This is a genomic window from Curtobacterium sp. MCJR17_020 (genome assembly GCF_003234365.2).
GTDB lineage: Bacteria > Actinomycetota > Actinomycetes > Actinomycetales > Microbacteriaceae > Curtobacterium.
Genome location: NZ_CP126260.1, coordinates 3747146 through 3803135, shown reverse-complemented (window position 1 = coordinate 3803135; position 55990 = coordinate 3747146). Strand labels below are relative to the sequence as shown.

At 71.7% G+C, this 55990-nt stretch carries 58 protein-coding genes and 1 pseudogene (2 of these 59 cut by a window edge); 37 read left to right on the top strand and 22 right to left on the bottom strand.

The annotated features are described in order from the left end of the window. The 3 genes from DEJ14_RS18215 to DEJ14_RS18205 form a co-directional block, all read right to left on the bottom strand. Window positions 1-1267, bottom strand: partial view of an FAD-binding oxidoreductase gene (locus tag DEJ14_RS18215; protein WP_146249652.1) — the 5' portion only. Its footprint begins 272 nt before the window's first position; only the first 1267 of its 1539 coding nucleotides appear in the window; the start codon lies at window positions 1265-1267; its stop codon lies beyond the left edge, outside the window. Continuing rightward, window positions 1264-1500, bottom strand: coding sequence for a hypothetical protein (locus DEJ14_RS18210; RefSeq protein WP_146249651.1), 237 nt, complete (start codon window positions 1498-1500; stop codon window positions 1264-1266). The genes DEJ14_RS18215 and DEJ14_RS18210 overlap by 4 nt, the downstream gene beginning before the upstream one ends. A gap of 104 nt (window positions 1501-1604) precedes the next feature. Then, the gene (locus DEJ14_RS18205) at window positions 1605-2144 is read right to left on the bottom strand and encodes an acyl-CoA thioesterase (protein WP_111083600.1); all 540 of its coding nucleotides are present in this window, start codon (window positions 2142-2144) and stop codon (window positions 1605-1607) included. 129 nt (window positions 2145-2273) lie between these two features. Between DEJ14_RS18205 and DEJ14_RS18200 the strand changes: the two genes are divergently transcribed. Next, on the top strand, window positions 2274-3260 hold the full coding sequence (locus DEJ14_RS18200) for an aldo/keto reductase (protein WP_111083599.1): 987 nt from the start codon (window positions 2274-2276) through the stop codon (window positions 3258-3260). A gap of 178 nt (window positions 3261-3438) precedes the next feature. Further along, the gene (locus DEJ14_RS18195; RefSeq protein WP_258373136.1) at window positions 3439-4845 is read left to right on the top strand and encodes a nucleobase:cation symporter-2 family protein; all 1407 of its coding nucleotides are present in this window, start codon (window positions 3439-3441) and stop codon (window positions 4843-4845) included. Between the two features lie 55 nt (window positions 4846-4900). Here the strand turns inward: DEJ14_RS18195 and uraH are convergent, their stop codons facing one another. The 7 genes and pseudogenes from uraH to DEJ14_RS18160 form a co-directional block, all read right to left on the bottom strand. Continuing rightward, window positions 4901-5221 (bottom strand): hydroxyisourate hydrolase, encoded by a 321-nt coding sequence (uraH, locus tag DEJ14_RS18190; RefSeq protein WP_181437383.1) that lies wholly within the window; start codon window positions 5219-5221, stop codon window positions 4901-4903. 18 nt (window positions 5222-5239) lie between these two features. Next, window positions 5240-5698: pseudogene (gene uraD / locus DEJ14_RS18185) on the bottom strand (2-oxo-4-hydroxy-4-carboxy-5-ureidoimidazoline decarboxylase); the annotation flags it as partial. Between the two features lie 185 nt (window positions 5699-5883). After that, window positions 5884-6366: an FBP domain-containing protein gene (locus DEJ14_RS18180; RefSeq protein ID WP_111083597.1), complete on the bottom strand. Its 483-nt coding sequence runs from the start codon at window positions 6364-6366 to the stop codon at window positions 5884-5886. 182 nt (window positions 6367-6548) lie between these two features. Continuing rightward, a complete protein-coding gene (locus DEJ14_RS18175) occupies window positions 6549-7331 on the bottom strand; it encodes a class I SAM-dependent methyltransferase (RefSeq protein ID WP_111083596.1) in 783 nt (260 codons plus the stop codon). Window positions 7332-7371: 40 nt separating this feature from the next. Next, complete coding sequence (locus DEJ14_RS18170) at window positions 7372-8283, bottom strand: helix-turn-helix transcriptional regulator (RefSeq protein WP_111083595.1); 912 nt, start codon at window positions 8281-8283, stop codon at window positions 7372-7374. A 114-nt stretch (window positions 8284-8397) separates the two neighbouring features. Next, entirely contained in the window at window positions 8398-9657 is a 1260-nt protein-coding gene (locus DEJ14_RS18165) for a hemolysin family protein (RefSeq protein WP_111083594.1), read from the bottom strand. 154 nt (window positions 9658-9811) lie between these two features. Then, a complete protein-coding gene (locus DEJ14_RS18160; protein ID WP_111083593.1) occupies window positions 9812-10819 on the bottom strand; it encodes a M23 family metallopeptidase in 1008 nt (335 codons plus the stop codon). A 161-nt stretch (window positions 10820-10980) separates the two neighbouring features. On the opposite strand from DEJ14_RS18160, the gene DEJ14_RS18155 reads away from it, so the two are divergent. Further along, on the top strand, window positions 10981-11475 hold the full coding sequence (locus DEJ14_RS18155) for a hypothetical protein (protein WP_111083592.1): 495 nt from the start codon (window positions 10981-10983) through the stop codon (window positions 11473-11475). A gap of 15 nt (window positions 11476-11490) precedes the next feature. Here the strand turns inward: DEJ14_RS18155 and DEJ14_RS18150 are convergent, their stop codons facing one another. Both DEJ14_RS18150 and DEJ14_RS18145 read right to left on the bottom strand, forming a co-directional pair. Next, on the bottom strand, window positions 11491-13182 hold the full coding sequence (locus DEJ14_RS18150; protein WP_111083591.1) for a cation:proton antiporter: 1692 nt from the start codon (window positions 13180-13182) through the stop codon (window positions 11491-11493). Window positions 13183-13209: 27 nt separating this feature from the next. Continuing rightward, a complete protein-coding gene (locus DEJ14_RS18145) occupies window positions 13210-13575 on the bottom strand; it encodes a hypothetical protein (RefSeq protein WP_111083590.1) in 366 nt (121 codons plus the stop codon). A gap of 193 nt (window positions 13576-13768) precedes the next feature. On the opposite strand from DEJ14_RS18145, the gene DEJ14_RS18140 reads away from it, so the two are divergent. Further along, window positions 13769-15979, top strand: a complete 2211-nt coding sequence (locus DEJ14_RS18140; RefSeq protein ID WP_111083589.1) for an NADP-dependent isocitrate dehydrogenase — start codon at window positions 13769-13771, stop codon at window positions 15977-15979. A gap of 247 nt (window positions 15980-16226) precedes the next feature. Here DEJ14_RS18140 and DEJ14_RS18135 read toward each other — a convergent pair whose 3' ends face one another. Beyond that, window positions 16227-16679 carry a DUF3817 domain-containing protein gene (locus tag DEJ14_RS18135; protein ID WP_111083588.1) on the bottom strand — a complete coding sequence of 151 codons (453 nt, stop codon included), beginning with the start codon at window positions 16677-16679 and terminating at the stop codon, window positions 16227-16229. An 89-nt stretch (window positions 16680-16768) separates the two neighbouring features. Here DEJ14_RS18135 and DEJ14_RS18130 point away from each other — a divergent pair, with 89 nt between their 5' ends. Continuing rightward, complete coding sequence (locus tag DEJ14_RS18130; RefSeq protein WP_258373135.1) at window positions 16769-17524, top strand: ThuA domain-containing protein; 756 nt, start codon at window positions 16769-16771, stop codon at window positions 17522-17524. 17 nt (window positions 17525-17541) lie between these two features. Continuing rightward, the gene (locus tag DEJ14_RS18125; RefSeq protein ID WP_111083587.1) at window positions 17542-18699 is read left to right on the top strand and encodes a PP2C family protein-serine/threonine phosphatase; all 1158 of its coding nucleotides are present in this window, start codon (window positions 17542-17544) and stop codon (window positions 18697-18699) included. A gap of 48 nt (window positions 18700-18747) precedes the next feature. On the opposite strand, the gene DEJ14_RS18120 is transcribed toward DEJ14_RS18125, so the two are convergent. Beyond that, on the bottom strand, window positions 18748-19191 hold the full coding sequence (locus DEJ14_RS18120; RefSeq protein WP_166673222.1) for a hypothetical protein: 444 nt from the start codon (window positions 19189-19191) through the stop codon (window positions 18748-18750). Window positions 19192-19264: 73 nt separating this feature from the next. Between DEJ14_RS18120 and DEJ14_RS18115 the strand changes: the two genes are divergently transcribed. The 8 genes from DEJ14_RS18115 (at window position 19265) to DEJ14_RS18080 (ending at window position 26166) form a co-directional block, all read left to right on the top strand. Next, window positions 19265-19915 (top strand): ScbR family autoregulator-binding transcription factor, encoded by a 651-nt coding sequence (locus DEJ14_RS18115; protein ID WP_165932299.1) that lies wholly within the window; start codon window positions 19265-19267, stop codon window positions 19913-19915. A 116-nt stretch (window positions 19916-20031) separates the two neighbouring features. Continuing rightward, a complete protein-coding gene (locus DEJ14_RS18110; protein WP_111083584.1) occupies window positions 20032-20910 on the top strand; it encodes an aminoglycoside phosphotransferase family protein in 879 nt (292 codons plus the stop codon). Window positions 20911-20968: 58 nt separating this feature from the next. Beyond that, window positions 20969-21580: a DUF6197 family protein gene (locus DEJ14_RS18105; protein ID WP_111083583.1), complete on the top strand. Its 612-nt coding sequence runs from the start codon at window positions 20969-20971 to the stop codon at window positions 21578-21580. Next, window positions 21577-22281, top strand: a complete 705-nt coding sequence (locus DEJ14_RS18100) for a DinB family protein (RefSeq protein ID WP_111083582.1) — start codon at window positions 21577-21579, stop codon at window positions 22279-22281. Before DEJ14_RS18105 ends, DEJ14_RS18100 begins: the two co-directional genes overlap by 4 nt. Before the next feature lie 208 nt (window positions 22282-22489). After that, window positions 22490-23137, top strand: coding sequence for an ABC transporter permease (locus tag DEJ14_RS18095; protein ID WP_111083581.1), 648 nt, complete (start codon window positions 22490-22492; stop codon window positions 23135-23137). Then, complete coding sequence (locus tag DEJ14_RS18090; protein WP_111083580.1) at window positions 23124-24401, top strand: ABC transporter ATP-binding protein; 1278 nt, start codon at window positions 23124-23126, stop codon at window positions 24399-24401. Before DEJ14_RS18095 ends, DEJ14_RS18090 begins: the two co-directional genes overlap by 14 nt. Beyond that, window positions 24398-25159, top strand: coding sequence for an ABC transporter permease (locus DEJ14_RS18085; RefSeq protein ID WP_111083579.1), 762 nt, complete (start codon window positions 24398-24400; stop codon window positions 25157-25159). The genes DEJ14_RS18090 and DEJ14_RS18085 overlap by 4 nt, the downstream gene beginning before the upstream one ends. Beyond that, a complete protein-coding gene (locus DEJ14_RS18080; protein WP_111083578.1) occupies window positions 25156-26166 on the top strand; it encodes a glycine betaine ABC transporter substrate-binding protein in 1011 nt (336 codons plus the stop codon). Before DEJ14_RS18085 ends, DEJ14_RS18080 begins: the two co-directional genes overlap by 4 nt. On the opposite strand, the gene DEJ14_RS18075 is transcribed toward DEJ14_RS18080, so the two are convergent. Next, a complete protein-coding gene (locus DEJ14_RS18075) occupies window positions 26153-26782 on the bottom strand; it encodes a TetR/AcrR family transcriptional regulator (protein ID WP_111083577.1) in 630 nt (209 codons plus the stop codon). The genes DEJ14_RS18080 and DEJ14_RS18075 overlap by 14 nt on opposite strands. Before the next feature lie 80 nt (window positions 26783-26862). Here DEJ14_RS18075 and DEJ14_RS18070 point away from each other — a divergent pair, with 80 nt between their 5' ends. From DEJ14_RS18070 to DEJ14_RS18060, 3 genes are read left to right on the top strand one after another with little or no spacing between them, the layout of a single operon-like run. Continuing rightward, window positions 26863-27609 (top strand): ABC transporter ATP-binding protein, encoded by a 747-nt coding sequence (locus DEJ14_RS18070; RefSeq protein ID WP_111083576.1) that lies wholly within the window; start codon window positions 26863-26865, stop codon window positions 27607-27609. After that, window positions 27606-28883 carry an ABC transporter permease gene (locus DEJ14_RS18065; protein WP_111083575.1) on the top strand — a complete coding sequence of 426 codons (1278 nt, stop codon included), beginning with the start codon at window positions 27606-27608 and terminating at the stop codon, window positions 28881-28883. Before DEJ14_RS18070 ends, DEJ14_RS18065 begins: the two co-directional genes overlap by 4 nt. A gap of 26 nt (window positions 28884-28909) precedes the next feature. Beyond that, entirely contained in the window at window positions 28910-29437 is a 528-nt protein-coding gene (locus DEJ14_RS18060) for a GNAT family N-acetyltransferase (RefSeq protein ID WP_111083574.1), read from the top strand. 44 nt (window positions 29438-29481) lie between these two features. On the opposite strand, the gene DEJ14_RS18055 is transcribed toward DEJ14_RS18060, so the two are convergent. Then, on the bottom strand, window positions 29482-29757 hold the full coding sequence (locus DEJ14_RS18055) for a hypothetical protein (RefSeq protein ID WP_111083573.1): 276 nt from the start codon (window positions 29755-29757) through the stop codon (window positions 29482-29484). A 102-nt stretch (window positions 29758-29859) separates the two neighbouring features. On the opposite strand from DEJ14_RS18055, the gene DEJ14_RS18050 reads away from it, so the two are divergent. From DEJ14_RS18050 to DEJ14_RS18035, 4 genes are all read left to right on the top strand, one after another. After that, on the top strand, window positions 29860-30528 hold the full coding sequence (locus tag DEJ14_RS18050; protein ID WP_111083572.1) for a hypothetical protein: 669 nt from the start codon (window positions 29860-29862) through the stop codon (window positions 30526-30528). Window positions 30529-30649: 121 nt separating this feature from the next. Next, window positions 30650-31342, top strand: a complete 693-nt coding sequence (locus tag DEJ14_RS18045; protein WP_111083571.1) for a hypothetical protein — start codon at window positions 30650-30652, stop codon at window positions 31340-31342. Between the two features lie 39 nt (window positions 31343-31381). After that, the gene (locus tag DEJ14_RS18040; RefSeq protein ID WP_111083570.1) at window positions 31382-32827 is read left to right on the top strand and encodes a phytoene desaturase family protein; all 1446 of its coding nucleotides are present in this window, start codon (window positions 31382-31384) and stop codon (window positions 32825-32827) included. A gap of 5 nt (window positions 32828-32832) precedes the next feature. Then, a complete protein-coding gene (locus DEJ14_RS18035) occupies window positions 32833-33276 on the top strand; it encodes an SRPBCC family protein (protein WP_111083569.1) in 444 nt (147 codons plus the stop codon). A gap of 135 nt (window positions 33277-33411) precedes the next feature. On the opposite strand, the gene DEJ14_RS18030 is transcribed toward DEJ14_RS18035, so the two are convergent. Next, entirely contained in the window at window positions 33412-34230 is an 819-nt protein-coding gene (locus DEJ14_RS18030) for a shikimate 5-dehydrogenase (RefSeq protein WP_111083568.1), read from the bottom strand. Between the two features lie 78 nt (window positions 34231-34308). Between DEJ14_RS18030 and DEJ14_RS18025 the strand changes: the two genes are divergently transcribed. The 3 genes from DEJ14_RS18025 (at window position 34309) to DEJ14_RS18015 (ending at window position 37122) form a co-directional block, all read left to right on the top strand. Continuing rightward, the gene (locus tag DEJ14_RS18025; protein ID WP_258373133.1) at window positions 34309-35247 is read left to right on the top strand and encodes an NADP-dependent oxidoreductase; all 939 of its coding nucleotides are present in this window, start codon (window positions 34309-34311) and stop codon (window positions 35245-35247) included. A gap of 143 nt (window positions 35248-35390) precedes the next feature. After that, complete coding sequence (locus DEJ14_RS18020; protein WP_111083567.1) at window positions 35391-35585, top strand: PspC domain-containing protein; 195 nt, start codon at window positions 35391-35393, stop codon at window positions 35583-35585. 148 nt (window positions 35586-35733) lie between these two features. Next, window positions 35734-37122: an L-serine ammonia-lyase gene (locus DEJ14_RS18015; RefSeq protein ID WP_111083566.1), complete on the top strand. Its 1389-nt coding sequence runs from the start codon at window positions 35734-35736 to the stop codon at window positions 37120-37122. 28 nt (window positions 37123-37150) lie between these two features. Here DEJ14_RS18015 and DEJ14_RS18010 read toward each other — a convergent pair whose 3' ends face one another. From DEJ14_RS18010 to DEJ14_RS17990, 5 genes are read right to left on the bottom strand one after another with little or no spacing between them, the layout of a single operon-like run. Beyond that, the gene (locus DEJ14_RS18010; RefSeq protein ID WP_111083565.1) at window positions 37151-37987 is read right to left on the bottom strand and encodes a class II fructose-bisphosphate aldolase; all 837 of its coding nucleotides are present in this window, start codon (window positions 37985-37987) and stop codon (window positions 37151-37153) included. Then, window positions 37984-38931, bottom strand: a complete 948-nt coding sequence (locus DEJ14_RS18005) for a 1-phosphofructokinase family hexose kinase (protein WP_111083829.1) — start codon at window positions 38929-38931, stop codon at window positions 37984-37986. Before DEJ14_RS18005 ends, DEJ14_RS18010 begins: the two co-directional genes overlap by 4 nt. Beyond that, entirely contained in the window at window positions 38928-40046 is a 1119-nt protein-coding gene (nagA, locus tag DEJ14_RS18000; RefSeq protein ID WP_181437364.1) for an N-acetylglucosamine-6-phosphate deacetylase, read from the bottom strand. Before nagA ends, DEJ14_RS18005 begins: the two co-directional genes overlap by 4 nt. Beyond that, window positions 40043-40948 (bottom strand): ROK family protein, encoded by a 906-nt coding sequence (locus DEJ14_RS17995; protein WP_181437363.1) that lies wholly within the window; start codon window positions 40946-40948, stop codon window positions 40043-40045. Before DEJ14_RS17995 ends, nagA begins: the two co-directional genes overlap by 4 nt. Continuing rightward, the gene (locus DEJ14_RS17990) at window positions 40948-41826 is read right to left on the bottom strand and encodes an SIS domain-containing protein (RefSeq protein ID WP_111083563.1); all 879 of its coding nucleotides are present in this window, start codon (window positions 41824-41826) and stop codon (window positions 40948-40950) included. The genes DEJ14_RS17995 and DEJ14_RS17990 overlap by 1 nt, the downstream gene beginning before the upstream one ends. A 132-nt stretch (window positions 41827-41958) precedes the next feature. Here DEJ14_RS17990 and DEJ14_RS17985 point away from each other — a divergent pair, with 132 nt between their 5' ends. The 13 genes from DEJ14_RS17985 to DEJ14_RS17925 form a co-directional block, all read left to right on the top strand. After that, complete coding sequence (locus DEJ14_RS17985; protein ID WP_165901013.1) at window positions 41959-42747, top strand: DeoR/GlpR family DNA-binding transcription regulator; 789 nt, start codon at window positions 41959-41961, stop codon at window positions 42745-42747. Between the two features lie 148 nt (window positions 42748-42895). Continuing rightward, on the top strand, window positions 42896-44146 hold the full coding sequence (locus DEJ14_RS17980) for a Gfo/Idh/MocA family protein (protein WP_111083561.1): 1251 nt from the start codon (window positions 42896-42898) through the stop codon (window positions 44144-44146). A 23-nt stretch (window positions 44147-44169) separates the two neighbouring features. Further along, entirely contained in the window at window positions 44170-45495 is a 1326-nt protein-coding gene (locus DEJ14_RS17975; protein ID WP_111083560.1) for an ABC transporter substrate-binding protein, read from the top strand. 11 nt (window positions 45496-45506) lie between these two features. Further along, entirely contained in the window at window positions 45507-46484 is a 978-nt protein-coding gene (locus DEJ14_RS17970) for a carbohydrate ABC transporter permease (protein ID WP_111083559.1), read from the top strand. Next, window positions 46481-47341, top strand: a complete 861-nt coding sequence (locus DEJ14_RS17965; protein ID WP_181437362.1) for a carbohydrate ABC transporter permease — start codon at window positions 46481-46483, stop codon at window positions 47339-47341. Before DEJ14_RS17970 ends, DEJ14_RS17965 begins: the two co-directional genes overlap by 4 nt. After that, entirely contained in the window at window positions 47338-48111 is a 774-nt protein-coding gene (locus DEJ14_RS17960; protein WP_111083558.1) for a hypothetical protein, read from the top strand. The genes DEJ14_RS17965 and DEJ14_RS17960 overlap by 4 nt, the downstream gene beginning before the upstream one ends. A gap of 34 nt (window positions 48112-48145) precedes the next feature. Beyond that, entirely contained in the window at window positions 48146-48352 is a 207-nt protein-coding gene (locus DEJ14_RS17955) for a hypothetical protein (protein ID WP_111083557.1), read from the top strand. A gap of 47 nt (window positions 48353-48399) precedes the next feature. Then, entirely contained in the window at window positions 48400-50085 is a 1686-nt protein-coding gene (locus DEJ14_RS17950; RefSeq protein ID WP_111083556.1) for a bifunctional 3'-5' exonuclease/DNA polymerase, read from the top strand. An 86-nt stretch (window positions 50086-50171) separates the two neighbouring features. Beyond that, a complete protein-coding gene (locus tag DEJ14_RS17945) occupies window positions 50172-50360 on the top strand; it encodes a hypothetical protein (protein WP_146249650.1) in 189 nt (62 codons plus the stop codon). Window positions 50361-50404: 44 nt separating this feature from the next. After that, entirely contained in the window at window positions 50405-51226 is an 822-nt protein-coding gene (locus DEJ14_RS17940; protein ID WP_111083554.1) for a phosphatase PAP2 family protein, read from the top strand. A gap of 85 nt (window positions 51227-51311) precedes the next feature. After that, window positions 51312-52508 (top strand): Fic family protein, encoded by a 1197-nt coding sequence (locus DEJ14_RS17935; RefSeq protein WP_111083553.1) that lies wholly within the window; start codon window positions 51312-51314, stop codon window positions 52506-52508. A gap of 107 nt (window positions 52509-52615) precedes the next feature. Next, on the top strand, window positions 52616-54265 hold the full coding sequence (locus tag DEJ14_RS17930; RefSeq protein WP_111083552.1) for a serine/threonine-protein kinase: 1650 nt from the start codon (window positions 52616-52618) through the stop codon (window positions 54263-54265). A 47-nt stretch (window positions 54266-54312) separates the two neighbouring features. Further along, window positions 54313-55990: the 5' portion of a GH92 family glycosyl hydrolase gene (locus tag DEJ14_RS17925; protein WP_258373131.1), read on the top strand. It continues 1493 nt past the right edge of the window; the window shows 1678 of its 3171 coding nt (coding positions 1-1678); it begins with the start codon at window positions 54313-54315; the stop codon falls past the right edge of the window.

The following is a 55990-nucleotide window of genomic DNA, read 5'->3' as shown; positions in this document are numbered from 1 at the left end:
TCCGGCCGACGTCCGCCACGACCCCGCCGAGGGCATCGAGCGCGACCCCGCCCTCCAGGTTGCCGTCGACGTCGCCCGCCGCGGCCGCCTGGGCGACGAGCACGTCGATCTGCGCGTCGGTGAGCTTCGCCGATCCGATCGACGAGGTCGCTGCCTCGGACACCCGCTGCGGCTTCCCCGCCAGCGCGGACATCGCGGCGCCGTAGGTGAGCACCTGCCCGGTGTGGGCGAGGGGCTTCGCACCGGTGGCGGCGATGAAACCGTCGACGGAGGTGTCGGCACCGGTCTTCGATCCGGTCCACACGCCGGTCACGGTGACCGTCGGGGCGGTGTGCCGGCTGCCGTTCAGCAGCTTGAGCGTGGACCACAGCTTCGGGTCGGCGGTGGGCGCCCAGTCCTGCCAGGCGCGCACCACGGCAGCGGCGGCCGACCACGCGAACGTGATGGTGAAGAGCAGGACGGGAGGCGCGGCCTGCGTCCGGTACGTCAGTGCGGTCACGACGCCGACGGTTCCACCGCCCCCACCGCGGCAGGCCCAGAACAGGTCCGGTTCGCTGGACGTCGAGACCTCGTGCACTGTGCCGTCCGGGGTGACGAGCGTGACGCCGGTGAGCTGGTCGCAGGTCAGCCCGAACGAGCGGACGAGCACGCCGACCCCACCGCCGAGGGTGAGCCCACCGATGCCGACGGTCGGACAGGAGCCGGCGCCGATTGCCCGTCCGGCCTTCGCGAGCGCGGCGTAGACGTCCCCGAGTTGCGCACCCGGGCCGATCGTGACGGTGTCGTCGTCGTGCAGTTCGATGTCGTCGAGGTCCTGCGTGCTGATCACGAGCGACCGCGGGACGTCGGTCCCGGGGGCGCCGCCGGCCGACCAGCCCGTGTACGAGTGCCCACCCGCGCGCAGTGCGACGGGGGTGCGGGTGTTCCGCGCGAAGGCGAGCCCGGCCTGCACGTCCGGAGCTCCGGCGGCGCGCAGGATGCCCTGCGGGTCGGCGTCGTCGTACCGCGGGTTCTCGAGCACGCGGGCGCCGTCCCACCCGTTCGACCCGGACCGGAGAACCGTGCCGGAGACCGCGGCGACGAGGGCGTCCCACGAGTCGGGGCCGCCGGGCGTGGGCGTGCTCGTCGGCTCGGGCGAGCTGCTGGCGGTCGGGCGCGGCGAGCCCGACGGCGCGGGGCTCGGCCGGGTGCACGCTGCCAGCACCCCGGCGAGTCCGAGTCCGACGCCCCCGGCGAGCAGGATCCGCCTGGTCGGGCGGTGCGTCACGACCCGGCGAGCCCGCCGGAGACGCCGGTGGTGCCGGGGTGGGCGGCCGTCGCCAGTCCCTGGGTCATCGCTCGTTGACCCTCGGCGTCGGCGAAGGTGCGGGCGCCGAGGGTCGGGTCGACGGGTTCGAGGTGGGCGAGGCGCTTCGCACGACGGCGGTTCTGCACCTCGAGCACGGTGAGCAGCGCGGCGATGGCCACGACCACTCCGATGACGATCCACACGACGACCATGACGTTCCCCTTCCGTCCCGGGGCGTCCACCCCGTGCTCGCAGCGTAGCGCCGGCGGTGCGACGCCATCCAGCGGAGCCGGGATCTGTCGCCGTTCCGTGACCGTCAGGCGGTGCTGCTGATCCGGACGGCGCCCGCCCACCCGTGCACCCAATCGGGCAGTTCGCGGTCAGCTGGTGCGCCGCCCACGGCGTCGAGCAGGTCCGTCATCGGGACGGTCCCGCCGGAGCGTCGCAGGAACCGCGCCTGCACGACGGCACGGGCGACGACGGCTCCGCGACGGACGAAGGTCTGCTCCAGGTACACGGCCCGGTCGTCGACGCCGAGCACTCGCGTCACGAGCTCGAACCGCTGCCCGAGCGTCAAGGACCGCTTGTACGTGATGGTCTGCGCCGACACGACCGGGTACCACCCGCGCTCCGCGATCGCGCCCCAGAACCCCGACCGCATCATGAGGTCGAGCCGCCCGAGGTCGAGCATCGACAGGTACTTCCCGTTGTTGACGTGCCGCAGCGGATCGAGGTCGGTCAGGGTCACGCGGAACGGTGTGCGTGCCTCGTCCCACAGCGACGGCCGCCGTCCACTGATCGTCGGGCGGAGCCGGACACGCAGGCGCAACAGGAACAGCCGGAAGTACAGGTTCACGCCCCGATCACACCAGGGCCGAGGGACTCCTGCGGAAGACCTTGGAGGATCCGCACCAAACCGGGCCCGAGTCTGACCGGCACGGTCAGTGCCTCCCTCCAACCGGCGGGGCCGGAGTAGACCTGCAGCATGCAGACACGCAAGCTCGCAGACCTCGAGGTCGGACCGATCGGCCTCGGCACCATGGGCATGAGCGCCTTCTACACGGGCGCCGGCACCGACGACGCGGAGTCCATCCGCACGATCCACCGCGCGATCGACCTCGGCGTCACCCTGTTCGACACGGCCGAGGCGTACGGCCCCTACACGAACGAGGACCTGCTCCGCCGGGCCCTCGCCGACCGCCGCGACGACGTCGTGATCGCGACGAAGTTCGGCCTCATCACCCACACCGCCGGTGAGGAGACGCCCGCCACCGGCCGCGGCATCAGCTCCGCACCCGAGTCCGTGCGCGAGGCCCTCGAGGGGTCCCTGCGGCGCCTCGGCACGGACCACATCGACCTGTACTACCAGCACCGCGTCGACCCGGCCGTCCCGATCGAGGACGTCGTCGGACAGCTCGCCGGTTTCGTGCAGGAGGGCAAGATCCGGCACATCGGCCTGTCCGAGGCCGGTCCGGAGACCATCCGGAAGGCCCACGCCGTGCACCCGATCACGGCCCTGCAGAGCGAGTACTCGCTGTGGACGCGCGACCCCGAGGGTGCGGTGCTCGACACCCTTCGCGAGCTCGGCATCGGTCTGGTGCCGTACTCGCCGCTCGGCCGCGGGTTCCTGACCGGTGCGATCACGAAGCCGTCCGACCTGGACTCCGACGACTTCCGCCTGGCGAACCCCCGGTTCCAGGAGGAGGCGTTCGCGCAGAACATGCGCATCGTCGACGCCGTCAAGGAGATCGCCGCCGAGGCCGACGCGACCCCGGCACAGGTCTCCCTCGCCTGGCTGCTCGCCCAGGGCGACGACATCGTGCCGATCCCGGGCACGAAGCGCGTGTCGCGCCTCGAGGAGAACGTCGGTGCCGCCGACCTGACCCTCACCGCGGACCAGGTCACGCGCCTGTCGGCGCTCCCGGTCCCGACCGGCGACCGCTACCCCGACATGTCGACCATCGGTCGCTGACGCAACCGGATGACGGCCGGGAGGCCCGTGGCGGATCCGCCACGGGCCTCCCGTCTCGTCTCGGCGTGCGTTTCGGGCCGGAGCCCGGTGACCGACGCGACCCACGCCCGTCATCCCGGGGAAACACGGGCTGCATAGCGTCCGGAGCACAGGGAGACCACCGCTCGAAGGGGACGCCATGACGACCACGAAGACACCGCGCGCGACACCGACCGAGGACGGCGTCGACTCCGTCCCACCGCTCGCGAGGCTCCTGCCGCTCGGACTGCAGCACGTGCTCGCGATGTACGCGGGTGCGATCGCCGTCCCGCTCATCGTCGGCGGTGCGCTCGGCTTCGACAGCGCCGACCTGGCGTTCCTCATCAGCGCCGACCTGTTCGTCGCGGGCCTCGCCACGATCGTGCAGTCCGTCGGCTTCTGGCGGTTCGGGGTCCGGCTGCCGCTCGTGCAGGGCGTCACGTTCGCCGCGGTCGGCCCGATGATCGCGATCGGCACCGAGCACGGCATCTCCGCCGTCTACGGGGCGACGATCGCCTGCGGCGTCTTCATGGTGGTCGTCGCACCGTGGTTCGCGCAGCTCGTCCGCTTGTTCCCACCGATCGTCACCGGCACGGTCATCCTCATCATCGGTCTGTCGCTCATGAGCGTCGCTGCCGGCTGGGTCACCGACGGCGGGAAGGACGGTGCTGCGGACCCGCTCGACGTCGCGTTCGCCGCCGGGGTGCTGCTCGCGATCGTCCTGGTCGAACGGTTCGCGCCGCGCGGCCTCGCCCGGGTGTCGGTGCTGTTCGGGCTGCTGCTCGGCACCGTCGTGGCGCTGTTCGTCCCCGGCATGGTCGACGGCTCGGGCATCGGCGACGCGGGCTGGTTCGCCTTCGTCACGCCGTTCCACTTCGGGCTGCCGACGTTCGACCTCGCCTCGATCGTGTCGATGCTCGTCGTCGGGCTCGTGATCATGACCGAGACGACCGGCGACGTGATCGCGGTCGGCGAGGTCACCGGGCGTCCCGTGTCGAAGCGCACGCTCGCCGACGGTCTCCGCGCGGACGGACTCGGCACCGTCCTCGGCGGGGTGTTCAACACGTTCCCGTACACGGCGTTCGCGCAGAACGTCGGGCTCGTCGCGCTGACCGGGGTGCGCTCCCGGTACGTGGCGACGGCGGCCGGCGGCATCCTCGTGGTGCTCGGCCTGGTACCGAAGGTGGCCGCGGTGGTCGAGGCGATCCCGCACGCGGTGCTCGGCGGTGCCGGTGTCGCGCTGTTCGGCATGGTGGCGGCTTCGGGCATCAGGACGCTGTCGAAGGTGCGGTTCGACAACCGGAACGTGCTCGTCGTGGCGCTGCCGCTCGGCATCGCGCTGCTGCCGACCGTCGCCCCGGAGATCTACGGGCAGTTCCCGACCTGGTTCACCCTGGTGTTCGACTCGGGGATCTCGGCCGGCGCCGTCGCGGCGATCCTGCTCAACCTGCTGCTCGGCTCGCGCTCCGTGGCCGAGCGGTACGGCGAGGACCCGGCGGTCGGTTCGTACGACGGGGTGCGGTCGACGGCGCCGATCGCACTGCCGCACGAGGAGCCCTCGGCCTAGGCGACGGTAGGCCGGTTGCCCCGCCGTACTCGTGCGCTCCAGGGGGGCGGTGCGGTCAACTCCCTCGGTAGGTGCTGTAGGCGAAGGGGCTCAGCAGCAGCGGGACGTGCAGGTGCTCGGTGCCCGTGACGCGGAACGCCACGGTCACGAACGGGTGGAAGGTCGGGGTCCCGGCGGCGGCGAAGTACGCCCCGGTCTCGAAGCGCAGCACGTGGTCGGTGCGCGCGAGCACGTCCGGGCCGAGTGCCGCGCGGCCGTCGGCATCGGTCGAGCCGGTCGCGACGACGTCACCGTCGACGGTGCTGAGGGTCAGGCCGACGCCGACCGCCGGGGTGCCGGTGGTGGCGTCGAGCACGTGCGTGGTCAGGTGCGGCACGGCGAAGGTCGCCCGGATGCGGTGCAGGGCGATGTCGGCCAGGGCAGCGGCGGCCTCACGCGTCTCGACCGCCGGGTCGCCCGCGAGGCGCCGGTCGAGCTCGGCCAGCAGCTCCTCGGGGGTCCGACCGGCGGCCCGCACCAGGAACACCCGCCCGAACCGCTGCTCGTACGCGGCGTTGCCGTCGGCGATCCGGCCGGCCACCTCGTCGCCGGCGGTGCGCATCGACGACTGTTCGCGGGCCGACGAGGCATCGGTCGTCCGTTCACCGATCCGCGGGTGCTGCGCGAGGGCGTGGTCGAGTTCCGGCGCACCCCACGACGCCGACTCGGCACGCGCCCGGTCGAGCAGCGCCGGCACCGTGCCGAACGGGCGCGCGGCCACCAGGGCGTCGACCCATGCGGGCACGTCCGCCCAGCTCCGGATCACCGCGGCAGCGTCGGGGGCGGTCGCATCGTCGAGGTCGCCGAGGTCCATGTGCCGAGGCTACGGAACGACCGTTTCACCCGCGTTACCGGGCGGTTTCCCCCGCAACGCGACCTGCGGCCCTGAAACGGTCGCGTCTGCCGGACGGGAGGCCCGTGGCGGCCCCGCCCCGCGCCTCCCGTCCGCCGTCCGTCGCGTCGCGGACGCGGGACGCCGGCGGCTCAGACCTCGGCGGCTCAGACCTCCGTGGCGAAGGACGCGGCCCGCAGCTGCAGGTCCTCGATGCGCCGCAGGCGCGCGGCCTCGACGTCGTGTCCCTCGTAGGCGGGCGGCGGCAGCTTCCGGACGTTCCGCGAGCACTGGAAGTCCTGGCAGACGAGCGTGCCGACGGTGTCGCCGTTCCGCCCCGCCTTGCCGGACCGCTTCGCGCTGTAGAACACGACGTCGTTCGGCAGCTTGACGTCCTGGCACCACGAGCACTGGGCGCGCGAGCGCGATGAGGCCTCGGCCTGCCGGAACACGATGCCGACGAGCGTTCCCTCGAGCGTCGGCACGACGGCGTACGCACGCCGACCGATCTTCGGGTCGCGCCAGCCCAGGAAGTCGAGCGCGTCCCAGTCGATCGTCTCGAAGTCGGCGGGCAGCGTGATGTCGGTCGTCTCCTTGCGGGAGGCGTTGACGAAGGACGTGCGGAGGGTCTTCTCCGTGATGGGGAGCATGGTGCATCGCTTTCGAGCGGGCCCGGGGCGTGCGGACGCACACCGCACCGGGCGGAAGGAGGTCAGGGTTCGACGAGGGCGGCCGTGCCTGCGGGCACGACCGGGGGCCTCACGCCCTGATGCCGGCGCTACGGGCGCCGACCACCTCCTGGAAGCTCACGCGCCCAGCCTACGTCGACGTGTCAAGCGGTGGGGACGGCCGTCACCAGGACGAGGGCGCCCTCGTAGGTCGGCCGGATCCGCAGCGCCCCGTGCCGCCGGTCCCACTCGCCGGAGTCGAGCGCGGTACGGAGGGCGGCCACCGATCGCCGTGCGGTGAGCTCGTCGACGAAGCTCCACGCCGAGTTCGCCTTCCGGGCGCCGGGGTCGAGCAGGCGCTCCGGCCGGGCGTAGTACGCCTCGGAGAAGCCGTCGACGCACGTGAACGGGATCGGCAGCGGGGTGTTCGTGACGGTGTCGTCGCCCAGTGCGGCGGCGATGCGGTCGAGCGCGGGGTAGCGCCGGGCCTCGGTCGCCATCACCTCTGGTGCGTACTCGGCGAGCCAGAAGTCCTCGACGCGGGCCGGGTCGCACGTCAGGATCACGATCGGACCCCGGGTCACCCGGCGCATCTCGGCCAGCCCACGCTCGAGGTCGCCCCACTGGTGCACCGAGAACGTCGTCATCGCGGCGTCGAACGTGTCGTCGTCGAAGGGCAGGTCCTCGGCGGTGGCGTCGATCGCCGTCGACAGGGTGTCCGGTCGTTGGGCGCGCATCGACGCCGAGGGTTCGACGGCCGTGACGTCGCGATCGGTCGGCTCGTAGGACCCGGCACCGGCACCCACGTTGAGGACCGTGCGGGCGTCGCCGAGGGCCTTCGTGATCGCCCGGGCGAACGTCGGTTCGGGGCGCCGGTACTGCCGGTAGTCCTGGCCGATGCGGGCGTAGTCGGCGTCCCCCGCTGATCCGTCCGTCGTCCTCGTCACGTCCCTAGCCTACGAACCGTGTACCGGCCCGACCAGCGGTTCAGTCGACCGACTCGGACTCGGACTCCGCCGCGCGCAGGGCCGCGTACTGCTCGGCCCGTTCCGTCGCGGCCCAGGTGCCGAGCAGGGCCAGTGACCGCTCGGACTCGCTGCCCGGCTCGGCCGAGTACGTGAACAGGGTCAGGCCGGGGTCGGCGACCAGGTCGAGCGCCTCGTACGCCAGGCGCAGCTCGCCGACGATCGGGTGGTCGATGCGCTTCCCGCCGGCGCGCTGCAGCCGGACGTCGTGCGCGGCCCACCAGCCGCGGAACTCCTCGCTGCGCGTGGAGAGCTCCCCGACCAGGGTGATGAGTCCGGGCTCGCACGGGTTCGACACCGCGGCTGCCCGGAGCACGGCGACGGCGTCCTTCGCGGTCTGCGCCCAGTCCGGGAAGAAGTCACGGGCAGCGGGGTCGAGGAACGTGAAGCGCGCGGTGTTCACGGGGCGCCCCGGGCCGGCGAACATCGGCGAGTACAGCGCGCGACCGAGCTCGTTCGTCGCGACGACGTCACCGCGTTCGTTCCGCACCCAGGCAGGCGCGCCGGTGATGGCGTCGAGCAGGCGCTGGACGCCGGGGCGGACCCGCGTGGGGACGGTCCGGTGCATCGTCTTGACGCCGGAGTTCGCCAGTCGGGTGAGGTCCCACAGGTGGACGCGCTCGTCCTCGTCGAGCTGCAGGGCGCTCGCGAGGCCCTCGAGCACACTGTCCGAGACCCCCTTGAGCGATCCGCGCTCGAGCCGTGTGTAGTAGTCGACGCTCACGCCGGCGAGCATCGCGACCTCGTGCCGCCGCAGCCCGGGGACGCGTCGGACCCCGCCGCCGAACGACGGCATGCCGACCTGCTCGGGGGTGAGCCGCGCTCGCCGGGAGGACAGGAAGTCGCGGATCTCGTTGCGCACGTCGATACCCATGGGGAGAGCGTACGTGGCGGCGCTGTCCGTCCGGCAGGCACTGGCGGTACCCGCCGGGCGGACGGGAGGCCCGTGGCGGTGCCGCCACGGGCCTCCAGGTCAGCTGCGCGGAGTTCAGAGCGTGACGTCGGCCGTGATCCGGACGCGCGCCACGCGGTGACCGTCCATGGCGGTCACCTCGAGGCGGTGTCCGCCGGCGGCGACGACGTCGCCGACCTCCGGCACGCGGTCCAGGTGGACCTGGACGAGGCCGCCGACGGTCTCGTAGTCGCCATCGGGCAGCGCCGGACCGCCGTCGGCGACGAGGTCCTCGAGCACCGTGGACCCGTCCACACCGTCGTGCTCGGCCGTGGGTTCGTCGTACTCGTCGCGGATACGGCCGACGAGGTCCTCGAGCAGCGCCTCGAGCGTGACCATGCCCGCGCTGCCGCCGTACTCGTCCACCACCAGGGCGATCTGGTGCCCGTCGGTCCGCATGTCCGCGATCGCGCTCGACAGCGACTTCGTCTCCGGCAGTGCGAGCACCGGGCGCACCAGGGTCGACACCGGTGCGGACGGGTCGCTCGGCCGGAGCAGGTCGCGGAGGTGCACGAAGCCGTCGACCTCGTCGCGTCCGCCGGAGGTCACGAGGTACCGGGTGTGCCCGACCTCGATCGCGTGGTCGGTGGCCTCGGCGATGGTCAGTGCGGCGTCGATCGTGGACACGTCGTACCAGGGGCGCATCGACTCGCGCAGGATCCGGTCACCGGCGTCCAGCGCACTCCGGGCGATCCGGCGGCCCTGCTCGTCGACGCCGGTGTGCTCGTCGACGAGGCCGCGGAGCTCCTCGGTGCTCATCGACTCGCTGCGGGCGTTCGGGTCGCCACCGAGTGCGCGGACGACCAGGTTCGTCGAGGCCGACAGCACCCAGATCACCGGGCGCATCAGGGTCGCGAAGCGGTCGAGGGTCGGCGCGACGAGCATCGAGAAGCCCTCGGCCCGCTGCAGGGCGAGTCGCTTCGGCACGAGTTCACCGAACACGAGCGACAGGTAGGCGATGACGAGGGTCATCAGCACGAGGGCGACCGTCTCGGCGGCTCCCTGGCCGAGTCCGAGCCCGGTGAACAGGGGTGCGACGTCGGGCGCGATCGACGAGGCGCCGTACGCGGCGGAGAAGAACCCGGCGACGGTCACACCGATCTGCACGGCGGCGAGGAACCGGTTCGGGTCACGCCCGAGTTCGGCGACCCGCAAGCCACGGGAACCCCGGCGTTCGAGCTGCTGCAGCTGCGACTCACGGAGCGAGACGAGTGCGATCTCGGCGGCGGCGAAGACCCCGCCGACGAGTACGAAGAGGATGACGAGCCCGAAGGCGATCCAGGTGTCGGCGCCCATCAGCGGGCAGCTTCCTCGGATCGACGACGGGCGGGCGGTCTGTGGTGATCGTCCATGCCTGTGAGTCTGCACAGGGCAGCTGGGACGTCACCCCACCAGCGCTCGATGTCTGCTGAGCGTCCGGGGTGCGTGCGGAGTGGGTGGTGTCGGGGGGCTACGTCGTGAGCGAGCGGCCGATGCGGGCTTCGAGCCACGCCTCGGGGTCGATCGGGGTCACGCCGTCCATCAGGACCTCGAGGTGCAGGTGCGCACCGGTCGAGACGCCGGAGGACCCCACGAGCCCGATGAACTCGCCGGCCTCGACCTGGTCGCCGACCTTGAGCGGCGACGACCCCGGGATCATGTGCCCGTAGAGCGTCGACACCTGGCGGCCGTCGATCTCGTGGTCGATGATCACGGCGTTGCCGTACGAGAAGTACGTGCCCGAGATCCGGACGGTTCCCGCGGCGACGGCACCGATGGCCGTGCCCATGCCGGGCGTGAAGTCGAGGCCCTGGTGCAGCGAGGAGCACGCGCCGCACGGTGCCGAGCGGTAGCCGAAGCCCGAGCTCATCTGCACCGGCCCGGGGAACGGGGAGCGGACCGCGCCGCCGTACGAGACGGCTTCGCCTGCGATGCCACTCGTGTCGGCCGTGCCGCCGGTGGTGACGATCCGGCGCGTCGTGCCGCCGCCGACGGTGAACCCGTCGCGGTCGAGCCCGGTCGCGGTGACCGCTTGGGTGACCGCGTAGTCCTGGGTGCGCACGATCGGCGCGATGGTCGAGGTCGCCATCGAGGTGCCGGCGCTGGCGTGGGCGGGCATCGCCGAGGCGGCGAACATCGCGATCGCTGCAGCCGCGCTGGTCAGGGTGATCCGTCCGGCACGACCGGACCGGGAGGCCCGTGGGGCCTTCGCGACGCTCGTCACGGTGGCAGCGGGGCGGCGGACCACGCGCGTGATGCGGGAGTCGACGTGCTCGGTCGTCGCGCGGGCTGCGGTGGCGCGGCGGCCGACGGGCTTCGCGACCTTGGCCGGCTTCGCGACCTCCACTGCCTTGGCGGGCTTCTCCGCTCGGCGCTGGGGCTTCCGGGCTGCGGCGCGCTCGGCCTCGAGGGCAGCGCGACGGGACAGGTGCACCACCGGGGTCTCCGGGTGCTGGTCGAGTTCGGGTGCAGTCGTCATGGCCGCCCACCATTCTGCACGACTCTGTCGCTTTGTACAGGCCCCACCGTGATCTTTTCGTTACCGCAGGGCTGGGAGGCACCTGATCACCGCGGGCCCCGACGTCCCCCGACCGTCAGACATCAGTACCGTCGTGGGAAAGCGACGGAAGGACCCGCACCATGGCCCGATCGCCGCGAGAGCGGCCCGCGCAGGTCGACCTCGGCACCGCCGACGTCGTGCTCGCCGGTACCCAGGAACTCCTACCCGTGCTCCGCGCCGCCGCGGTGCGCGCGGGTATCGACGCCGCCCGCATGCGGGTCATCGGGGTCGACGACCTGCCGGACCCGGAGGAGACCTGGGATGCCGAACTCGCGGTCATCGCGATCCGGCGCCCCGGTGACGACCCCGCGTTCCACCGTGCGCAGGCGGCCGCTGAGCTCATCGATCCGCTGCTCGTGCCGCACGCGGTCCGGATCGTGGTGACGGTCTCGGGACTGACACGACTCGCGCCCAAGGTCGAGCGCACCCTGACGTCCGAGGTGCTCCACCAGATCGATGCCGCATCCGCGCCGTCGGGGTTCGAGCGGCCGTTCCGCAGCATGCGCATGCGGCTCGGGCTCGCAGCACTCCGGGCCGCCGGCGTCCGGGTGTTCCGCGTGTCGATCGGCACCTGACCGGCGGGACTGCCGTCAGCGGGCAGGTGCCCCACGGAGCTCGAGGGCGATCTGTTCGGCGTCGAGGTTCTGCAGCATCGACTCGAGTACCTCGGCGTCGAAGGAACCGTCGTCGCGGGCGTCGAGGATCGCCGCACGCTGCGCCTCGAGCACCGCGAGTCGTCGGGCCTTCTCGCGTCCCATCCACGCCCGGAGCTCGGCCGGGTCCGCTGCTTCGAGTTCTTCGCGTGCTCGAGGGCCGGCCTCGCGGGTCCCGGGGACGTCCTCGGCCGCCGTCCGCATGAGCTCGAGCAGCCGCTTGCGCTCCTCGGTGTCCCGCGCCGACGTGTCGGGTGCGGGGGCGGCGATCCGTCGGAGCAGCGGGCCGATCGTGCCGCCCTGGACCACGAGCGACAACAGGGCCACCGCGAACGCGATGAACACCAGGAGCGATCGCTGCGGCGTCCCCTCGGGCAGGGTCTGCGCAGCGGCGACCGTCACCGCCCCGCGCATGCCGGCCCAGACCACGGCGGTGCCCTCGCGCCAGCCCAGCGGTGCCTTCGTGTAGTACGCGATGTCCGCCAGGGTGCGGCGGACGCGTGTCGTGAACCGGTCGAGTTCCCGCTCCGAGGGCGCTCGGTTGCCCGGCCGGTGCTCGCGGATCACGTCGCTCATCGCGTCGCGGTCGCCGGCGTGCATCTCGGCGAAGCGTTCTTGCATCCGCTCGCCGCGCTTGGCCGCCGCCGACAGCGCGAACAGCAGCGGGACGACGTACGCCGCACGGACCAGCACGGTGAGCACGAGGGCCCCGACGGCGATGAGCAGCGCCGGACCGATGCCCGCGTGCTCCCGCTGCACGTCGCCGAGGATCTTCGCGAGTTCGAGCCCCATCGTCAGGAACACCGCGCCCTCGAGCACCAGCTCGATGGTCTGCCAGTTCTGCGCGTCCGACAGTCGGTGCCCCGGCGGGAGCTTGCGCGGCCCGACGATCCCGGTGAACAGCCCCGCGACGACCGCGGCCACGAGCCCGGACCCGCCGAAGTGCTCGGTCGGCAGGGCAGCGACGAACGGCACCGCGAAGGACAGTGCCGTGTTCACCGCGGCGTTCGGCACCCGGGCGCGGACGAACACGTTCAACCAGCCGACGAACCAGCCGATGACCACGGCGATGGCGACGGCCTTGGCGAAGTCGCCGAGCGCACCCCAGAACGAGAACGAGGCGCCCGCGGTGAAGATGGCCGTGCGCAGGAGCACCAGCGCGGTGGCGTCGTTGAGCAGCGATTCGCCGTCGAGGATCGAGATCGCCCGGCGCGACACCGAGGTCTGCTTGACGATCGAGGTGGCGACGGCGTCGGTGGGACTGACGATCGCACCGAGGGCGATCCCCCACCAGAACCCGAGGTCCGGCACCACCCAGGCGAAGAACAGGCCGAGCACCAGGCTCGACGCGATGACGAGCAGCACCGACAGGCCGCTGATGGCGCCGAACTCGCGCCGGAAGTTCATCGACGGCATCGACACCGCCGACGAGTACAACAGCGGCGGCAGCACCCCGGCGAGGATCCACTCCGGCTCGATCTTCGCGTGCGGGATGAACGGCAGCAGGCTCGCGATGATCCCGACGACGACGAGCACCAACGGTGCCGCGACCCCGATGCGGGGCCCGAGCACGGCGGCACCGGCGATGGCGATCAGGGCGATGACGCCCACGACGAGGAGTTCGGTCACCGGTCCAGCGTGGCACCGTCCGCGCGATCAGGTCCCGTCGGGCTCACCGCTGTGGAGAACACCCGCCTGGACCGAGGGGTGTGGAGGGGCGGTGTGGGCGACGACCGCGACGCTGCCGACGGCGAGCACGAGCGCCAGCGCCCCGGCGCTCACCGCTGTGCCGATGCGGCGGAGTCGGGAGCGTCCACCGCGGTCGCGTGGGGCGAACCGTGCCAGTCCGCGGCGCGGTTCCGGCCCGACGAGCCACGGACCGGATCCGTCCACGTCGTACGAGAACGGCCCGGAGCCGTCCGGGGCGTACCGGTACGGGCCGCTGCCGTCCGAGGCGTAGGCCGAGCGGAGGTCCTCCGCGGTCCACCCGAAGTCCTCCGGTGTCGCACGTGTCGTCGCCATGATCGCCCTCCTGCGGCTCTGGAACTGCGGAAGACCAGTCCACCGAGCATTCCTATGAGTCGACAGTGCGCCTCCAGGACGTCTGCCGAGTACCTGCCGGACGCAGGCCGGACCATGTATCTTGATGTCGAGACATCCCGCACCACGAGTAGCGTGGACGTACCGACGGTCGAACAAGGGAGTACCCGCCAGCATGGCCAAGATCATCTACACCCTCACGGACGAGGCACCGTTCCTCGCCACCCACTCCTTCCTCCCGGTCATCCAGGCCTTCGCCGGCACCGCTGGTGTCGACGTCGAGACCCGCGACATCTCGCTCGCCGGCCGGATCATCGCCCAGTTCCCGGAGCGGCTCACCGACGAGCAGCGCGTGGACGACGCCCTGGCCGAGCTCGGCGAGCTCGCGAAGACCCCCGAGGCGAACATCATCAAGCTGCCGAACATCTCGGCGTCGATCCCGCAGCTCAAGGTCGCGATCAAGGAACTGCAGTCGCAGGGCTACGACCTCCCCGACTACCCGGACGAGCCCACGACGGACGAGCAGCGCGACGCCCGTGCCCGCTACGGCCGCGTCCAGGGCAGCGCCGTCAACCCCGTGCTGCGCGAGGGCAACTCCGACCGCCGCGCTCCCCTGTCCGTCAAGAACTACGCCCGGAAGCACCCGCACCGCATGGGTGCGTGGAGCAGCGACTCGAAGACGAACGTTGTCACGATGGGCGTCGACGACTTCCGCTCGAACGAGAAGTCCTGGATCGCCCCCGCCGACGACGTCCTGACGATCACGTTCGTCGCCGAGGGCGGCGAGACCCAGGTCCTCAAGCAGTCGATCCCCGTCGTGCAGGGCGAGGTCGTCGACGGCACCGTGCTGCACGTCGCAGCGCTCGAGGCCTTCCTGCAGGACCAGATCCAGCGCGCCGCGGCCGAGGACATCCTGTTCTCCGTGCACCTCAAGGCGACGATGATGAAGGTCTCCGACCCGATCATCTTCGGCCACGTCATCAAGGCGTTCTTCCCGACGGTGTTCGAGCGGTTCGGCGCCGACCTGGCCACCGCCGGGCTCACCCCGAACGACGGTCTCGGCTCGATCCTCGCGGGGCTCGACGCCCTGCCGAACGGCGCGGAGATCAAGCAGGCCTTCACCGACGGCATCGCCGCGGGCCCCGAGCTCGCGATGGTCGACTCGGACAAGGGCATCACGAACCTGCACGTCCCGAGCGACGTCATCGTGGACGCCTCGATGCCCGCGATGATCCGCACCTCCGGCCACATGTGGGGCCCGGACGGCGACGAGCACGACACCCTCGCCGTGATCCCGGACTCGAGCTACGCCGGCATCTACCAGACCGTGATCGACGACTGCCGCGTCAACGGTGCCTTCGACCCGGCGACGATGGGCTCCGTGCCCAACGTCGGGCTCATGGCGCTGAAGGCCGAGGAGTACGGCTCGCACGACAAGACCTTCGAGGTCCCCGGTGCGGGCGTCGTCCGCGTGACGAACGCCGCCGGCGACGTCGTCATCGAGCACGACGTCGAGCCCGGTGACATCTGGCGCGCCTGCCAGACCAAGGACGTCGCCATCCGCGACTGGGTCAAGCTCGCCGTCACCCGCGCCCGCGCCTCGGAGACCCCGGCCGTGTTCTGGCTCGACGAGACCCGCGCGCACGACGCGAACCTGATCGGTCTGGTCCGCCAGTACCTGGGCGAGCTCGACACCGAGGGCCTGCAGATCGAGATCCTCTCGCCCGAGGACGCCATGCGCTTCTCGCTCGAGCGCATCCGCCGCGGCGAGGACACCATCTCCGTCACGGGCAACGTCCTGCGCGACTACCTGACCGACCTGTTCCCGATCATGGAGCTCGGCACCTCGGCGAAGATGCTCTCCGTCGTCCCGCTGCTCGGTGGCGGTGGCCTGTTCGAGACCGGTGCCGGCGGCTCCGCGCCGAAGCACGTCCAGCAGCTCGTGCAGCAGAACTACCTGCGCTGGGACAGCCTCGGCGAGTTCCTGGCCCTGGCGGTCAGCCTCGAGCACCTCGCCGGTGTGACGGGCAACGAGCGGGCGAAGATCCTCGGTGAGACGCTCGACCGTGCCACCGGGACCTTCCTCGAGCAGGACAAGTCCCCGGGCCGCAAGCTCGGCTCGATCGACAACCGCGGCAGCCACTTCTACCTCGCCAAGTACTGGGCGGAAGAGCTCGCGGCGCAGACGACGGACACCGAGCTCGCCGCGTCGTTCGCCGAGATCGCGGGGAAGCTCGACGCGCAGGAGCAGCAGATCGTCGACGAGCTGAACGGTGTGCAGGGCCACCCGGCCGACATCGGCGGCTACTACCGCCCGGACGACGCCAAGACGAGCGCGGTCATGCGCCCGTCCGCCACGTTGAACGCGACGCTCGCCGCGCTCTAGACGCGCGCGCCTGACGGACGGGAGGCCCGGTGCCAGCTGGTACCGGGCCTCCCGTCCGTCGTCCGCGTGCGTGCGCCTGCCCGCTCCGCCCAGTCCCCGCCCTGTCGCGTCCCGTGAGGTTCCGAAATCTCGGCATCTCGCGCCGCGATCGGGCCGTCTCCGGAACCTCGGCGAACCTGAGCGGCATGTCGTGGAACCTCGCGACGGCACGACCGCGCGGCGTCCCACGCCAGAGCCAGAACGAGACTCAGGAGCGCGGGACGGGCGGGCCCGCCGCCAGCAGCACCACGAAGACCAGGGCGACCGCCACGACCCCGATGACGACCGCGACCGCGGGGCGACGCACCACGAAGAACAGCAGACGGTCCCAGAAACCCGAGCGCGCGTCGGGTGAGCGGCGCCACGGGCCCTCGAGCATGCCGCGTCGGGCGACCGCGACCTCGAACGTCACCGTGGCGTACGGCACGACGGCACTCGCCCAACCGAGCACGAGTGCCCCGGGGGTCCAGCGCTGGTTGACCGCGACGACGGTCGTCACGACGAGGTAGGCCAGGAACACGAAGCCGTGCACCCCGCCGCCGATCCGGACGCCCCAGTCGCCGGCGTCCAGGCCGTACTTGAGCACCATCCCGGCGATGAGCATGGTCCAGGTCACGAGTTCGGCGACCGCGGCGGCACGGAACAGGGAGCGGGGAGTCATGTCCACATCGTCGCGGACGCGTCCCGGGAAACCCCCGACACTCCGCTGGTCGTATCGATTCGACGCCCGGGGAGGCTAGCGTTGGAGCCATGTCAGTGCCGACCGAGAACCGTCCCCTGAACATCGTCGTCTGGAACGAGAACGTGCACGAGACCCGCGGTGACGCGACGGTCATCGGGCACTACCCCGACGGCATGCACACCGTGATCGCGGCATCGCTCCGCGAGCACCACCCCGACGCCACCGTGAGCACCGCCACGCTGCAGGAGCCCGACCACGGCATCACCGCCGAGCGCCTGGCCGCGACCGACGTCCTGTTCTGGTGGGGGCACGCCGCCCACGACGAGGTCAGCGACGCCGTGGTCGACCTGGTCGTCGACGCGGTGCACGCCGGCATGGGCTTGGTGGTGCTGCACTCCGGGCACTACTCGAAGCCGTTCAAGCGCCTGATGGGCACCACCTGCTCGCTGAAGTGGCGCAACGACGGTGAGCGCGAGCTCGTCTGGACGGTCGCCCCCGAGCACCCGATCGCCGCCGGGGTCCCGCACCCGATCGTGATCGAGCGCCAGGAGATGTACGGCGAGTACTTCGACATCCCGCGCCCCGACGAAGAGGTGTTCCTGTCGACCTTCGCCGGCGGCGAGGTCTTCCGGTCCGGGGTCGCCTACCGTCGCGGTCTGGGGAAGGTCTTCTACTTCTCCCCCGGCGACCAGGAGTACCCCGTCTACCACCACCCGGACATCCAGCGGGTGCTGTCGAACGCGGCGTCGTGGGCGGCCCCGGTGTCCGAGCGGCGCACGCTCAGCGCCGACCCCCACCCGCGGGACTGGTTCCTGACGGACTGAGCGGGTAGACAGGGCGTGTGACCAACCATCTCGACGGTGCGGACCGACGCACCGCGGTGATCGAGGCGCTCGAGGTCTTGGGGGCAGGCCCCGAGGAGCGTTTCGACCGCATCACCCGCATGACCCACGAGGCGTTCGGCGTGCCGCTGACCTTCCTCAACCTCGTCCACAGTGACGTCGTCACGTCGCAGTCGACGTTCGGCTGGCACCAGGGCTCGAGCGTGCCCGCGAGCGAGCAGTTCTGCGCGACGACGGTGCTCAGTCCGGAGCCGATGGTGATCCCCGACACCTCGCTCGACGCCCGGTTCGCGCACACCGCGGCGGTGGTGGAGCACGGGATCCGCTTCTACGCGGGGGCGCCACTGACGATGCAGGACGGCACCAGGGTCGGCACGCTCTGCATCATGGACGCGACCCCGCGCGAGCTGTCGGTCGAGGACCTCGAGCTGCTGCGTGACCTCGCCCGCTGGGCCGAACGGGAGCTCGGGCACGCGATCGACCGCAGTCGGGTCAACCGTGTGCTCGAGGGCCTGGTGTCCGAACCGGTCGACGTCCCCGGGTACGACCTGGACACCCTCGCGATCCGGCGTGAGCCGGGCGGCGGGGACGTCGCCGACTGGCGGCTCGCCAACGACGGTGTGCTGCACGTCACCGTGGGCGGCGTGTCGGCAGCGGGACGAGCGTCGGGTCTCCTCGCCTCGGCAGTGCGCGGTGCCGTGGTGGCACGCACCGAGACCGCCATGCAGGACGCGATCGGCGGCCTGGAGGCCCAGATCACCGTCGACCTGTCCGCTGCGGACGCCGTCGGCTCGCTCTTCCACCTGCGGCTCGACCCGACGTCGGGGCACGTCGACTTCGGGGACGCCGGGCACGGCCTCGCGGTGCTCGTCCGCGCCGACGGCACCAGCCGGGCGCTGCACTCGCTCGACCTGCCGCTCGGCCTGCAGCCGGAGTCCGTGCCGCGGTCCCCCGCGACGCTGGACCTGGCGGCGGGCGACCGGCTGGTGCTGTGCACCGAGGGCGTCCTGGCGCTCGAGGGCATCCGGCACCTTGACGACCTGGCCGACCTGGTGCGGTCCGAGCCGACCGGTACCGCGGCGGTCGAGCGTATCCGCGCGCTCGTGCCGGCGGACAGCCGCCGGGACGTCACCGTCGTGCTGCTGCGCCGCCGCTGAACGACGTGCCGCTGCGCCGCCGCTGAACGACGCGCCGCTGCGCCGCGGTCAGGAGCGGAAGCGGTCCTGCCGTGAGCGGGGTGCACCGGTGAGCGCGACGACCAGCAACGTGGCCAGCAGTCCGAAGCCCGCGAGCTCGATGCCGAGGCCGGCGAGCTGCCAGTAGGCACTGCCGACCACCTGCGGTTGCGTGATCGACTCGGGCCACCACGCGTCGATCAGCGGGAACGAGCTGGGGAACGGGTCGAGGCCGAACACCACGAGCCCGCCGAGCAGCAGCACGACACCGAGCAGCGCCATCGCACCGCGGGAGCGCCCGAGCATGTGCACGATGAGCGCGGCTGCCATCCCGGCGAGGCCGACGACGGCGATGAGGAACGCGAGCACGACGATGGTCTGCGGCGCGAGGGCCACCCAGTCCAGCACCGCGATCGGCAGCAGCAGCCACCGACCGGTCCGCGCCCACCGCGCGGGGTTCCGCCATCCGTCCATGGCGGCCAACCGTAGGGCACCCGCCCGGACGCGGGCCGTGCGCAGCCTCGGAGCGGACTACGATCGGCAGGTGATGGCCCAGGACGGACGCACCCGGCAGCAGCGGGCGCTCGAGACCCGCGCGGCGATCATCGGGGCCGCGGCCGCCGAGTTCGACGAGCGCGGGTACCTCGGCGCGTCGATGGACGGGGTCGCGGAACGGATCGGCCTGACCAAGGGCGCGCTGTACTTCCACTTCGCGTCGAAGGCCGACCTCGCCGGTGCCGTGATCGCGCAGCAGCACGAGGTCTCGCGGCGCTACGGCGAAGCCGCGGTCGCCCGGAGCCGGACGCCGCTCGAAGCACTCATGTGGATGTCGCAGGGACTGGCGACCCAGATGGTCACCGAGGTCGTCGTGAGCGCCGGCATCCGTCTGTCGACCGAGGTCGCGACGCACGACGTCCCCCGTCAGGACCCGTACACCGACTGGATGGCGCTCATCGCACAGACCGTGCGCCAGGCGATCGACGCCGGCGAGGTCGACCCGCGGTGGGACCCGGAGCTCGTCGGACGCGTCGTCATCCCCGCGTACACGGGCGTGCAGACGGTGTCGGACGTGCTCGCCGACCGCACCGACCTGTACGAACGCCTGCGGGAGCTCTGGACGGTGCTGCTCGCCGCGCTCGTCACCGAACGCCTCCGGCCAGAGGTCCCGCGACTCGTCGCCATCATCGCGCCGGAATGACGCGGGTCCCCCCAGGGAAACACCCACGTCACCGCTCCACGAGGATACCCAGCGGTCGGTTCCCGCACCCGCCCCCGTTCGCGGGCATGTGTCCACCGGCCCACTAGCCTGAGCCGGTGCCCACACCACCGGCAGAGGTCGACGTCGACGTCCCGCTCGTCCGGGCCCTGCTGCGAGACCAGCACCCCGACCTGGCGGACCTGCCGCTCGTGGTCGTCGCGAACGGCTGGGACAACGTCATCGTGCGGCTCGGCGACGAGTACGCCGTGCGCTTGCCGCGTCGGGAGCTCGCGGCACGCCTGGTCGAGCACGAGCAGCGGTGGCTTCCGGAGATCGCCGCCCGCGTCGCACCGGTGGTCCCGGTGCCGGCTCCGGTGCGCGTGGGCCGTCCGGCGCTCGGGTACCCCTGGTCGTGGAGCGTCGTCCCGTGGCTCCCGGGAGCACCCGTCGGTGAACGTGCTGCCGGCGTCCAGGCCGCCGAGGCCCTCGCGGAGTTCGTGCGACTGCTGCACGTGCCGGCTCCGGCGGATGCTCCGGCGAACCCGTTCCGTGCGGTGCCGCTGGCGATGCGCAGCGACGCCGTCCTGACGCGACTCGCCACGCAGGACGTGCCCCGGGCCGTGGAGCTGGCAGCGGTCTGGCGGACCGCGGCGGCGTTGCCGACGCACACCGGGCCTCCCGTCTGGGTGCACGGCGACCTGCACCCGTTCAACCTGCTCGTGGACCGCACGCCGGACGGCGACGAACGCCTGTCGGCGGTCGTCGACTTCGGCGACGTGACCTCGGGGGACCCCGCCGTCGACCTCGCCACCGCCTGGCTGACGCTCGATCGGGAGGCCCGCCACGCGTTCCGGACGCTGGTCGCCGCTCCGGACGTCACCTGGGGACGCGCGCGCGGGTGGGCGATCGCGCTCGCCTCGGCGCTCGCGACGTCCGACGAACGCGCCTTCCGGAGCGTCGCGCGGCGCAGCATCGACGCGGTGCTGGACGGCTGAGACCCCGCGGGGCTATCGTGACCGCACCATCCGTGCACAGCCGATCGGAGGGGCCCTCATGACCCTCGAGTTCCGCGTCCAGCACGACGTCGCCACCGACGCCTCTCCCGCCCCCACCCGATCCGAGCGAACCGGCCTCCGCGGGTTCCTCGACCGCCTCGCCGAGCGCCGCGCCGCCGCACGCGTCCGACGGGTCGAAGCCCGGCTGCAGGAACTCGGCGAGCTCGAGCACCTGCTGTCCGACGCGCGTGGCGTCGTCGAACGCGGCTGGATCCAGCACGCCTGGTTCGCGTACCTCGACGAGCACGGCCGGGTGCGGAAGGCCACGAGTGCCGCCGCGATGGACGTGCAGGGGCGGCCCCTCGTCGCCGCCTGCCTGGTCGGCGCGGTCGTCTCGGCCGCCGGCGGGCCGCACGCCGTGCACTCACCGCGGGTCCAGCACTCACTCGACCTGGTCTGGCACGCGCTCGCCGTGGACGAAGGTGCGCCGGTGCTCTGGTGTCCGGCACCCGACGTCCGGATGGGCCGCGTACGTGACCTGACGAGCTGGAACGACGCCCCCGCGCGCACCTCAGCCGAGGTGGCCGGACTGCTGCTCACCGCGGAGCGTGTGGCCGTGCAGGAATCGGCACGCCTGCAGGACGTCGTGGTGGCACGATCGAGGGCATGAGCAGCACCGACGCCGTCCCCGAGGTCCACCCCGCGACGACCACCGGTCTCGCGTCCAGCGGGAACTCGGTCCTTTCGGACGAGGGCGCGTCGTCGGACACCGATCCCCTGGCCTCGGCCGCTGCGGTGAAGCGGACGCTGCACCGGTACCTGCAGAAGCACCGCGCCGCGCTGCTCGGCAAGCTCGACGGCCTGGCCGAACGGCAGGCCCGCTGGCCGGTGACCCCGACCGGTACGAACGTGCTCGGGCTGGTGAAGCACGTCGCCGGTGTGCAGGCCGGGTACTTCGGCGAGGTCTTCGGTCGGCCGCTGCCCGACGCGCCCGCCTGGCTCGAGTCGGAGGACGGCGAGGACATGTACGCGACGCTCGACGAGACCCTGGACGACGTCGTGGCCTTCCACCACCGCAGTGCTGCGCACGCCGACGCGACCATCGAAGCGCTCGACCTCGACGCCCGCGGCACCGTCCCCTGGTGGCCGGAGGAGCACCGCGAGGTCACACTCCACCGCATCCTGGTGCACATGGCGTACGAGACGGCCCGGCACGCGGGGCACGCCGACATCGTCCGCGAGATGCTCGACGGACTGGCGGGCGACGGGGACGGCAACCTGGCCGACAAGAGCCCCGAAGCGTGGGTCCTCTGGCGCGAGCAGCTCGTCGACATCGCCGAGCGGTCCGGCCTGCGGGGCCTGGCCACGTAGCCGATGGCCCCTCACGATCGTTACCGTTCTCTCAGGCTCGACGCTCGAACTGCCCGTTGATCAGGGGTTCTCATCCGGTCATCTGCACAGGAATCGGTCGTCTCCGCTGCGCTTCGTCGTGCGACCGGTCCGTGCCCTGCGTAGCTTTGGCGCAGCTTGTGCCCCGACCCGTGGGCAGTTCGGCCGACCGGAAGGGGAGCGCCCACCCGTGTTCCAGTACGTCGTGGAGCGATGGAGCCAGATCTGGTTCTCGTCGTGGCAGCACTTCTCACTGGTGGTCCAGTGCACGGTGCTCGCCACGGTCATCGCCGTGGTGCTCGCCACACTCGTCTACCGCAGTCCCCGCCTGACCTCCGTCGCGAACGGGGTGTCCGCCATCGGCCTCACCCTGCCGTCCTTCGCGGTCATCGGCCTGCTCATCGTCCCGCTCGGCTTCGGTGTCCTGCCGTCGGTGGTCACCGTCGTCTTCTTCGCCGCGCTCCCCATCCTGCGCAACGCGGTCGTCGGCCTCGCCGAGATCCCGCCGAGCGTGGTCGAGTCCGCGCGCGGCATCGGCATGAGCCGGTTCCGGACCCTCGTGCAGGTCGAACTGCCGATGGCCTGGCCGATCATCCTGAGCGGCGTCCGCGTGTCCGCCCAGATGGTGATGGGCATCGCGGCCATCGCCGCGTACGCGCTCGGCCCCGGGCTCGGCGGCTTCATCTTCTCCGGACTCTCGCGCCTCGGCGGCGCGAACGCCCTGTACTCCGTGGTCGTCGGGGTGGTCGGCGTCGTCCTGCTCGCCCTCGTCCTCGACCTGCTCCTCCTCGGCCTCGGCCGCCTGACCATCTCGAGAGGTATCCGTGTCCAGCACTGACTCCGCCACCACCACCGCGCCCGACGGGGACGTCACCGGCCGCAGCATCCTGCTCGACGAGGTCACCAAGCGGTACCCCGGGCAGTCGAAGCCCGCCGTCGACGGCATCACCCTCGAGATCCCGGCCGGCAAGATCGTCATGCTCGTCGGCCCGTCCGGCTGCGGCAAGACGACGACCCTCAAGATGATCAACCGCCTGATCGAGCCCACCGAGGGCCGCATCGTCGTCGGTGACGACGACGTGACCGGCATCGACGCCGACGAGCTCCGCCGCCGGATGGGCTACGTGATCCAGGCCGGCGGGCTCTTCCCGCACATGACCGTCGCGGCGAACATCGCGATCGTGCCGAAGATGCTCGGCTGGTCGAAGGAGAAGATCGCGGCGCGCGTCGACGAGCTGCTCGACCTCGTCTCGCTCGATCCCGACACCTACCGCGACCGCTACCCCCGCGAACTCTCCGGCGGCCAGCAGCAGCGCGTCGGCGTCGCCCGGGCGCTCGCGGCGGACCCTCCCGTCCTGCTGATGGACGAGCCGTTCGGTGCGGTCGACCCGATCACCCGGCAGCGTCTGCAGGACGAGCTCCTGCGCATCCAGGAAGAGCTGCACAAGACGATCGTCATCGTCAGCCACGACTTCGACGAGGCCGTGAAGCTCGGCGACTGGATCGTCATCTTCACCGAGGGCGCCCACATCGTGCAGTACGACACCCCGGAGCGGATCCTGGCGGAGCCGGCGAACGAGTTCGTCGAGAACTTCATCGGCTCGGGCGCCGGGTTGAAGCAGCTCACCCTGAACCGCGTCCGCGACGTCGAGGTCGTCTCCGCGGTGACCTGCTCCCCCGGCGAAGAGGCGAAGGCCGTCCTGCAGCGCATGCAGGAGGCAGGAGGCCACGGGCACGCCGTCGTGGTCGACCGTCGGCAGCGGCCGATCGGCTGGCCGTCGCGCCGGCAGCTCGAGCGTCTCGACCGGATCCCGGACGGCGTCGACCCGGAGCTGCCCATCGTGGGCGAGGCCTCGACGCTCAACGACGCGCTCGACACCATGCTCGTCTCGAGCGCCGGGGCCGCACTGGTCACCGGTCGGGGCGAGGCGTTCCGCGGTGTCATCACGGTCGAGGTCGTCATGGAGGCCATCACCCGGTCGCGTGCGGCAGCGGCCGACGACCGCGCGTACACGCCGGTCGGCACGAACACCAACCAGATCGAGACGCTGCCGTCCTCGCCGGCCGCGCCCGTGATCGCGCCCTCCGGGGAAGACCTGTGAGTGCTGTCGCCGCCGGGCCCGCCACCGGCGCCAGCACGTCCTGGAAGGGCTTGCTGTTCCAGCCGATCGCGATCCTCGTCGTGCTCGCCGGGTTCGCGATCTGGCTCGCCACGGCGGACCTGACCCCGACCGAGCGCACGACGCTCAACCCGTCGGACATCCTGGCGCTCACCGGCCAGCACCTGGTGCTCACGCTGCAGTCGACGGTGCTGGTGCTCGTGATCGGCATCCCGCTCGGCATCGTGCTCACGCGCGGACCGCTGCGTCGGGCGAGCCCGTACGTGCTCGCCGTCGCGAACTTCGGGCAGGCGGCCCCCGCTGTCGGCCTGATCGTGCTGCTCGCCGCGTGGCTCGGCCTGAACAGCTGGTCCGCCGTGGTCGCGCTCGTGCTCTACGCGATCCTGCCGGTCCTCCGGAACACCATGATCGGCGTGCAGAGCGTCGACTCGCGGCTCGTCGAGGCCGGCCGTGGCATGGGCATGAGCGCGTTCAGCGTGCTGATGCGCGTCGAGCTGCCCCTCGCGGTGCCGGTCATGCTGTCCGGCATCCGGACGGCGCTCGTGCTGCTCGTCGGCACCGCGAGCCTGGCAACCTTCGTCGGCGCTGGTGGCCTCGGGCTCCTCATCACGACCGGCGTGACGCTCTTCCTGCCGAAGGTGCTCGTCGCCGGGGCGCTCCTCGTGGCGCTCCTCGCCCTCTCCATCGACTGGCTCGGCCGCGTGGTCGAGACCGTCGCACGTCCGAAGGGACTCCGATGAACCGCCGTACCCGCCGCCTCCGCCGCGGGGCCGCCGTCGCGCTCGCCGGCACCACCGCGCTCGTCCTGGCCGGCTGCGGCCTGCAGCCCGCGACGTCCTTCGTCCCCGAGGCCGGTCCCGGCACCATCGAGCGCATCGACGACCTGCCGGACGGCGCCCACATCACCGTGACGTCGAAGAACTTCACCGAGCAGCTCGTGCTCGGCAAGATCGCCGTGCTCGCCGCGAAGGCCGCCGGGTTCGACGTCACCGACGAGACCAACGTGCCGGGCAGCGTCGCCGTCCGCGAGTTGATGACCTCGCACGGTGCCGACTTCACGTACGAGTACACCGGCACCGCCTGGCTGACCTTCATGGGCCACGCCGAGGGGATCCCGGACAAGACCGAGCAGTGGGAAGCGGTCAAGAAGGAGGACGCCGGCAACGGGCTCACGTGGCTGAACCCGGCGCCGATGAACAACACCTACGCGTTCGCGGTCCGGGACGAGGCGGTCAAGGAGCTCGACGACGTCAAGACCCTGTCCGACATCGCGAAGCTCCCCGTCGACGAGCGCACCTTCTGCGTGGAGTCGGAGTTCAACTCGCGTGCCGACGGGTTCAAGCCGATGCTCGAGAAGTACGGGTTGGAGCTCGGCGGTTCGGGGGAGAACGGGATCCCCAGTGACAACGTCAGCATCCTCGACACCGGCACGGTCTACACGGCCACCGACCGGGGCAAGTGCAACTTCGGCGAGGTCTTCACCACCGACGGCCGCATCAAGTCGCTCGGCCTGACCGTGCTCGAGGACGACAAGGGCTTCTTCCCGGCGTACAACGTCGCGCCGGTGCTCGACTCGGCCACGCTCAAGGAGTACCCGCAGCTGGCGGACGTCTACGACCAGATCTCGCCGAAGCTCACCGACGCGGTACTGCAGGAACTGAACCGTCAGGTCGACGTCGAGGGACGTGAGCCGGCCGACGTCGCCTTCGACTGGATGGTGAAGGAGGGCTTCATCACGAAGCCGTGACCCGCGCAGCCGTGTCGCGGATCGACGCGACGACGCGGGCGCGGACCTCTTCCGGATCGGAACCCTCGTGCCGCGCCGAACTCCGCAGGCCGGTCATGCACATGCCGAGCAGCATCTCGGCCGCCTGCGGGGTCGCGGCGTCCGGCCCCCAGGCCGGGTCGCGCTCGAGAATCGTGCGCACCGCACCCGTCATCGCCTCGGCCACGGTCGTCATCCGGCTGACCTGGCGGCGCATGAGTTGCGGGAAGCGCACGATGACCTCCTTCCGGGCAAGCCGCTCGTGCTCGTCGCCGAACGACGAGCCGAACACCAGGAACGCCAGGTCGACCACGGCCTGCGCAGCCGGCTCCCCCGCGACGGTCTCGAGGTGCGCCGCCAGGGTCTCGGCGTCCAGGTCGAGCTCGGTGTGCCCGAGGACCGCGTCCTCCTTGCTCTCGAAGTAGTTGAAGAACGTGCGGGGCGACACCTCGGCGCGTGCGGCGATCTGTTCGATCGTGGTGTGGTCGATGTCCTGCTCGAGCGCGAGGGACCGAGCCGCCTCCGCGATGCGGTGGCGTGTCTCGAGGCGCTTGCGGTCGCGCAGACCCATCTCGGTGGCGGGCGCGGTGTCGGGCATGGCCCGACTGTAACCGGAACGTCACATGATCTACAGCAAACGCAAACTTGCAGTCGTGCAGCGGACACTACGGTGGGGCCATGACCACTCCCGTGCTCGAGGCCCGTGACCTCGCCAGGACCTACGGCCGAGGCCCGACGCGGTTCGACGCGCTCAAGGGGGTGTCACTCCAGGTGCACCAGGGCGAGAGCCTGGCGATCGTCGGCAAGTCCGGTTCGGGCAAGTCGACGCTCATGCACCTGCTCGCACTGCTCGACAAGCCGTCGACCGGGCAGGTCCTGCTCGACGGCACCGATGCGGCGACCCTCGGCGCGCGACAGGTGAACCGCACGCGCAACAGCACCTTCGGGTTCGTGTTCCAGCAGTTCTTCCTGACCCCCAAGACCTCGGTCCTCGACAACGTCGTGCTGCCGCTCAAGATCGCGGGCGTCTCCGGAGCCGAACGGAAGCGCCGCGGCATGGCGGCGCTCGACTCCCTCGGTCTGGCCGACAAGGCGAAGAACGACGCCAACGACCTGTCCGGCGGGCAGAAGCAGCGCGTGGTCATCGCACGCGCGCTGGTCGGCGAGCCGAGCGTCATCTTCGCCGACGAGCCGACCGGCAACCTCGACACGAACACCGGGCAGGTGGTCGAGGACATGCTCTTCGGCCTGCAGCGCGAACGCGGGATCACGCTCGTCGTGGTCACGCACGACGAAGAACTCGCCGCCCGCTGCGACCGCAGCGTCAACGTCCGCGACGGACTCATCGTCGGTGGATCGGACGGCACGCCCACCGCCGGTGCCGCCGTCGACCAGCAGGCCACGCACGGAAGGCACTCCGCATGAACTTCCTCGACCTGCTCCGCACCGCGGTCTCGAACACCTTCCGGTCGAAGCTGCGCACGACCCTGACCGTCATCGCGATCTTCATCGGCGCCTTCACGATCACGCTGACCTCGGCGATCGGCACGGGAGTCAGCAACTACATCGACACCCAGGTCTCGTCGATCGGCGACACCGGTTCCCTGACCATCACGAAGGCCGTCGACACCGCGTCGACCGACAGCGGGCCGGCGGAGTACGACCCCGACGAGTCCGGCCAGAGCGTGGACCGCGGCCCCGCGTCGTTCTCGTACCTGTCGCAGTCCGACGTCGACGACATCCGCGCGATCGACGGCATCAAGAGCATCCGTCCCGCGGTCGCGCTCGCTCCGAAGTACGCCGAGCACGATGACGACGGCAAGTACGTCGTCTCGCTGACCGCCAACGCCGGCGAACTCGACGCCGACCTGGCGAGCGGGAAGCAGCTCGACGACGACACCGATGCGAACCAGGTGATCCTGCCGACGAACTACCTGGAGAACCTCGGACTCGGCAGCGCGAAGGCCGCCGTCGGCAAGGAACTCACCTTCGCGGTGGACGACTACCAGGGCAAGGAGCACACCCTCACCGCGACGGTGGTCGGTGTGCAGAACGAGTCGCTGTTCGGCGGCGGTGCCGGGGCGAACGCCGCGCTCACCGACGCGATGCAGGCCGCGCAGGAGATCGGCAAGCCGGACTCGATCGCGACCTCGTACGCCAGCGCCACCGCGACGCTCGACTCCGGGGCCTCCGCGACCACGGTCAAGAAGGCGCTGTCGGACGACGGGTTCCTCGGGCAGACCATCCAGGACCAGCTCGGACAGTTCCAGACCGTCATCAGCGGCATCGTCGGGGTCCTGAACGCCTTCGCCGTCATCGCCCTGGTGGCAGCGGGCTTCGGCATCATCAACACGCTCCTGATGAGCGTGCAGGAGCGCACCCGCGAGATCGGCCTGATGAAGGCGATGGGCATGGGCGGCGGAAAGGTCTACACGCTGTTCTCGCTCGAGGCGGTCTTCATCGGGTTCCTCGGCAGCGCCATCGGAGCCGGTGTCGCGATCCTGCTCGGCACCGGCATCTCGAACGTGCTCGCCGGCACGGTGCTCAAGGACCTGCCGGGCCTGCAGATCATGCAGTTCGCACCGAGTTCGGTGGCGACGATCATCCTCGTCGTGATGTTCATCGCGTTCCTCGCCGGCACCCTCCCCGCACGCCGCGCCGCGCGGCAGAACCCGATCGAGGCGCTCCGGTACGAGTAGCGCCCGGCGTGCATAGTCTCTGACGGGTGGCGGCATTCGGGCGGGACCTCGGCGACGGGTACACGCTGACGCTGCGCGACCTGACGACGGTCGACCCGGTCCTGGAACTCGTGCGCGCGAACCTGGACCGGCTGCGTGCGGCCGAACCGTGGGCGTGGGATCCGCAGGACCGCGAGACCATCGGACTGCACACCGAACGGCTGCTCGGCCAGTTCGCGATGGACCGCGCGCTCCCCTGCGTCATCCGTTCCGACGACCGCATCGTCGGGGTGGCGTCGCTGACCTTCGACCCGTACCTGGGCCAGGCGTCACTCGGCTACTGGGTGGACGCCGGACACGAGGGCCGCGGTGTCGCGGGGCGGGCCGCCGGGGTCCTGGTCGAGGTCGCGCGGGCACGCGGCACCGCACGGCTCGAGATCCGGACCGGCGTCGACAACGTCCGCAGCCGCGCGCTGGCCGAACGGCTCGGGTTCGCCCATGAGGGGACCCTGCGGGGCGCGCTGCCGCTCGGGCCCGTCCGCGCCGACGTCGCCGTCTACGGCCTGCTGCTCTAGGCGCGTCTCCCCCGCCGACGTCTGCGCGCGTCAGGAGCTTTGCGTCAGGAGCTGTGCGTCGCGCCCTGCCAGACCGCGAACACACCGCCGACGACCGCCAGCACGAGCAGCAGGATCCAGACGGCGAGCGCGATGAGGTTCAGGAAGACTCCCCAGCCCGCGCGACCACGGGCGAGCGGTTCGCGGCTGCGCGACGCGACGCCCAGGCACAGCCCGACGATCGGCGCGACGAACGTCCAACCGGCGAGCAGCGAGCAGATCCCGAGGACGAGACTCGCGGTGCCGAGACCGGTGCGGGGGGACTCCGTGTACGTGACCATGCACCCGACGCTACGGAACCGCTCGGGGCGTGTCGTCCCTCCAGGGCGTGATCCGGGTCCACCTGCCGACGGATGGTCACCGGACGCCGGTATCGTCGGAGCATGGCCCTGTTCGGACGACGCAACCACGACGTGCGCGATCGACCCATCAGCCAGGTCGAACTGAAGCGGGCCGTCGACGAGGGGTTCCTCATCGCGAAGGCCGCGGTCACGATCGCGGTCGGCAACCGGATCATCACCAATGCGCTGCGCGACCAGGGGTACTTCGACCACGCGCTGATCGCCGAGGCCGCGCGCGAGGAGCTCCACCGCATGGCCGAGGAGCAGCGGGGCGACGCCGCGCGCATGCGGGAGATCCGGTCGACGTCGAGCAAGTCGAAGGGCCGCTCACGGCACCAGCACGACTACCGCCGGGGTGACGACCTCAAGCTGCGCACGCGTGAGGCGACGTACGAGCAACTCGCGACGATGCTCGACAAGCGCCGTGACGACCAGCACTTCGTCGACGGCATCGTGCTCGCCGCCCGTGCCCGGGCCTGGGACGACATCGGCACCACGGTGGTCGGGCGCCTCGGCTGGGCGCAGCGTCCAGCCGACGACTACGAGATCGGCCGCGACGACCGCCTGCAGCAGATGCTCGACGAGGACTTCGCGACGTTGCTGGCCGAGCACCCCGTGGGCTCGACCCCGGTCGACGCCGACGAGCCGGACGACGCCGACGGCGACGAGGACGGCTCCGACCCGGCAGACCCCGACGTCGCCCGCCCCTGAGCCGGTACTTGAGATATCACCCGAGCGTCGCTAGGCTGATCGGGTAACGCCCCAGGACCATTCGGCACCGCCGGACTCCTGGGGCGATTGCTGTTCCAGAGGGCAGTTCGGGGGGAGCGCGATGATCGATCCAGCGACGTTGCCGGAGTTGCCGCGTCTGCTCAGCGCGCCGCGGTTCGACCGGTACGCGGCTCGGTACGGCGGCCGCGCTGACCTCGGATCTCGGCTGTACGCCTGGAACTGCGAGATCGCGGCTGCGTTCTGGGGGCCGGTCGGGTGCCTCGAAGTGTTCGTCCGGAACGCGATCCACGACCAACTCCGACGATCCCGCCGGGACGACTGGTGGAACGACCCAACGGTGCGGCTCCTGGATCGAGAGCGTCGGGCGGTGACCGATGCCACCCGGACACTCGTCCGCCGCGGCGTGAGCGACCCCGAGCCGGATCAGATCGTCGCGGCCACGAGCTTCGGGTTCTGGGTGGGGCTCACGGACGCTGGGGTCCCGCGAGATCCGTTGTGGAGCTACGAGACGACGCTGTGGCAACCCCGGCTCGTGCACGCCTTCCCCCGGCTGGGGCAGGTGCGCCGAAAGCAACTGCATCGTCGCCTCGATGACGTCCGCCGGTTCCGCAACCGTCTCGCGCACCACGAGCCCGTCCACGCGGCTCCACTCGAACGGATCCGCGATGACATCGTCGCGATCGCGGGGTACGTCGACCACGATGCTGCGGCCTTCATCGCCGGAGCACAACGGATCGACACCGTCGTTGCCCGGAAGCAGATCGCTGTCTCCTCCGGAGCCTCGGTCATCTGACCGGGACCACGCGCAGACACGAGTCCCTAGGCTCGGACCATGGTTGATGCGGTGGTCGTCGGTGCCGGTCCGAACGGACTCGCGGCGGCGGTGACGCTCGCCCGTGCGGGCCTGTCCGTCGAGGTGGTCGAACGGAACGACACGATCGGCGGTGGTGCCCGCACAGCCGAGCTCACCCTGCCGGGGTTCCTGCACGACGTCTGCTCGGCCGTGCACCCGATGGCCCTGCAGTCCGAGTTCTTCCGGCTGTTCCGGATGGAGGAGCGCATCGAGCTCCGTCTGCCCGAGGTGCAGTACGGGCACCCGCTCGACGGGGGTCGCGCGGGCATCGCGTACCAGGACCTCGAGCGGACAGCCGCCGAGCTGGGCGTGGACGGCCCGGCCTTCCGGAACCTGATGGGCCCGCTCGCCCGCGCGGCCGACCAGGTCGCTGACTTCGCCACCGACGCCCTCCTGCACGTGCCGCGCCACCCGCTCACGGTGCTGCGGTTCGGCCTGCGCGCACTCGAGCAGGGCAGCAGCGCCTGGAACGCCCGCTTCCGCCAGGACGCCGCCCCGGCGATGGTGTCCGGCGTCGCCGCGCACTCCATCCAGCACATGCCCTCGCTGTCGACGGCCGCCGCGGCGCTGTCGCTCGGCGCCTACGCGCACGCCCGCGGCTGGCCCGTGCCGATCGGCGGCAGCCAGGCGATCGTGGACGCGCTCGCCGACGACCTCGTCGCGCACGGCGGACGGATCGTCACCGGGCACGAGGTCCGGTCGCTCGGCGACCTCACCCCGGCGAAGGCGGTGCTCTTCGACACGAGTGTCCCCGGCATGCTGCGGATCGCCGGCTCGCAGATCCCCACGCCGAAGCGCGGTGCGCTCCGCCGGTTCCGGTTCGGCAACGCGGCCGCGAAGGTCGACTTCGCGCTGTCCGACCCGGTGCCGTGGACGAACGAGGCGCTGCGCCGGTCCGGCACGGTGCACATCGGCGGGACACGAGCCGAGATCGCGGCGGCGGAGGGCTCGGTCGCGCGCGGCCAGCACGCCGAACAGCCGTACGTGCTCGGCTCCGAGCCGACCGTCGTCGACCCGACCCGTGCGCCGCGGGGCAAGCACGTCTTCTGGGCCTACGCGCACGTACCGGCGGGGTCCGACGTCGACCAGACCGAGGCGATCACGCGCCAGGTCGAACGGTTCGCGCCGGGGTTCCGTGACACGATCCTGCACACGTCGAGTCGGACGGCCGCACACATGTCGGACCACAACCCGAACTACGTCGGCGGCGACATCGCCGCCGGTGCCGCGAGCTTCTGGCAGCTCGTGAAGCGCCCGGTGCTGTCCAGCGACCCGTGGCGGATGGGCGGCGGCATGTACCTGTGCTCCGAGTCGTCCGCGCCCGGCCCCGGCGTGCACGGCATGGCTGGTTGGCGTGCCGCGAAGAGCGCACTCCGGCACACCTTCGGGCTGCCCGACGACGTCGACCTCACCCCGGAAGGCTGATCACCATGGCGAAGAACGTCCGCATCCTGCACTGTGCTCCCGAGGACGTCTTCGACGTGCTCGGCGACGGCTGGCTCTACACGACCTGGGTGGTCGGCGCCTCACGGATGCGCGCGCAGGAGCCCGGTTGGCCGCAGGTCGGCACGCACCTGCACCACTCGTTCGGTGCCTGGCCGCTCGTCATCGACGACGTCACGACCTCGTTGGTGTGGGACCCGCCGCACCGCATGGTGATCCAGCCGAAGGGGTGGCCGATCGGTGAGGCCCGCGTGGAGCTGACCGTGGAGCCGCACCGCAAGGGCTGCAAGGTGACGATCGTCGAGAACGCGGTCGCCGGTCCGGGCGCCTGGGTCCCCGACTTCCTCATGCAGCCGCTCATCTGGGTCCGCAACCACGAGACGCTGCGCCGACTCGGGTGGGTGGCCGTCGGGCGCGCGGCGAACGCCTGAGACGTTCCACGAGACGAACGGGAGGCACGGTGCCAGCTGGCACCGTGCCTCCCGTCATGGCCGTCGTGCCGCTGGCGCGTCACGCCGGAACCGGCGTGTGGGGCCCACCTCCCGTCCGCCCTGTGGGGGCGTCGACTACTCGGCGCGCGAGAACTCGCTGGCGCGCGCCACCTGGTCGTCGGTCAGGGCGACGCCCGTGTAGCGCTCGAACTGGCGTGCTGCCTGCAGCGCGATGACCTCGGCTCCGGTGATGACGTGCTTGCCGGCCTGGCGGCCGGCGCGGACCAGCGGGGTCTCCGACGGGAACGCGACCACGTCGAAGACCGTGTGGGCCGCCTCGATCCGGTCCTGGGCAAAGGCGAGCGCGTCCTGCTGGTCGCCGCGCATGCCGAGGGGCGTGACGTTGACGACCAGGTCGGACTCCCCAGCCTCGCGCTCCTCGGCGACCCACTCGTAGCCGTACTGCGACGCGAGCGCCGGGCCGGTCTGCTCGTTGCGAGCGACGACCGTCAGGCGGTCGAAGCCGGCGCCGCGGAACGCCGCGGTCACGGCCTTCGCCATGCCGCCGGAGCCGCGGAGCAGCACCCGGGACGCGCTGTCGACGTCGTGTGAGGCGAGCAGGGCGGCGATCGCCTCGTAGTCGGTGTTCGACGCGGTGAGCACGCCGTCGTCGTTCACGACCGTGTTCACCGACTGGATGGCGGCGGCGGACTCCTCGACGTGGTCGACGAGCGGGATGATCGCCTCCTTGAAGGGCATCGACACCGAGCAGCCGCGGATGCCGAGCGCGCGGATGCCGGCCACGGCGCCGGGCAGGTCGGTCGTGGTGAACGCCTTGTACAGGAAGTTGAGCCCGAGCTCGTCGTACAGGAAGTTGTGGAAACGGGTGCCGATGTTGCTCGGCCGGGCCGCGAGCGACATGCAGACCTGCATGTCCTTGTTGAGGATGGGCATGGAGCCAGTCTCCCACCGTCGTGCCGATGGAGCGGTCCACGCGGACCGTTCGTCATGCTCGGGGTACCGTCGGACGCGATGACTGAGATCCCGGAGACCATGCGCGCTGTCCGCTTCGACGAGTGGGGTGACCGCTCCGTGCTGCACGTCGCCGAGGTCCCCGTCCCCGAGGCCACCGCCGGTCGGGTGCTCGTGCGCGTCCGCGCCGCCGGCATCAACCCGGGCGAGTCGGCGATCCGCCAGGGGCTGTTCGACGGCGGGTCCTCAGACGCGCTGCCGTCCGGTCAGGGCACCGACTTCGCCGGCATCGTCGTGGCCGTCGGCGAGGGCGTCGACGGCGTCGACGAGGGCGAAGAGGTCCTCGGGTGGTCGTGGGACCGCGCGAGCCAGGCCGAGTACGTGTCGGTGCCGGCCGAACAGGTCGTGCAGAAGCCCCGGCTGCTCGACTGGACCGTCGCCGGCGGGCTCGACATCGTCGCCACGACCGCTGCCGCAGCCGTCCGTGCCGTCGACCCCCGACCCGGCGAGACCGTCGTCGTGTCCGGTGCCGCAGGTGGTGTCGGCGGGTTCGTCACGCAGCTGCTGACGAACGAGGGCATCGACGTGATCGCGATCGCGTCCGAGGCGAACCACGAGTGGCTCCGGTCGAAGCGTGCACGGCCCGTCGCGTACGGCGAGGGCCTGCAGGAGCGGATCACCGAGCTCGCCACCAACGGCATCGACGCCGTCATCGACACGTACGGTCCGGAGTACGTGCACCTCGGGATCGCCCTGGGCGTGCCGGTCGACCGCATCGAGACGATCATCGCCTTCGAGGCTGCCGCCGAGGTCGGTGCGAAGGCCTCCGGCAGCGCGGACACGGCCGACCCGGAGATCCTCGGCGCCCTGGCGATGCAGGTGGCGAACGGCGAGGTCGAGGTGCCGATCGCCGCGACCTACCCGCTCGACCGGGTTCAGGACGCCTACGAGCAGCTGGAGCAGCGGCACACCCGCGGGAAGATCGTGCTCATCCCCTGACGGGCGTCGGGCATCAGGCGTCGGGGGCCCGGCGTCGGGGGTCGTTCAGGGGTCGTTCGGGGGTCGTCCGGGGGTTGTCCCCACCGTGATCCGGGGTACTGCCCGGATGCCCTCGCTCGTCGCCGGTGCGTAGCGTCGTCCCCATGAGCACACTCTCCCGTCCCCGCAACGGCCGCATCCTCGCCGGTGTCTGCGCCGGCCTCGCCGATCGCTTCGGCCTGTCCCGCACCCTCGTCCGGATCGGCTGGGTGATCCTGAGCCTGTTCCCCGGGCCGCTGTGGATCGCCTACGTCGTCCTGTGGTTCGTGGTGCCGGCAGAGGGCAACACCCGGCGCTGATCCTGGAGGCCGAGTTCCGCGGTGAGCGACAGTTCTCGCGCTCGTGAGCCCGTGATCTGTCGCTCAGCCCGAGACTCGGCGCGGCCAGCCCGAGACTCGGCGCGGCCAGCTCGAGACCCGGTCCGTCCGGACGGGTTAGTGTGGCGGCGTGCCGGTCTCCGTCTTCGATCTGTTCAGCGTGGGTGTCGGTCCCTCGAGCTCGCACACCGTCGGGCCGATGCGGGCCGGCGCCGAGTTCGCGTCCCTGGTCGCCGGGCTGCCCGTCGCCTCCGTCGCCGTCGACCTGTACGGCTCACTGGCGTCGACCGGGCAGGGCCACGGCACCCTCGGTGCCGTGGTCGCCGGCCTGATGGGGTCCCACCCCGAGACCGTCGACCCGGACGCGATGACCGGGGCGCTCGACGCCCTCGAACGCGACGGCCTGCTCCGGCTCGACGGTGGGGCGACCGTGTCGTTCCGGATCGCCGACATCGTGCTGCACCCCCTCACGATGCTGCCCCGGCACCCGAACGCCATGCGGCTGCGAGCCCGTGACGGAGCCGGTGCCGACCTGGCTGACGAGACGTACTACTCGATCGGTGGCGGCTTCATCGCGCGCGACGGCGACGGCGAGGACGACGGTGCCGTGGTCGCGGGTGCGGCGATCCCGGTCGACGACCGCGTGCCGTACCCGTTCTCGAGCGGCGCCGAGCTGCTGGCCGCCTGCGCTGCCTCCGGGCTGCCGATCAGCGGAGTGGCGCTCGCCAACGAGTCGGTCACCCGGACCGACGCCGACGTCCGCACCGGGCTGCTCGACATCCACGCCGTCATGGACTCGTGCGTCGAACGCTCCGTCCGCCGTGACGGATGCCTGCCCGGCGGACTTGACGTCCGGCGTCGCGCAGCCACGTGGCACGAGCAGCTCACCCGCGAGGACCCCGACCACGACCCGCTGTTCGCCATGGAGTGGGTGAACCTCGTCGCCATGGCGGTGAACGAGGAGAACGCCACCGGCGGCCGGGTCGTCACCGCACCCACCAACGGCGCCGCCGGCATCATCCCCGCGGTGCTGTACTACGCGCTCACCTACGTCCCCGCGATCACCGCTGCCGACCGGGACGACGCCGTCGTGCGGTTCCTGCTCACCGCCGGTGCCGTCGGGTCGATCTACAAGGAGCGCGCATCGATCTCCGGTGCCGAGGTCGGTTGCCAGGGCGAGGTCGGCTCGGCCGCGTCGATGGCGGCCGCCGGACTCGCCGAGGTCCTCGGGGGCACCCCGGAACAGGTCGAGAACGCCGCGGAGATCGCGATGGAGCACAACCTCGGGCTCACCTGCGACCCGATCGGTGGCCTGGTGCAGATCCCGTGCATCGAGCGGAACGCGATCGCCGCGAACAAGGCGATCAACGCCGCACGGATGGCCCTCCGTGGCGACGGCGTGCACCACGTGTCGCTCGACCAGGTCGTCGAGACGATGCGGCAGACCGGGGCGGACATGTCGACGAAGTACAAGGAGACCGCCATGGGCGGGCTCGCGGTGAACGTCCCGCTCTGCTGAGCACGGCGGCTGCCCGGGCCGCCACCGCTCAGCCGTGCAGGAGCGTGAGCAGTCGTGCGGTCTCGGTGGAGATCGCCTCGCGCCCCGCCGACACGTACTTCCGTGGGTCGACCAGGTCGGGCCGCTCGTCGAGCACGGTGCGCAGGGCACGGGTGAACAGGCCGTTCAGGTGGGTCGAGATGTTGATCTTCGTCATGCCGGCCTGCACCGCGCCGCGCAGTTCGTCGTCGGACAGCCCCGACGAACCGTGCAGGACCAGCGGGACCGGCACAGCGTCACGCAGACGTTCCACCAGGTCGCGGTCGACCGAGGCTTCGCGGGTCTGCATCGCGTGCGAGGTCCCGACGGCGACGGCCAGGGCGTCCACCCCGGTGTCGGCCACGAACGCGGCGGCGTCGGTGGGGTCGGTGCGGACACCCGGAGCGTGCACGCCGTCCTTGCCGCCCACCTCGCCGAGTTCGGCCTCGATGGCGACGCCGGCGGCGTGACACCGGACCGCGAGGTCACGGGTGGCAGTGACGTTCGCCGTGAAGTCCAGGTGCGAGCCGTCGTACATGACGGAGTCCACGCCCAGGTCGATGCCGGCGGCGACGAGGTCCGGGTCCTCGATGTGGTCGAGGTGGACCAGGACGTCGACGTCGGCGGCCCGGGCGATCGCCTGGGTCGCGGTCGTGATCGGTGCGAGACCGCCGTGGTACCGGACGCAGTTCTCGCTGATCTGCAGGATGACGGGCAGTCCGGCCCGCTCGGCCCCGGTGACGATGGCCTCGGCGTGCTCGAGCAGGACGACGTTGAACGCGCCGACGCCGCGGTGTGCCGTGCGGGCGGTGTCGAGCAGGCCCGTCAGGGCGAGGTCGGTGATCATGCTGGGGTCCTCGTTCGGTCGGGGTGGGTCAGGAAGCGGTGGACGTCGGCGGGGTCGACCTCGCCCGCCACCGGGCGCAGGACGGCTGCGGCCCCGTGGGCGGCGGCGGACCGGAGCGCCCGGAGCAGGGTGTCGTCGGCGAACGGGGCACCGGTCCCCGCGTCGACCAGGGCACCGACCAGACCGGCGGTCGCTGCGTCGCCCGCCCCGGTGGGGTTGCCCGAGACGCCGGGCACCGCTGGGACCTCGAGCACGTGGTCCGCGGTGTGGGCGGCGATGCCGTGCGCTCCGCGGGAGACCACGACGACGCCGGCGCCGCGTTCCAGCAACCGGAGGGCGGCGGTGCGTTCGTCCGCGGCGCCGGTGGCCTCGAGCAGTTCCTCGCGGTTGGGCTTGCAGACGGTGGCACCCGCGCCCGCCGCCGCCAGCAGTGCGGCACCGGAGCAGTCCACGACGCTCAGGACGCCGTGCTCACGGGCCGTGGCGACCCAGCTCGCGACGACGTCGGGTGCGGCACCGCCGGGCAGCGAACCGGACACCACGAGAGCGGTGGCGTCGGCGCGGCCGAGCAGTCCGTCGACCGCTGCGGCGACGGCGTCCCACTCGGTGCTGGTGAGCACCGGGCCGGGCTCACCGAGCATCGTCGGGTGGGCGACGTCGTCGACCACGGTGACGGTCGTGCGGGTCGTGCCGGACACCACGACGTCGGTGTGGCCGAGGCCGAGGTCGTCGAGCGCGTCCGAGATCCAGCGGCCGGGCGTCTCCCCGAGGGGCAGGACGGCGTGCGTCGCGACACCGGTCGCCGCCAGGACCCGACCGACGTTCAGGCCCTTGCCACCCGGGTGCCGTGCGACGTCGAGGACCCGCTGGGTCTCGCCGATGCGCTGTTCGGCGACCCGGTACGTGACGTCGACGGCCGGATTCGGGGTGACGACGACGATCACGAGACCACCGCCGTCGGCAGGAGGCACCGCACCGCACCGGTGTCGGGGTCGAGGACGAGGAGGTCGGCGGGCGCGCCGACCGTGAGCGGCGCCGGCCGACCGAGCAGCCGAGCCGCACGCGTGGTGGAGGCGGCGACGACCTCGGGCACCGCGACCCCGCTCGTCAGCAGCCCACGGACGGCGTCGGCGACGGTGATCGTGCTGCCCGCCAACGACGACCCGTCGGCGAGCACGGCGACCCCGCCGCGGACCGAGACCGCGGACCCGGCGATGGTGTGGTCACCGTCGGGGCAGCCCGTCGCCGACATCGCGTCGGACACGAGCACCAGGCGGCCCGGTGCACTCCGCTGGACGAGCCCGATCGTGGTCGGGTCGAGGTGGTGTCCGTCGACGATGCACTCGAGCAGGACGCGGTCGTCGGTCAGGGCGACCCCGACCGGCCCCGGCGTGCGGTGGTGCAGCGGTGGCATGCCGTTGAACAGGTGCGTGACGAGCGTGGCGCCGGCGTCGATCGCGCGGCGGGTCTGCTCGGCGGTGGCGTCGGTGTGCCCGATCGCCACGACGACCCCGGCGGCGACGAACCGCGCCACGGTGTCGAGGGCGCCGGGGAGCTCGGGGGCGAGTGTCACGACCCGCAGCGCGCCGTCGGCGGCCGCCAGGTACGCGTCGACCTCGAGCGGGTCCGGGGCGTGGAGCAGGTCCACCCGGTGGGCTCCGCGGCGGGCCGGGGACAACCACGGCCCTTCGAGGTGCAGGCCCGCCAGCGTGCCGTCCGAGGTGAGCGGTCGAAGGCGCGTGAGGGCTGCGACGGTGTCGTCGTGACGCCCGGTCGCGATCGAGGCGACGAGGGTCGTGGTCCCCCGTGACCGGTGGTGCGCGGCCGCCGCTCGGGCGTCCGCTGCGGAACACGTGGCGAAGTCGTGGCCGAGTGCGCCGTGGGCGTGCAGGTCGACGAGGCCCGGCACGACGGTGCCGTCGACGGTGACCGCGGAGTCCGCGCGCGGCGGTGTGCCGGCACCGACCGCGAGCACGGTGTCGTCGTCGAGCACGATCCACCCGTCGTGCAGGTCGTGGGCGGCGGTCACGATGCGTGGCGCGCGGACGAGCGTGGTCACAGCAGGACCCCGGTCTCGAGCACCCGCCGTGCGAGCAGACCCGCGCCGATGGCTCCGGCGGCGTCGCCGTGGGCGGCCGGCAGGATCTCCGGTGCGCGGACCCCGACGAGCCGCTCGGCCACCGCCGTGCGGAGCGGCCCGAACAGCAGCGGGCCGGACTCGGCGAGTCCCCCGCCGACGATGACGGTGTGGCAGCCGGCGACCGCGGTCGTCCAGGCGAGGGCGTCCGCGAGCACGGCGACGCAGTCGTCCCAGACGGCGGTCGCCACGGGGTCGCCGTCACGCACCCGGAGCATGGCCGCGTGCGCCGATGCCGACCCGGAGCGGCGTGCGACTCCCCCGGCCGATGCGATCTCCTCGACCCGGAGCCCCGCGTGCGGTCCGGACGGGATCAGCACCTGGCCGATCTCCCCCGCCCATCCGCCCCCGGACACGACCTGGCCGTCGACGACCAGCGCGCTGGCCAGGCCGGTACCGACGGGCACGAACGCGACCGATCCGCGCGACAGTGCCGTGTCACCGGCGTGGGTCTCGGCGAGGGCGCCGGCGCGGACGTCGTGGCCGAAGGCGATCGGGACGTCGACACCGCGTCGGACGAGCTCGGCCCGCACGAGGTCGCGGACCGGCACGTCCCGCCACCCGAGGTTCACCGCGAGGACGACGGTGCCGGCGGCTTCGTCGACGACACCCGGCGTGACGAGCCCGACGGCGTCGAGCCGACCGTGGTCGAGTGCCCGCACTGCCAGGTCGGCGACGGCCACGGCCAGTCGGAGCCCCGACGGATCGTCGCGGGGCGTCGGGACCCGGGTCTCGTCCAGGACGAGTCCGTCGGCGTCGGTCAGCCGGGCCTTGGTGCCCGTGCCGCCGACGTCGACCCCGAGCACCGCGCCTGCGCCCGCCATCAGGTGAGGATGACCGACCGCGTCAGCGAACGGGGGTTGTCCGGGTCCAGCCCACGGCCCTCGGCCAGGGCGACGGCGAACCGGTGCACGACGACGAGGCCGGCGATCGGGTCGAGGTCGTGCTGCACGAAGCGCGCACCGGTGGCGGCGACCTCGTCGGCCAGCCCCTGTGGTGCGGCACCGAGCGACCAGACGAGCCGGCCGGGCTGCGCGATGGCGATCGGCCCGTGCCGGTAGTCCATCGCCGGGTAGGACTCGGCCCAGAACTGCGCGGCCTCCCGCGTCTTCAGTGCGGCCTCGAACGTCAGGCCGACGGCGGCACCGCGGCCCACGAAGGAGACCTGTTCGGCGTCGAGCAGGTCGTCGATCGGCAGGGTCAGCGCGATCTCGGCCTGGGCGGCGAGGGCCTCGACGTCGTCGCCGATCGACGCGCGCAGCAGGGCGAGCGCCGTGGTGGCGAACCGCGTCTGCACGACGGAGCGCTCGTCGGCGAAGGGCAGTGCGACCACGTCGTCGGCGACGGCCGCGGCGGGACTGTCCGCGACGGCCGTGATCAGGACGGTGCGCTGCGACGGCAGGGCCTGCAGCAGGTCGACGATCTCGGTCGTGGTGCCCGAGCGGCTGATGGTGAGCACGCGGTCGTACTCGCGCGATGCGGGGTACTCGGAGCCGGCGAAGGCGTCCGTGACCCCGAGGCCGGCCTGCTCACGGGCGACGGCGTAGCTCATCGCGATGAACCAGCTCGTGCCGCAGCCGATGACGGCGACGCGTTCACCGGGCTGGGGGAGCGCGTCCGAGAGGGTCGGCAGGAGTGCTGCGGCAGCGCGCCAGGTCTCCGGCTGGGAGGCCAGTTCGGCGCTCACGAAGGTGTCGGTCATGGGAGCCTTCCGGTCCGGTTCGATCCGGGTGATCGATGATCAGGAAGCGTAGCGAGCGATCGTGCGCGATGGAAGACCAAAGCGTCAATTCCGATCACCGAGCAGTCGCGATGGCACCGTAGGATGGCCGTCATGACCCCCCAACAGCGGCTGAACGCCCTGCTCGAACTGGTGAGCGAACGCGGCAACGTGTCGATCGCCGAGATCGGCGAGCTGCTGGGGATCTCGGCCGCCACGGCCCGACGCGACCTCACGACGCTCGCTGATCAACGGCTCGTCACGCGCACGCACGGGGGAGCCGCGGCACTGGGAGCCGGCTACGAGCTGCCCCTGCAGTACAAGATCGCGCGCCAGGCCGAGGCGAAGACCGCCATCGCCCGCGCCGCCGCGCGACTGGTGCAGCCGGGCGAGACCGTCGGGCTGAACGGTGGGACCACCACGACCGAGGTCGCGCGGGAACTCGGCAAGAGCGAGCGGTTCATCCGTGCCGACGGCGAGTTCGGGATCACCATCGTGACGAACGCGCTCAACGTCGGGTACGAGCTGTCCGTCCGCGCCAACGTCAAGATCGTGGTCACGGGCGGTGTGGCGCGGCGGCAGTCGTACGAGCTCGTCGGCCCGCTCGTCCGCGACACCCTCGACGAGTTCGCACTCGACCTCGTGGTCCTCGGGGTGGACGGGCTCACCGGGCAGTACGGCGCCACGACCATGCACGAGGGCGAGGCCGAGGTCAGCCGGCACTTCGCCTCGGTCGGCCGACGGGTCATCGTGGTCGCCGACTCGACCAAGATCGAGCGGTCGACGTTCGCCAGGATCTGTCCGCTGGACCGCATCGACGTCCTGGTCACCGACCAGCCCGTCCCGCCGGCCTTCGCAGCCGACCTCGCCAGCGCCGGCGTGGAGCTCGTCGTCGCCGACTGAGCCGACGGACGAGCGCCCGGATCCCGGGCGCGACGTTTCGATCGTGTAAAACCCTCCCGCCGTGGACCCATGAGCGATCCGTGAGCGCCTATTGTGCATTCATGATCGATTCGGCATCATGGGCGTCACAATCACGCAAGGGAGCGAGATGAGCATGGGCGTTGACAACGGGATCCTCCGCGTCGCGGTGATCGGGATGGGCCAGCGGTCCGCCATCGCACGGCACGTCGCCGAGGCGGTCGCCGCGGACCCGGCACTGCGGGCGCAGGTCGTCGCCGTGGCGGACGTCACCGCAGCGGGCCGCGAGCGCGGGCGGGCCGAGTACCCCGATGCGCTGGTGGTCGAGCACCACCGGGACCTCACGGGCCAGGTCGACGCCGCGATCGTGACCACCCCGGACCGGACGCACGCCGAGATCGCGATCGACCTGCTCCGCGCGGGCATCGCCGTCTACCTCGAGAAGCCCCTCGCCATCACGGTCGAGGACGCCGACGCGGTCCTCAACACCGCGGCCGAGACGGGCACCCCGCTCTACGTCGGCCACAACTTCCGCCACGCGGCCGTCGTCCGCCTGATGCGCGAGATCGTCGACCGCGGCGAGATCGGCGAGGTCAAGGCCGTCTGGTGCCGCCACTTCGTCGGCAACGGCGGGGACTACTACTTCAAGGACTGGCACGCCGACCGTGCGAACGTCAACTCCCTGCTCCTGCAGAAGGCCAGCCACGACCTGGACGTCATCCACGCGCTCGGCGGCGGGGACACCAGCCGCGTCGTCGGCATGGGGTCGCTGTCGGTCTACGGCGACGTCACCGACCGACGGGACCGCAGCGGCGAGCTGATGGGGGACTGGTTCTCCCACGACAACTGGCCGCCGCTCGCCCAGACCGGGCTGAACCCCGTCGTCGACGTCGAGGACGTCTCGATGGTGATGATGACGCTCGACAACGGCGTGCAGGCCAGCTACGAGCAGTGCCACTTCACCCCGGACTACTGGCGGAACTACACGGTCATCGGCACCGAGGGCCGCCTCGAGAACATCGGCGACACCGGCGGTGGCGTCGTGAAGGTCTGGACGCACCGTCGTGGCTGGGACACCGCGGGGGACCGCGAGTACCCGATCGACGGCGTCGAGGACGGCCACGCCGACGCCGACCTGATCACCATGACCGAGTTCCTGCGGTCCGTCGCCCTCGGCGAACCGACGGAGCTGTCCCCGATCGCGGCGCGCGCCGCGGTCGCCGCCGGTGCCCTGGCGACCCGTTCGCTGCGCACCGGTTCCGTCCCCATCGACGTCCCGCCGCTGCCGGCCGGGACGATCGCGCACTTCAGCCGGCCCGCCACACCCTCCACACGACCCGCTCCGCACCCCACCCACCCCGCCCAGACCGTCGGTTCCTGACGGCCGTGCGAAAGGACCTCCCGATGACCGCACACATCCCCGCCCGAGGAACCGGCGTCCGCCGGATCCTCGTCGGCGCCGTCGCCGCCCTCGGCGCGGCCGCACTCCTCGCCGGGTGCTCCACGTCCTCCGGGGCGTCGAGCTCCGGCGGCGACTACACCGCCGCCGCGAAGGACACCAAGGCGAACCTGACGTACGCCGTCTGGGACGAGAACCAGGTCAAGGCGATCAAGGCCAACCTCAAGGGCTTCAACGAGGAGTACCCGGACATCAAGGTCAGCGTCGACGTCACGCCGTTCGCCAACTACTGGACGAAGCTGCAGACCCAGGGCTCGAGCAACACGCTTCCCGACCTGTTCTGGATGAACGGCCCCAACTTCCAGCTGTACGCGGCCAACGGCAAGCTCGCGCCGATCACCGGCGAGGTCAAGTCCGGCGACATCGACCCCGCGAAGTACTCGAGCGCGCTGAACGACCTGTACACGTACGACGACACCCAGTACGGCGTGCCGAAGGACTTCGACACCATCGGCGTCTGGGTCAACAAGGCCCTGTTCGAGAAGGCCGGCATGGACCTGCCGTCGAAGGACTGGACCTGGGACGACTTCCAGAAGACCGGCGCCGAGCTCAGCGAGAAGCTCAAGGCCGACGGCGCGTACGGCGCGGCCGGCGGGATGGACGGCCAGACGACCTACTACGACACGATCTTCCAGGCCGGGGGATCGGTCGTGAACGCGGACGGCACGAAGTCCGAGTACGCCTCGAAGGCCTCGGAAGCGGGCCTGCAGTTCTGGACGGACCTGATCGACTCGGGCGCTTCGCCGTCGATCAAGCAGCTCACCGACACCACCGCCGACCAGTGGTTCACGTCGGGCAAGCTCGCGATGTACCAGGGCGGCAGCTGGTTCCGCTCGGCCCTGACCGGCACCGCGATGGAGAAGGACATCGTCGTGTACCCCCTGCCGAAGGGCAAGGAGCAGGCGACCGTCATCCACGGTGTCTCGAACGTCGTGTCCGAGGCGAGCAAGAACAAGGCCGCGGCGCAGGCGCTCCAGGTCTACCTCGCCGGCAAGACCGCCCAGCAGCAGCAGGGCGACATGGGCGCCGTCATCCCCGCCTACGAGGGCACGCAGTCCGCCTTCACGAAGACGATGCCGGACGCCGACCTGCAGGTCTTCCTCGACGCCGTCGACTACGCCAAGCCCCTGCCGGTGTCGAAGAACACCGCCGCGTGGAACACCCTCGAGACCAACCTCCTGCCGAACGCCTTCGACGGTTCGACCCCGGTCGACGACGTCGCGAAGCAGCTCGCGCAGAAGATGGACGCCGCCCTCGCCAAGGAACAGTGAGTCCCGAGCCGATGACGATCAACACCGAGCGGCCGCAGGCCGCCTCCACCCCCGCCCGGACGACGCGTTCGTCCGGGCGGGGCGCCCCCGGCCCGACGGCCGGCGGCAAGCGCGCACCCCGACGGACCGACGGCTGGTGGCCGTGGCTCTTCGTCCTGCCGCTGCTCATCGGCGTCGGCACGTTCTACATCTGGCCGATCATCCAGACGTTCTGGTACTCCTTCACCAGCTGGGGCGTGTTCGGCGGTGCGACGTTCAGCGGCGTCGCGAACTACGTCCGGCTCGCCGGTGACCCGCAGCTGTACCAGTCGCTGCTCAACACGATCGTCTACACGGTCATCGTGCTGGCCGGCATCCCGATCGCGGTGTGGCTCGCCAGCTTGCTGAACACCCCGGGCCTGCGGTTCGCGCAGTTCTACCGGGTCCTCTTCTTCCTGCCCTACGTCGCCATGCCGGCCGCGATCGCCCTCGTCTGGCGCATCATGTTCAACGGCGACTACGGCATCGTCAACTGGTTCATCGGACTGTTCGGCATCGACGGTCCGTACTGGATCTCGACGCCCGGGTTCGCACTCGTCGCGGTGAGCTTCGTCGGCCTGTGGTCGTCCCTCGGGTTCTCGATGATCATCCTCGGCGCAGGCCTCAAGGACATCCCACCAGAGCTGTACGAGGCCGCCGAACTCGACGGCGCGAGCCGCTGGCGGCAGTTCCGCTCCGTCACCGTCCCGCTGCTCAGCCCGAGCATCTTCTTCGTGGTCATCGTCACGACGATCTCGAGCTTCCAGCTGTTCGACCTGCTCTACGCCATCCTCGGCAGCACCAACCCGGTGATCCCGAAGACGATGTCGCTCGTCTTCTACTTCTACAGCGCCGGGTTCATCGACAACGACAAGGGCTTCGCGGCCGCGATCGCGATGGTGATCTTCCTGCTCATCGGCATCGTCACGCTCGTGCAGTTCCGCGTCCAACGGAAGTGGGTGCAGGCATGACCGCAACCGTCACACCGCCACGGGCAGCACGCCGGCCCGGTCGTCGCGGCAGCAGCCACTGGTGGATCCACGTCGTCCTCGGCGTCGGCGGCTTCGCGATGGCGTTCCCGTTCGTGTGGCAGATCATCATGTCGCTGTCCACGAACGCCCAGGTGCAGTCCGTCACCCCGACGTTCTGGCCGGGGGAGCTGCAGTGGCAGAACTACGCGCAGGTGTTCGAGCGTCTGCCGTTCCTCAGCCAGCTCGGCACGTCCGTGTACGTCACGATCATCCGCACCCTCGCGCAGATCGTGCTCTGCACGCTCGCCGGCTACGCCTTCGCCCGCATGCGGTTCCGCGGCCGGGCGATCCTGCTCGCGATCGTGCTGTCGATCCTGCTCGTGCCGTCGCAGGTCTACCTGATCTCGCAGTACCAGATCGTGCAGGGGCTCGGATGGCTCGACACCCTGATGGGGATCGTCGCGCCGGGCCTGTTCAGCGCGTTCGGCACCTTCCTGATGCGGACGGCGTTCCTGAACATGCCGCCCGAGCTCGAAGAGGCTGCGCGCATGGACGGCGCGAACCCGTTCCAGACGTTCTGGCGGATCATGCTGCCGCTCGCGCGTCCCTCGATCAGCGTGCTCGCGATCACGACGGTGCTGTGGTCGTGGAACGAGCTGCTCTGGCCGCTCGTCGTCTCGACCCGCGCCGAGGACATGCCCCTCGCCGCAGGCCTCGCGACGCTGTCGAGCGACCGGACGATCGACTACCCGGTGCTCATGGCCGCGAGCCTGATGGCCATGGCGCCGGTGCTCATCATGTTCATCGTCCTGCAGCGGCGGGTGATGGACGGGCTCGCCTCGTCCGGTCTGAAGTGACCGCCGACACCCCCGGCCAGGAGGCCCGTCCCGCGTCCGTCGCGGTCCTCGCCGCCGCCGTGGGGTCGCCGGACGACTCCGCCACGGTGGCGGCCGCACTGGCCGCCACCGTCGCCGACGCGGAGCCCGCACAGCGGGACGCCCTGCTGGTCGCAGCGCTCCGCGCGGCCGTGCCCGGCAACGCGGCCGCGCTGCAGGCGCGGGGGCTCCCGCGCAGCCTCGCCGAGGCGTCCGTGGCGGACGTCGACCGCAAACTCGACCGGTACGGACTGCGCGGCACGGGGGTGGACTGGCTCGTCGCGGTGGCGACCGGCCGCGTGGTGGCCGTGGGGCGCCTCCAGTACGAACTCGGCGACCACCTGCCCGACGGCCGGCCGGCCTGGGGCGTCCACGTCCCGGAGACCGGGCCGCTCGATCCGGACGCCTGCGACCGGTCCTTCGCCCGCGCGCCGGAGGTCCTGCGCGCCCTCGCACCGGCGCTCGCCGCCGACCGGTGGCAGTGCCGCTCGTGGATCCTCGATCCCGGCCTGGCCACGGTGCTCGGTCACGACGCGAACCTGGTGCGCTTCGCGCGACGGTTCCGCCTCGCGCCACCCGGCCCGCACGACGCCGCCGAGGGGGACGAGAGCGTGGCGAAGTTCGTGTTCGGTGTGCCGCTGGCCACCGCGCGCGTCTCGAACGCGTCCGGTCGCCTGCCCCGGGCGGTACTCGACCGGTGGGCGGCGGGCGCGCACTGGACCGAACGGACCGGCACCGCACCCGTCGTCTGATCGCGCGCAGCAGGCAGCGCGTACCGTGCAGCGCATGACGAAGCCCGACCACGACCACCTCGACGACGGCGTGGACATGACGTTCGAGGAACGACGCCAGGACACCTTCCGGCGCATGTCCGGGTCCGACGCGCACGACGCCGACCCCCGGGTCGAGGTGTCCCGCGCCGAGGACGGCGACGTCCGCATCGACGTGGCCGACACCGCAGCCGTGCGCCCCGGCGGTCCGAAGCGCGCCTGAACCGTCACCCGTCAGGCGGTGACGGTGGGGCACGGCATGATCGTTCCGTGCACCTCGTCCTCCGCCGCGTCGACGGCGGCGTCCTCGCGACGCCCCTGACCGACTCGGGGACCGCTGACGGCGAGCCGATGCGCGTGGACGAGTCGGGCCTCCCGGCCTTCGTCGCGGCGCACGACGCCCCGGGCGTGCGCTGGGTGTGGGACGACACCGCACGCTGGTACCCGGCCGTGCTCACCGCCGGTGGACGCGTGGGGCGCTGCGTCGACCTGCGGTTGTGTCGGCGGATCCTGCGCGCAGCGCTGGCCGCGCGCGGTTCCGCACTCGCTGCGGCACCGGCGGACGCGCTCGACGCTCCGGTGGCGGAGGCCCGGGTCGTCCGGCCGACGCAGGCCCAGCTCTTCGACGACGCCCTGTTCACCGCGTCGGTGCCGGACGACGACGTCGACCCGGTCGCCGAGTTCCGGGCACAGCTCGCGGCGGTCGCGGGGTCGACGTCGCCCGGTGCCCTCCGCCTGCTGACGACGGCGGAGTCCGCCGGAGCCCTCGTCGCGGCGGAGATGCTGCACGCCGGGCTGCCGTGGCGTGCCGACGTGCACGAGCGACTGCTCGAGGAGTCGCTCGGGCCGCGCGTCCCCTACGGCGTGCGGCCGCGGCGGCTCGAGGAGATCGCCGCCGTCGTGCGCGAGCGCCTCGACGACCCGACGCTCAACCCGGATTCGCCGGCCGACGTCCTGCGCTCGCTGCGCCGTGCGGGGCTCATGGTGACGAGTACCCGCAAGTGGGAGCTGCAGGAGATCGAGCACCCCGTCATCGAACCGCTGCTCGAGTACAAGCGACTCGCGCGGCTCCTGACGGCGAACGGTTGGACGTGGCTCGACGACTGGGTGCGCGACGGCCGGTTCCACCCGAAGTACGTGGTCGGCGGCGTCGTGACCGGGCGTTGGGCGGCCGACGGCGGGGGAGCGATGCAGCTGCCGAAGGGCATCCGCGGGGCGGTCGTCGCCGACCCGGGCTGGAAGCTCGTCGTGGCCGACGCTGCGCAGCTGGAGCCGCGCGTGCTCGCCGCGATGGCCGGTGACCGAGCGATGGCCTCCGCGGGCGACGGACGTGACCTGTACGACGGCGTCGTGGCCTCGGGCGCCGTCGAGACCCGGCAGCAGGCGAAGGTGGCCATGCTCGGCGCGATGTACGGCGCCACCCAGGGCGAGGGTGGACGGCTCGTCCCACGCCTGGTGCGGGCGTTCCCGCGGGCGCTCGACCTGGTCGAACGCGCCGCACGGGCGGGGGAGCGGGGCGAACCCGTCACGACGTTGCTCGGACGGACGTCGCCCGTGCCGGAGTCGTCGTGGTTCGAGGCGCGGAACCAGGCCTACACGGTCGAAGGGACCCCGGCGATGCAGCGTGCCGTCGAGTCGCGGGCGCGGAGCTGGGGGCGGTTCACCCGGAACTTCGTGGTGCAGGGGACCGCGGCCGAGTGGGCGCTCGCGTGGATGGGGTCGTTGCGGTCCCGGCTCACCGCGCGGTTCCCCGGGGCCGTGACGGACGGCCCGCACCTGGTGTTCTTCGTGCACGACGAGATCGTGGTGCACGCGCCGGAGGAGCACGCCGAGTGGGTGGCGACGCAGATCCGTGAAGCCGCGGTCGACGCCGGTCGGCTGTTGTTCCAGGACTTCCCGGTGACGTTCCCGCTGTCGGTCGCGGTGGTGGGGGCGTACTCCGAAGCGAAGGACTGACCGGTACCTCGTTGCATGGCGTCGTGACGACTCCGTACCGAAGGTCAGACCACCGGGGTGCCGCCGTACTGCTCACGGTGCTGGTGGTGGTCTCCTGGGGGGCCACGATCGCGTTGCCGATCGTCGCCCTGTCGTTGATGCTCCACGTCGAGGCGCCGGCGGAGCGGGCCGTCCCGATCGTCGTCGCGTGGTTCATGACCCCGTTCATGACCGCGGTCGGTGTGACCATCGGGCTCGTCATCCTCCAGCGGTCTCGCCGGGCGAGCAGGCAGTAGTCGCGGCCTCGGCGGTTCCCGGGCGCTTCGGGCAGGCTGGACGGATGGACACCGAACGCGGGGACGCCGCCGACCGCACCGTCGGCGAGGTCGACCTCACCCGCTGGCGCACCCGCGCGGGCCGCGCGACCGCCCAGGGGTGGACCGCGCTCGGCCACCGGTACGGCGCGATGCCGCTCCTGCTCCTCACGCTGGCCGTCGGGATCGGCATCGCCGTCGTCGCGACCTGGCTCGCCTCCGAGGTCTACGACGCCGTCCGCGAAGCCGACGACGTCGCCGTGCTCGACCGTCCGGTGCTCGACTGGGCGCTCACCCTCCGGTCGCCCGTGGGCGATCGTTTGGTCACGTGGTGGACCGACATCGCGGGCACGATCGGCATGCCCATCGTCGCCCTCGGGTTCCTGGTCGGGTTCACCATCCAGCGTCGGGCGTGGACCCCGTTGGTGCTGCTCGTCGCGGCGAGTGGCGGCTCGCTGCTGATGACGATCGCGGGCAAGGACCTCATCGGTAGGGCGCGTCCGCCGCTCTCCGACGCGGTGCCGCCGTACGAGCACTCGCCGTCGTTCCCGTCCGGCCACACCCTCAACGCGACGGTGATCGTGGGCACGATCGTGTACCTGTTGCTCCTGCGGCAGTCGCGGGTCGTCACGCGGGTGTGGACGATCGTCGTCGGGACCCTGTTCGTGCTCTCGGTCGGGGCCTCGCGGGTGTTCCTCGGGCACCACTGGCTCACCGATGTCCTCGCGGCGTGGGCGCTGGGGCTCGCCTGGCTCGCCCTCGTGATCACGGCGCACCGGCTGTACCTGACGGCGCTCCGCCACGGCGCCGAGCCCACCCCGGACGCCGACATCGTCAAGAAGACTTGAACTGCAATCGATCGTGTTCCAGAAACATCTTCGGAACTTGAACAGTCCCCCTCCAAGTTCAATTTTTGATCCGTAAAATGGAACAATGGACCTCGCGCGCTTCCAGAGCAGCCCCGTCGGGCATCTCGTACCGGTTCGTGGAGTCGACGGTCGGACCGGCCGCTCGTACGACCACTTCGGTTTCGTACCGGACCCGCTCGGTGAAGTTCCGACACTGTCGGGAGTGACGTGGACCAAGGTCGCCCGCGCGAACCGGGCGCTCGGGGCGCTTCGGCAAGGATCATCGTTGATCCCGAACCCCGGCATCTTGCGCGCTCCGACTCTCCGGCGAGAGGCACAGAGCACCTCTGCGCTCGAGGGCACGTTTGCACCACTGGACGACGTCCTCGCCGCGGAAGCGGTCGGGAAGGCTGATCGCTCCGCGGCCCTGTCCGAGGTGCTGAACTACGTGGACACCGCCGAGCTCGGGTTCACTAGGGTGCAGGAGCGCCGCGTCACGACCGGTCTCCTCGAAGAACTGCAGTCGGTACTGGTTCGTGGCACGGCCGCAGACACACCGCAGGCTGGACACATCCGGACGGTTCCAGTGGCGATCGGAACGCGAGGAGGTGGTATCGAGGATGCCCGATTCGTCCCGATGCCACCGGGGACGCCGCTGCGGAGTGCGTTGGGTGACCTCCTCGAATGGGTGGACACAGCGCCTCGGCACGACATCGACCCAGTGGTCGCGGCAGCGCTCACGCACTACCAGTTCGAGACGCTGCACCCGTTCAACGACGGCAACGGGCGTCTCGGACGCTTGCTCATCGTCTTGCAGTTCATGCGGTCTGACGTCCTCACAGAGCCGTTGCTGAGCGTCTCGCCGTGGTTCGAGGCCCGGCGAGAGGAGTACCAGAATGCGCTGGCCGCGGTCAGCGCGGAGGGGGCCTGGGACGAGTGGGTCGCGCTCTTCGCCGACGGGATCCACAGTTCCGCGACGGACACCGGAGCACGGATGTCGGATCTTCTGGCGGTGCAAGCGGAGTACCGCGATCGCATCCGAGCAAGCGGGGCGCGGGGCATGGTCCTCGACGTGGCCGACCACCTCATCGGAGCACCGTTCGTCACGGTTCCGATGCTGGCCACTGCTCTGGGAAAGACCTACCAGGCCGCCAGCAACGCCGTCGCTCGGCTCGTCGATCTCGACATCTTGTCCGAGGTCGAGCGGCAGGGAGTCCGTGTCTTCCGGGCCTCGAACGTCGTCCAGGTCACGATGCGGTCGGGGAGCGGTACCGCTCGGTGAGCAGAAGAGGTCGGGTCGACCGCGTGGACCCGACACCTCCTGCTCACCAAGCGCCGGGACTCGACGGATGAGTGGCCCCGTCAGCCGCTACCGGTAGGTTGCCCGTCATGGAAGAACGGGTCTTCGGCGGCAGGTACCGCGTCACGGGCACGCTCGGACACGGTGGCATGGCGTCCGTGTACCGCGCGGTCGACGAGCAGCTCGGCCGCGAGGTCGCCGTCAAGGTGTTCCGCATCGGACCGGTCGACCACGGTGAACGCGCCCGAGCCGAGTCGGAGATCCAGACGCTCGCGACACTGCGCAGCCCGGCCCTCGTCACCCTGTACGACGCCGCCCTCGACGACGCCGACGGGGACTCGTACCTCGTCATGGAGCTCGTGCCCGGCAGCGACCTGGCCACCCGGCTGCGCGAAGGACCGCTCGACCCGACGACCGCCGCCCGCGTCGGCGCACAGGTGGCCGACGGGCTGAGCGCCGTGCACGCCCAGGGCATCGTCCACCGCGACGTGAAGCCCGCCAACGTGCTGCTCGAGCGCGACGGCAGCCACGTCAAGCTCGCCGACTTCGGCATCGCCCTGCTCCGTGACGCCTCGCGCGTGACGGGGACGGGCACCGTGATGGGGACGGCCGCGTACCTCGCGCCGGAGCAGGTGCTGGCGCAGGAGATCACCGGCAAGGCCGACGTCTACGCGCTCGGGCTGGTGCTCCTCGAGTGCATGACCGGCAAGACACCGTTCCCGGGCAGCGCCATCGAGTCCGCTACTGCACGACTCACCCGCAGCCCGGAGATCGACCAGCACTTGCCGACGGCCTGGCGCACGCTCCTGCACGTGATGACCGCGCAGGACCCGTCCGAGCGTCTGAGCGCGGCCGAGGCGGCCGAACGACTCCGCGCCCTGGGCCGCGACGAGCCCGGGGCCGCCACACAGCTCCTGCCCGGTGGTCCCGGGACGCTGACGGCAGCCGGTGCCGGCGCGGCAGCCGGAGCAGCCGCGGCCGGTGCGGCCGCCGCAGCCACGGCTCCGATGGCCGCGCACGCGGACGACGCGACCCGCGTGATGCCGGCGAGTGGTGCCTCCCGTCCGGGTGGACAGCCGGGCGCCGACGACGCGACCCGCGTGATGGACGCACAGCAGCCGAACGCTGCGGACGACGTGTCGACCACCGTCCTCGGTGCCCAGCGCGGCGCCGGCGGCCCGACCGGCGGAGGAGGCGGGGTGCCCCCCGCGGCCCCGCCCGTCCGACCGGGCTCCGGCGACGACCCGGCGAAGCGCGAGAAGCGACGCAAGGGACCGATCATCACGGCGATCGTCGTGGTCGTCCTGGTGCTGGTCGGCATCGGGGTCGCGGTGTTCGCGCTGAACGGCGACGACGACGGCACACCGGCGCCGACGGACACGACCTCGACCGCACCGACCGAGCAGCAGCCCAGCGAGGAAGAACAGCAGCCGAGCGAGGAGCAGCAGCCGAGCCAGGAGCAGCAGCAGCCGAGTCAGCCGGCCGAGCAGCAGCCCTCCGAGCCGGCGGAGCAGCCGTCCGAGCCGGCCGAGCAGCCGAGTGAGCCCGCCGAGCCCAGCCAGGAACCGTCCGTCGGTCCGGAGCCGAGCGCGCCGGTCTCGAACCCGGTGCAGGAGCCGCAGGACGGCGCCGACCCAGCCGACGGCGCGGCCGACACGACGACCGACACGACGACCGACACCTCAGCGGACGCCGGTCCGGGCAACTCGGAGAACGCGCCCGGGCAGAACAAGGGCTGACACGCCGAGCGTTTTCGTCCAGACGCTGGACCAAATACGCTGGACCCGTGCGAGAACTGCAACGGAGCGGTGGGCCGACGACGGCCGTCGCGGCGCGGAACGGTGTCGGCTTCGGATCCTCGGAGGGGTGGCTGGTCGAACGACCATCGGGTGACGGCGCCGTGGCGGCGCGCGTCCCCGGCCTCGACGGTCGGGTGGTCGCAGCCGGCGACGAACTGTCGTGGGTCTGGTTCCCCGAACGCACGCTGCCGCAGGGCGCTACCGAGCCCACCGAGGCGGACCTGCCGCACTTCTGGGACGCCACGGCCTTCACCGTCGACGTCGTCTTCACCGACGGCACACGACTGAGCGAGCACGCGGCCGCGCACGGCGGACGCGCCCGCGACCAGTACGGCGACGCGCTCACGCCAGAGGCGCAGGACGTGGCCCGCAAGCAGTGGGTCGACCAGTGGAACCGTCGCGCGGTGGACCTCACGCCGTTCGCGGGGCTGGTCGTCGACCGACTGGAGGCCCGGATCGGCTCCGACACGCAGCCGTCGGACGCCGACGGGGAGCGTCCAGCCCTGCGCGGCTGGCTCGACGACGTCCGGATCGCCCCGGCACGCCCGGCACCGGTCACGCCGCTCGACCACGTCCGCACGACCCGCGGCACGCAGGCTTCGTCACGGTTCTCCCGCGGCAACAACGCGCCGCTCGTCGGCATCCCGCACGGCGGTGTCTTCGGCCTGCCGATGACCGACGCGTCGAGCAACCGCTGGCCGTACGCCTACCAGGAGCACGCGCGCACCGACGTCGACGGACGGGTCCGACCGGCGATCCAGGCGTTCGCGACGAGTCACATCCCGTCGCCGTGGATGGGCGACCGCGGCGTGTTCCAGGTCATGCCGTCACCGCTCGACACCCCCGACGTCGACCGGGCCGCCCGCGCGCTCGGCTTCGACCACGACGACGAACTCGACGGTCCGCACCGGTACCGGGTCGCCCTCGACCAGGGTGTGACGGCCGAGATGACCGCGGGGGAGTTCGCCCTCGGCTTCCGGTTCACCGGTACCCGCAGCATCGTGCTCGACCACCACGGGTGGCTCTCCGACGTCTCCGTGACCGTGACCGACGGCACCGCGGTGGTCGAGGCCGTGCTCGACGACCGCCCCGGCACCCCGCCGCACCACGTGCACGTCCGGATCCCGCACGTGACCGCGGACCACACCAGCACCGGCGAGCACGAGCTGCGCGGCTGGCTGGCCGTCGACGGCGACGGCGCGGTCGACGTCCTGCTCGGCATCTCGACCGTCTCGATCGAGGACGCCCGCGCGAACCTCGACGCCGCCGCCTCCTTCGACGCCATGTGCACCCGCGCCGAGGCGCTCTGGACGGAGAAGCTCGCGACCCTGTCGTTCGACGGAGCCACCCCGGACCAGCTGGTGAGCCTGTACTCCGGCCTGTACCGGCTGTTCCTCTACCCGAACCGTGCCGGCGAGACCGCTCTGACCGGGTCGCCGCACCACCGCTCCCCGTACGGAGCCGTCCTCGCCGACCCGATCCGCGACGAGCCCGGGCCGGAGGTCGTCGAGGGGCCGTTCACCACCACGAACGGGTTCTGGGACACCTACCGCACCGCCTGGCCGCTCCTCGGACTCCTCACCCCGGAGACCGCCGGCGAGCTCGCGCAGGGCTTCGTCGAGCACCACCACGACGGCGGGTGGACCCCGCGCTGGAGCGCCCCCG

Coding starts and splice junctions, on each gene's coding strand:
- DEJ14_RS18080 (WP_111083578.1), top strand. CDS start 25,156: ATGAACCGCCGTACCCGCCGCCTCCGCCGCGGGGCCGCCGTCGCGCTC.
- DEJ14_RS17930 (WP_111083552.1), top strand. CDS start 52,616: ATGGAAGAACGGGTCTTCGGCGGCAGGTACCGCGTCACGGGCACGCTC.
- DEJ14_RS18140 (WP_111083589.1), top strand. CDS start 13,769: ATGGCCAAGATCATCTACACCCTCACGGACGAGGCACCGTTCCTCGCC.
- DEJ14_RS18210 (WP_146249651.1), bottom strand. CDS start 1,500: ATGGTCGTCGTGTGGATCGTCATCGGAGTGGTCGTGGCCATCGCCGCG.
- DEJ14_RS18030 (WP_111083568.1), bottom strand. CDS start 34,230: ATGCCCATCCTCAACAAGGACATGCAGGTCTGCATGTCGCTCGCGGCC.
- DEJ14_RS18075 (WP_111083577.1), bottom strand. CDS start 26,782: ATGCCCGACACCGCGCCCGCCACCGAGATGGGTCTGCGCGACCGCAAG.
- DEJ14_RS18200 (WP_111083599.1), top strand. CDS start 2,274: ATGCAGACACGCAAGCTCGCAGACCTCGAGGTCGGACCGATCGGCCTC.
- DEJ14_RS17935 (WP_111083553.1), top strand. CDS start 51,312: ATGGACCTCGCGCGCTTCCAGAGCAGCCCCGTCGGGCATCTCGTACCG.
- DEJ14_RS18050 (WP_111083572.1), top strand. CDS start 29,860: ATGGCCCTGTTCGGACGACGCAACCACGACGTGCGCGATCGACCCATC.
- DEJ14_RS17990 (WP_111083563.1), bottom strand. CDS start 41,826: ATGACCGACACCTTCGTGAGCGCCGAACTGGCCTCCCAGCCGGAGACC.
- DEJ14_RS18120 (WP_166673222.1), bottom strand. CDS start 19,191: ATGGACGGATGGCGGAACCCCGCGCGGTGGGCGCGGACCGGTCGGTGG.
- DEJ14_RS18065 (WP_111083575.1), top strand. CDS start 27,606: ATGAACTTCCTCGACCTGCTCCGCACCGCGGTCTCGAACACCTTCCGG.
- DEJ14_RS18045 (WP_111083571.1), top strand. CDS start 30,650: ATGATCGATCCAGCGACGTTGCCGGAGTTGCCGCGTCTGCTCAGCGCG.
- DEJ14_RS18040 (WP_111083570.1), top strand. CDS start 31,382: ATGGTTGATGCGGTGGTCGTCGGTGCCGGTCCGAACGGACTCGCGGCG.
- DEJ14_RS17965 (WP_181437362.1), top strand. CDS start 46,481: ATGACCGCAACCGTCACACCGCCACGGGCAGCACGCCGGCCCGGTCGT.
- DEJ14_RS18165 (WP_111083594.1), bottom strand. CDS start 9,657: ATGGGCGCCGACACCTGGATCGCCTTCGGGCTCGTCATCCTCTTCGTA.
- DEJ14_RS18100 (WP_111083582.1), top strand. CDS start 21,577: ATGAGCAGCACCGACGCCGTCCCCGAGGTCCACCCCGCGACGACCACC.
- DEJ14_RS18055 (WP_111083573.1), bottom strand. CDS start 29,757: ATGGTCACGTACACGGAGTCCCCCCGCACCGGTCTCGGCACCGCGAGT.
- DEJ14_RS18170 (WP_111083595.1), bottom strand. CDS start 8,283: ATGGGTATCGACGTGCGCAACGAGATCCGCGACTTCCTGTCCTCCCGG.
- DEJ14_RS18020 (WP_111083567.1), top strand. CDS start 35,391: ATGAGCACACTCTCCCGTCCCCGCAACGGCCGCATCCTCGCCGGTGTC.
- DEJ14_RS18025 (WP_258373133.1), top strand. CDS start 34,309: ATGACTGAGATCCCGGAGACCATGCGCGCTGTCCGCTTCGACGAGTGG.
- DEJ14_RS18130 (WP_258373135.1), top strand. CDS start 16,769: ATGTCAGTGCCGACCGAGAACCGTCCCCTGAACATCGTCGTCTGGAAC.
- DEJ14_RS17940 (WP_111083554.1), top strand. CDS start 50,405: ATGGACACCGAACGCGGGGACGCCGCCGACCGCACCGTCGGCGAGGTC.
- DEJ14_RS18010 (WP_111083565.1), bottom strand. CDS start 37,987: ATGATCACCGACCTCGCCCTGACGGGCCTGCTCGACACCGCCCGCACG.
- DEJ14_RS18035 (WP_111083569.1), top strand. CDS start 32,833: ATGGCGAAGAACGTCCGCATCCTGCACTGTGCTCCCGAGGACGTCTTC.
- DEJ14_RS18145 (WP_111083590.1), bottom strand. CDS start 13,575: ATGGCGACGACACGTGCGACACCGGAGGACTTCGGGTGGACCGCGGAG.
- DEJ14_RS17985 (WP_165901013.1), top strand. CDS start 41,959: ATGACCCCCCAACAGCGGCTGAACGCCCTGCTCGAACTGGTGAGCGAA.
- DEJ14_RS17995 (WP_181437363.1), bottom strand. CDS start 40,948: ATGGCGGGCGCAGGCGCGGTGCTCGGGGTCGACGTCGGCGGCACGGGC.
- DEJ14_RS17980 (WP_111083561.1), top strand. CDS start 42,896: ATGAGCATGGGCGTTGACAACGGGATCCTCCGCGTCGCGGTGATCGGG.
- DEJ14_RS17975 (WP_111083560.1), top strand. CDS start 44,170: ATGACCGCACACATCCCCGCCCGAGGAACCGGCGTCCGCCGGATCCTC.
- DEJ14_RS18160 (WP_111083593.1), bottom strand. CDS start 10,819: ATGACGACTGCACCCGAACTCGACCAGCACCCGGAGACCCCGGTGGTG.
- DEJ14_RS18155 (WP_111083592.1), top strand. CDS start 10,981: ATGGCCCGATCGCCGCGAGAGCGGCCCGCGCAGGTCGACCTCGGCACC.
- DEJ14_RS18180 (WP_111083597.1), bottom strand. CDS start 6,366: ATGCTCCCCATCACGGAGAAGACCCTCCGCACGTCCTTCGTCAACGCC.
- DEJ14_RS18195 (WP_258373136.1), top strand. CDS start 3,439: ATGACGACCACGAAGACACCGCGCGCGACACCGACCGAGGACGGCGTC.
- DEJ14_RS18105 (WP_111083583.1), top strand. CDS start 20,969: ATGACCCTCGAGTTCCGCGTCCAGCACGACGTCGCCACCGACGCCTCT.
- DEJ14_RS17955 (WP_111083557.1), top strand. CDS start 48,146: ATGACGAAGCCCGACCACGACCACCTCGACGACGGCGTGGACATGACG.
- DEJ14_RS18115 (WP_165932299.1), top strand. CDS start 19,265: ATGGCCCAGGACGGACGCACCCGGCAGCAGCGGGCGCTCGAGACCCGC.
- DEJ14_RS17970 (WP_111083559.1), top strand. CDS start 45,507: ATGACGATCAACACCGAGCGGCCGCAGGCCGCCTCCACCCCCGCCCGG.
- DEJ14_RS18070 (WP_111083576.1), top strand. CDS start 26,863: ATGACCACTCCCGTGCTCGAGGCCCGTGACCTCGCCAGGACCTACGGC.
- DEJ14_RS18135 (WP_111083588.1), bottom strand. CDS start 16,679: ATGACTCCCCGCTCCCTGTTCCGTGCCGCCGCGGTCGCCGAACTCGTG.